Below are 54,380 nucleotides of genomic sequence, written 5' to 3' on the forward strand. Positions count from 1 at the left end.
TAAAGGTTCTGCGATGATTTCTTGAACTGTCATCATAGGATTGAGACTACTATAAACGTCCTGCCAGATCATTTGCACAGCTTTTGCTCTTGGAGTCTTTGGAGGAAGATGAAAAGTTATCGCATCTTGAGAATCTGGGGATAGTAGTCCTAAAATTGTCAAAGCCAAAGAAGTTTTCCCTGATCCACTTGCTCCAACGACTGTTAGACATTCTCCTCGATGTAATTCAAGATGAATATTGTTTAGAATAAGCTGTTTCCGAATGGTAAGGGAAAGATGTTTAATTGTAACTAATCTAGACATTGTGATTGATCAAAGGGTTAATGTGCTGTTGTTGCAAGAAGTTCTGAAGATAAAGGATTTCGAATATTTGGAATTCTAGGAACAGCATTGACTAATTTTTGAGTATAAGGATGATGAGGAGAATTTAAGATCCTCTGTACAGGCCCCTGTTCTATAATCTCTCCATGACGTATGATGGCCATTTCATCGCAAAGTTCGGATACCAAAGCAAGATTATGAGTAATGAGTAACAGAGCTGTGGAATTGTTTTGGTGGATTTGCTTTAAGACACGGAGTACTTGGGCTTGCGATATGGAATCTAGAGCTGTTGAAGGCTCGTCCGCGATGATTAATTCGGGATTGGTCGCTAAGGCTATGGCAATACTAATCCGTTGACACATGCCGCCGCTCAATTCAAAAGGATATTGTTGTAAACAACGATCTGGGAATTCGATGTGCACGTTTACAAGAAGCTCGTATGCTTTAGCTAAAGCCTCCTCCTTCGACATTACGAAATGATGTCGTAAAGTCTCTACAATTTGAGCTCCTACGCGCATAGATGGGGTAAGGGCGCCTTGGGCATTTTGAAAAATTGTTGCAATTTTTTTCCCTCGAATCTGTTGAAGTTTTTTGCGGGATAGATGCGTAATATCCACACCGGAATACAAAATTTTCCCTGATTGAATGTGACAGTTATCTGGTAGAAAGCCAAGTACAGCTTTGGAAACTGTTGTCTTCCCTGAGCCATTTTCTCCTACAAGAGCCAAACTGTGGCACCGTTTGATAGTGAAGGATAACTTATTCACTAGTCGCTGATGGGTGTCTTTTACGGAAACGACCAGATTTTCAATTTTTAATAAATCTTTAGACAAAAGTATTTTCCTCTAACAATTTTGTTCGTAACCCCTCACCAATACAATTAAAGCTTGTAGACACAATAATCATAAAAAAAGACGGTATAAAGAAGAGCCAAGGATGATAATCTAAAGAATGAATACCTTCTTTTACAAGAGTTCCTAGACTCGCATAAGGTGGTTGTATTCCAACGCCTAAGAAACTGATAAAGGCTTCCGTATAAACAGCATTAGGAATTGTAAAAATTAAAGTAGAAAGGATAGGGCCCACGGTATTTGGAAGAAGATGTTTTCTTAAAATATGGAAAGTAGATGCTTGTAATGCTCGGGCGGATAAAACAAATTCTTTATTTTCTAATAATAGAAATTGGCCGTAAATAATGCGTGCTATAGGTATCCAGCCGGTTATTGTCATCGCTAGAATAAGAGGGAAAATTCCGTGATCGAAAATAACTAACAGGAGAATGATAACAGGAATACGGGGAACCGAAAAAAGAATTTCTGTAATCCGATTCATAAAATCGGCAACTCTTTTTCCACAGGTGAGAGCTAAGGTCGACCAAAGTAATCCAAAACAAACGTCAATAATGGTTGTGGACACAGCAATCAATAAAGAAAGACGAATTCCCTGAAGAGTGCGGGCCAACATACAGCGTCCCAAATTATCTGTTCCAAAAGGGAATAATTGGCAGGGAGACTGAAGAGCGTGGTCGGGAGAAGTCTTTTCATAATTGGGATAGATGCTGGGGAGAAAAGCCGCAGATAAAATCAAGATGATTAAAATAGTACTCCCAAACAGCAGTATTCTGTTTGCACGGATATAGCGCCAAATATGCAACGAACTTGATCGAAACATGAGATTATTTTTAAAAATCCTTTATTAATTTATCGTTGAAAGCGTTCTTTTTCATAAGAATATCGAATTTGAGGATCTATCCAAGCTTGTAGTAGGTCACAGGCAAGAGAAGTTATCATAAAAAAAGCTCCATAAAAAACAGAAAGACCTAAGGTAATAGGGTAATCTCTCTGTTTGATACTACAAATAAACCATTTTCCTAGACCAGGGATACAGAAAAGATTTTCTATGGAAAAGGTTCCTGTCATTAAGGCGGTTATGAGGAATGCTGAGTACGAAATTACAGGGAATAAAGCATAGGGTAAAATATGTTTTATCAACACTTTAAAAGGAGAAAGTCCTTTAGCATAAGCTAGTAAGACATAATCTTTTTTCAAAGCGGCGGTTACAGAAGCATATGTTAGCTGAGTGATAAATGCCATTGGGGTAATCGCTAAAGCTATTGATGGAAGCAATGTGTGCGAAAATTCTCCCCAACAAGCTATAGGTAGCCAGGAATACTTTATAGCAAAGACATATTGAAGAAAGGCTCCTACAACGAAAGCCGGAACAGAGATCTGGATAACAGAAGAGAAAAAAATGGTGCGGCCACAACCGCGTTTGTAAAAAGCAGCAAGAATTCCCAAAGTAATTCCTCCAAAAAGCGCTAAGCAAAGACTTTCTAGTCCGAGGATAGCTGAGGAAGGAAGTGCGGCTGCAATAATACTAATAACTGTTCGATCTTTGTAAATAAGAGATTCCCCAAAATCTAGTGTCAGCAAATGTTTCAGATAAATGAGATATTGAGTAAATAAAGGTTTATTTAGACCATAACGATTTTTCAATATCGCTAAAGTTTCTGGTGAAAGAAGATTACTGTTTTCATCATTGAAAGGATCTCCAGGAATTGTTCTGATAATAAAAAACGTTAAGGTGACCACTACCCATAAAGACAGTAAATTAAACAATAACCGTCTTCTTATGTAACTGAGCATAGTCATTTCCTTGGTTGCTGTATTACCGTTTCATCACTGGCGATCGATAAAAACAAAAAGCCTTTCGCTAAAAAGGATACGCTTTTGCAGTTACAAAAAAAAATACATTTTTTAGCCAGGACCCCTTCCTATTTTAAAGAGAGGCTCTTTTCTACGCACGGAGTAAAAACATATTTAAGAATTTTTTGCATACCGCATATCAACGAGTCCTGAGGGATGCAGTCTAACAAAGGAAAGTTTATGATTTGTGGTGTAGTGAAAAACATCATGATACAAAGGTTCGATGATATTTTGTTCTTCCAAATATAAAGAGGCTTTTGAAATTAAGGCAGAACGTTTGAAAGGATCTTTTTCCGTTTCTATAGACAAAATAAGTTGGTCAAATTGAGGATCTTGTAAAGAGTATGGTTTGACTCCCTTAGAAGAGAAAACAGAAAGAAAAGCCAAAGGATCAGAAAAATCTGCAAACCAGCCGCCTATGGACATGAAAAATGCGTTTGTTGTTAAATCATTCTGCAGTAGAGCATATTCTTTACCACAAATTGGAAACGTTATCCCTAATTTTCTTCGCCATTGATCACGCATCATTTGAGCTATTTGTGAGTTTATTGCGGATGTGGCCGCGAAGGTAAGAGGGTATTTTTCTAAATCGCTTATGGTCATATTTAAATCAACTAACGCTTCTTGTAATAAAGCTTTAGCTAAAACAAAAGTTTGCTGTTGATAAGAAGGCTGTTCTGGATAGGTATGTAAATGTGTTGGAAGCAAATGTTTCGCTGGCTTAACAAAGGTTAGAGAGGCTAACGATTGTTTATCTAAGGCTAAGCTCAAAGCTTGGCGTAATTTAGGATGACTAAAAGGCCGCTTAGAAGTGTTGAATGTAAGCCAAGAAGTTCCCGATATACCAAATGATTGAGGGGCATGGCGCTTATTTTTACTTACTAGAACTTCCTGGGGAATGCTGTGTCCCCAAGGAAGACCTTGCCAATCTAATTTCCCTTGCTTGAATAAGGAAAAAGCAGTTTGTTGATCTGGAATCACATGTATATAAATTTCTTGAATAGCAATCTGCTCTTTGTTGTAATAGTAGGGGTTTTTAGCCAGCTTCAGCCAGCGGCGATCTTTCTTCTCTTTTAAACAAAAAGCGCCGTTAGATATTGGAAGAGTTCTTGCTTTGCTTTGTGATTGATGCTCGGGATGTACAGGATAAAATACTGGGAGTGTAAGCAGTTTTAAAAAATGAGGGGTCGGTGCGTGTAAATTGATCACAAGCGTATGGTCATCTTTGGCAAAAAATCCAGAATTTTTATCAAAATTGATGGGTTGAAAGGCAAAGCTATAAACACTTGTCACACGATGTTGCAATACATCTTGCCAAGAACGAACAAAGTCGTGAGCGGTAATGGGATCTCCATTGCTCCACGAGGCTTTTTTCAAATTAAATGTGTAAATTGTTTTATCTTCGGAAAGAAAGAAACTTTCAGCTAGAGCAGGGAAAACTTCTCCTGAAGGTGTTTCCTGAACCAAACCCTCGTAAAGATGGTGAATAAGGTTGATATCAGAAAGAAGGCGAACTTCTCGAGGATCAAGTGTATGTGGATCGTCCTTAATGCTGACAGATATTACTTGATTAACCTTTGACTGATTCGTTTTGTTGAAAGAGGAGTTAGAGCAGCCAGTAGTTGCTAATGTTATGAGAAGCAAGCAGATCCCCACTGATATCTTGCGCATGGAATAACCTCTTTAGAAACATGTGTTCGATTACAAAACAGTTTCTCTCCTAGCCCTGCTATCATAGCAGCATTATCTGAGCACAGCTGCGAAGAAGGGAAGTATATGGGGAGAGAGAGCGCTTGATTCAGTAAGCGACGGAAGTAACGATTGTTTGCTACGCCCCCGCCAACAATCAAAGACTCGCAAGAAAACGCTTTTACAATACTTGGAAGTTTTTGAGCAATAGCCGTGAAAGCGGCTTTTTGAAAAGAAGCTGCAATATCTCGTTTCAGTGTTTCAGAGACTTCAGGAAAAGGAGGAGCTGAATTACTGTTATTCCCTTTCAGGGCGTATAATACTGCCGTTTTCAAGCCGCTGAAAGACAGGTCGTACCCGGGAACTTTTGCTCGGGAAAATGCAAAAGCTTCCTCGTTGCCTTTTTGAGCCAGTTCTTCCAATTTTTGTCCTCCTGGATAAGGAAGCCCGAGGAAACGAGCCACCTTGTCAAATGTTTCCCCAATAGCATCGTCTCGAGTTTTCCCTATTAGAAAGAAGGTAGTCAAGTCAGGCATTAAGAACAGAGAGGTGTGCGCTCCTGAAACGGCGACTCCTAAAGCAGGGAAACGAACAGAGTCATTTTCCATGCATGCCGAATATAAATGTGCTTCCACATGATTCACCCCAATAAGGGGCTTTTTCAATCCACAGGCTAATCCTTTTGCGAAATTCACTCCGATAGATAATGCTCCAATGAGGCCTGGCGTGTTAGCTACAGTGATTAACTCAACATCACTTAAAGATATACCAGCTTTTTCTATTGCGACAGCTAGAAGACTTGGAAAAGTTTGCAAATGAGCACGAGAAGCTAACTCCGGAATTACGCCTCCATAGGACGCATGGATATCCTGGGAAGCTATTATATTTGCAAGAATTTTTCCATCTTGAACAAGGGCGCAAGACGTTTCATCACAGGAACTTTCTAATCCTAATGTTAACATGGTGTAGTTCTGTTACAAAAGAGGGAATCACTTTGGGAGATAAGGATCGTACCACGGTGTAGTTAATCAAGCAAGGCCTTAATAGCAAGTAATACATAAGACGGCGTTCTCTGATTGTTTTATAGAGAAAATAGGGCGTCTAAAAGCCATGCAAAGTCCTATACCAGAGATAGCCAAAGTAATTCCCAAAGAAAGAAAATAGCCTGCAGAACAGATAGGAAGGGTTGTAATTACTCCTGTTAGAATCAACGTACCAAATAATAAGCAAATGCTCCCTGCAATGAGGGGAATTAAAATTTTTATGTAATCAAAAAAAGAATTTGAATTTACTAAGTTGCTGGGAAACAATCTTTCATGAAAAGAAAAGACGTTGCGTAAGCAAGGATTAACCGTTATTATTTGCATAAAGGTTTTTAAGTTTAACTATTTTAATCAAAGTTTGTTTCTTTAAGAAAGGGATAAGGTATTATATCCATTTACTGTTTATTAAACCAGTCGTTGCTCTTCTTGATTAGACAAGGTGGAAACAAAACGTTTTTTTAATTGGCAAAATTTTGTTTAATAATCGGGGAAAAGAACAGCTTATCTCCATGAGAAAAGAAAAAATTTTTAGAAAATGCAAGGTTAAAAAATTTTTATGTTTCTGAACCTTCCTCCTGCTGAAGCCAGACTGCTCCCGGTAACCGAGAGTTCTTTCCCTTCAAGTTCTTCTTGGATGGCGGTGCAAAGACGTATAACGAGATGCAATTTAAATAACCCTTTTTACAAAATTTCTTCAGCTCGTGTTGGCAGTTGTATTTTAGGAATACTTATTATTTTGGGAGGCATTTGTCTTTGGATAGCTTCCTTAATCCATTCAAGCTCATTCTCTTGCTCTAAAATGCTTGCTACCGTCATCGGTTCTCTCACATTATTAAGCGGAGGAATAGCGGTTCTTCATAGGATAGCTTGCAAAACAGATGTTTTATATGGGGAAAAAATACAACCTTTCATGTCTAGGCGATGGGAGCAGGTGAAAGTATGTGACAAACTAGGAGAGTCGATACAGCTTATTCAAGAACCTGACATGTATATGGATGTTTCTCTTTTGGATGAACAAGGCTCGGGAATTGCTCCGGTTTATACTTATCCTTCAATAGGGGATAGATTTAGCGTGTGTGTGGTCTCCTATTTTCTGCTGCCTATTGTTGTTATGGTTAGGATGCTTTACAACATCTTTCGGTTTTTTGTTATTCCTTTTTATATCATATTTCAGATGGTATGCCAGTTTTATCAGGAAGGCATTCCTTCGGAAGAGCGATTTATCTGCTCTGATATAATTCGAGAAATGGCTAGATCTTTATTACAGACCATAAAAGCTCCCTTTTATGGAGTAGCTTGCTATTTAGCAGGCTTGTATGGGCTGCTAAATCCTTTGTCAGGAAGGGTGGTTATGGCCAGTATAGAGAGAGATTGGAATAATGATGTGATTCGTTCTCGGAGCGTTTGGGGAATTTTTTGTGAGCAAAACTACATGTGGGAAGGAGGAGGAACGCGTTCTGGCTTGGGGCAGCATGCTTGGTATTTGTTAGGATGTTTTCAGCCTGCACGACTTTTTCTCTTAAAAAATGGAAAAATTATTTCTGGAGCAAAACCCTCTATACAGGCCTTCCCGGAAAGCAAAGAGTATCTGGGATCCTTTTTATATGGAGTAGCTGAAGGAAGATTGCCTAGTTAAAGTGTTATGAGTTGTCAAACTTTTTAGTAAACAAGGCGATTTTGCTTGCAGATCTACAATAAAATCTTCATCATGATGGTCGAGAATTGAGCGTTGGGTTGTAAGGTGTATGGTTCGACCAATTCTTTTGTTTCCATTCGTCAAAGGGAATAAGGCTTCTGGCGGCAACGTTTTCAAGTTACCGTCCAGTTAATCTATTTACAAACTATCTTTTTACGATGAGGTCTTTTTTTTAAAGACCGAAGAGATTTTTTTGTCATTTTTGTAAAAAAGTCTTTTGATGGTAGTTTGAAGTACTGAGGTTACTTCAAACTTTAGACTAGTCAAATGTGTTGTAACGGACGACTTTTAAAAGTCTTTGTACAAGAACGGAGGAGGCGTGGGAGAGCACAATAAAAACGAAGAGAAGGTAGATATTACGCTGACTTCCGGAAATTTGATGGATTCTAAAACGAGTCATCTTGATGATGAACTGAGTTTTAAATTGGAAGAAGCTTTTGATACCTTAACTGCAGGGGAGCATTCACAAGATTTGACGTCAATAGTGAGTGCGTATAATCCTATTGATTTAGCGTATGCGGTGTCGTGTCTTCCCTCTGATTCACGATCCATTCTTTATAAAAACTTAGATTGTATAGCTTCAAAAATAGCCTTTATTATCAACACGGATTCGGCTTCAAGATGGGCTATCTTCCGCAACTTGTCGGATGGGGAGATTTGCGCTCTTATAGAACAAATGCCTCCTGATGAAGCTGTTTGGGTTCTCGACGACATTCCTGATCGTCGATATCGACGAATCTTAGATTTAATTGATGCTAAAAAATCTTTAAAAATTCGTGATTTGCAAAAACATGGCAGAAATACTGCTGGTCGACTCATGACAAATGAGTTTTTTGCTTTTTTAATGGAAACCACGGTTAAGGAGGTAGCAACTTGTATTCGGAATAATCCTGGAATCGATCTCACCAGGCTTGTTTTTGTCTTGGATTTTAAAGGAGAATTACAAGGATTTGTAACGGATAGAAGTTTGATTATAGCTTCTCCGGAAATGCCGCTGAAACAAATTATGCGTCCTATAGAACATAAGGTGTTGGCTGATACCACTCGAGAAGAGGTTGTAGATCTTGTTGAAAGATATAAGGTTGCAGTTCTCCCTGTAGTAGACGAAGAAAATTTTTTGATAGGGGCGATTACATATGAAGATGTCGTCGAAACAATAGAGGACATTGCAGACGAGACTATTGCTAGAATGGCAGGAACAACGGAGGATGTTGGATACCACGATTGTCACGTTGTTCAAAGATTTTTATTACGGGCTCCTTGGTTGCTTATTACCTTATGTGCTGGATTGGTTAGTGCTTCCGTAATGGCTTATTTTCAAAAAATTGCTCCAGCACTTTTAGCCATGGTAATCTTTTTTATTCCTTTAGTTAATGGCTTGTCAGGGAATGTGGGAGTGCAATGCAGCACCATTCTTGTTCGCAGCATGGCAACAGGGACCCTTTCTTTTGGAAGGCGTAAAGAAACTATTCTTAAAGAAATGAGTATCGGTTTGCTGACAGGGGTGGCTCTGGGGATTCTCTGTGGATTAGTAGTGTGTTGCATGGGCTGCCTAGGGTTAGGACTGTTTTCTACAGGGGGAGTTCAACTAGGAATCACTGTTTCTGTGGGGATTTTAGGAGCTTCATTAACAGCTACGACTTTAGGAGTTCTTTCACCCTTCTTTTTTGCAAAAATTGGTGTTGATCCAGCTTTAGCTTCAGGTCCAATTGTCACAGCTCTTAATGACATTATGTCTATGGTTATTTTTCTTTTGATTACCGGTACTTTAAACGTTCTATTCTTTAAGTAGTTTGGAATCTCAAAAAAATCTTTAAGTTCTTTTTGCTATGTCTTTTCTCTAACTCTCTTTAGAATGCTTGGTGTTTGTATGGCATGCTTAGATAAAAGGATGGATTCGTGGCTTTGCGTTTTGAGATTCTGCATCAATCTAAGAAATCTAGAGCTCGAGTGGGGCGAATAGAGACTGCACATGGGTATATTGATACGCCAGCTTTTGTTCCTGTAGCTACAAATGGGGCATTAAAAGGTGTTTTGGATCATAGCCAAATCCCGCTCATGTTTTGTAACACATATCATCTCATTATTCATCCCGGGACTGAAGCTATTGCTGCTATGGGGGGATTGCATCAGTTTATTGGTAGAAACGCACCCATTATTACAGATTCCGGAGGATTTCAAATTTTTAGCTTGGCTTATGGTTCTGTTGCTGCAGAGATTAAAAGTTGCGGTAAGAAGAAAGGAGATTCTGGCATTCTTAAAATTGATGATGAGGGGGCGTGGTTTAAATCTTATCGTGATGGACGTAAGCTATTTTTGTCTCCAGAGATTTCTGTTCAAGCGCAGAAAGATTTAGGTGCAGACATTATTATTCCTTTAGATGAGCTTCTACCTTTTCATACAGATTCCGCATATTTTCATCAGGCATCTTGCCGAACTTATGCATGGGAAAAACGGTCTTTAGATTGCCACTTAAAAAATCCCGGGATCCAGTCGATGTATGGCGTAATCCATGGGGGAACTTTTCCAGATCAAAGAAAACTTGGGTGCCAGTTTGTCGAAAATTTGCCTTTTGATGGATCTGCTATTGGTGGAAGCTTAGGGAAAAATCTTCAAGATATTGTGTCTGTGGTTGATGTAACTACCACTAATCTTTCTGCGGAAAGACCAAGACATTTGTTGGGGATAGGAGATCTTCCTTCCATCTGGGCAACAGTTGGATTTGGGATAGATTCTTTCGATAGCTCTTATCCGACCAAAGCAGCGCGTCATGGTATGATTTTGACATCACAAGGACCTTTAAAGATTAATAATCAACGATATGCTTCTGATCTTAATCCCATAGAGCCAGGATGTTTTTGTCCTGCATGCTCACAAGGAATATCACGCGCTTATTTAAGACATTTATTTAAAGTACATGAACCTAACGCGGGTATTTGGGCATCTATTCATAACATGTACCATATGCAAAAAGTAATGAAAGAAATTCGAGAAGATATTCTAAACAATCGCATTTAAGTCTAATTTTAAGAAATTTTTTGTGTTTTTCTTTTGTTTAGTAGAAATTCTTCCGCCGACCACTTGTTTGATCTGAAGGCAAAATAAAGGAGAGAACCATGGATTCTGTCAGGAGTATTACTCCACAAGATAAAATATCTTTTCCACTAACAAATAATCGGAATCCTTTTGATAAGATAGCAGCGGCTAGTAAGAAAATTTCAATGGTTTTCATGTTTTTAGGGACTGTTTTGGCAGGTGTCGGGGTATACGGTATCGTTGGTGGCTGGGGCACCTTTACTACTTGTTTGGGAACATTGATTATTGCCGGAATTGTTTTAGTTGCTGGGATTTTGTTTGCAATTTTAAATTTTTGTTTGATCCGGGGCAAGCTGGAAAAACAAATAGTTTTAATGGAACAGGATTTGTCGGATGCTCCTTATATGCAAGAAGAACAAGCACTCCCTCTTATTGAAAACGCATCTTGTTCTTATGAACCTGATATCTTTAGTCCAGAAAAAGTGCAGAAAGAAGGTCCACTTGTTTTACAAAATCAGCACGACCAAGCTTCCCGCAAATATATCGTTATAGGAGAGAAAATAAAAGAGCTTGTTAGGGTAGGGAGATTCAATGCTAAAGGAGAAAAAGTTTTAGAAGAAAATGTAAATGTAAAACTGCCTTTTGTCCGTGTTTGGGATGAGTTGTTCATATTTGGAAACGAAGGAGAGGTTATACGTTTAGATGGTTTTTGTTGCAAAATATTACCAATAGAGACGGAAGAAGAATCTCCTAGACAAAATGAAGAGACTAAACAGCATTAATAAAAAACTCAGATATGTTTACAACTTGAGTAGTGATGTCTTTCATGATACTCGCGCTAATGTTTTTGACTTTTTTAGTGCGCAACGAGTATAAGGGCCTTCTTCCTAGGCATTCTGCGAAATAAGTGCGCTTTGCATATATCGAAGGAGCGTTGTGTCTTTTTATTCTCAAAATCCTCCCAATTTTCGCCGTAAAAAACAAAGTCGCACAGATTCTCCCATTAAACATGCGAAATATTTTCTTCGAGATCATCTGGTTTATTTGCGCAAAATTCTTGCTGGTAGGCCACAAGAGGTTATAGGGGCATGGTATGAAATTCTAGGAAAGAAGTATAGTGGAATGACTCAGGCTTTAGGACTTAAAGATGGAATTTTGTCGATCAAGGTCTGTAATGCTTCGTTGTATGCTGTATTAAAACAGAGCTCTCAAAAAGAGTTAATATCCCGGATTCATTCAATAGTTCCTGGTGCCAAAATTAGAGAGATACGCTTTTTATTAGGATAGTTATGGACGCACAAGAAAAAAAATACGACGCATCAGCCATCACTGTTTTAGAAGGGTTACAGGCCGTTCGTGAGCGTCCTGGTATGTACATTGGAGATACAGGCGTTACAGGGTTACATCATTTAGTATATGAAGTGGTTGATAATAGTATTGATGAGGCTATGGCTGGTTTCTGTACTGAAATTATTGTGCGTATACTAGAGGATGGAGGGATTTCTATTTCTGATAATGGTCGAGGAATTCCTATACAGATTCATGAGAAAGAATCCAGTAAACAAGGACGGGAAATTTCTGCTCTAGAAGTTGTTCTTACCGTATTACATGCAGGAGGAAAGTTTGACAAAGATAGTTACAAGGTTTCTGGAGGATTACACGGGGTAGGGGTTTCTTGCGTTAACGCCTTATCAGAAAAATTTATTGCTAAAGTCTTTAAGGATGGACAGGCATATAGTATGGAGTTTTCAAGGGGAACTCCGTTAACAGCTTTACAAAAGTTAGGCTCTACAGATAAAAAAGGAACAGAAATTCTTTTTTATCCGGACCCAGCTATCTTTTCTACATGTGTTTTTGATCGTGCAATTTTGATAAAACGGTTGCGGGAATTAGCTTTTCTAAACCGTGGAATAACGATTATTTTTGAAGATGATCGTGATTCCGGGTTCGACAAGGTTGTATTTTTTTACGAAGGAGGGATTCAATCTTTTGTTAGCTATTTGAATCAAAATAAAGAAAGCCTTTTCCCTACTCCTATTTATATTCAAGGATCAAAACCAGGAGATGATGGGGACATAGAATTTGAAGCTGCTTTACAGTGGAATTCTGGTTATTCCGAGCTCATCTATTCTTACGCTAACAATATCCCTACACGACAGGGAGGAACCCATTTAACAGGATTTTCTACAGCGCTAACAAGGGCGGTTAACTCTTATATTAAAGCACATAATTTGGCTAAAAGCGATAAGTTGTCATTAACTGGGGAAGATATAAAAGAGGGTTTGGTAGCCATTGTTTCGGTTAAAGTCCCAAATCCTCAATTTGAAGGACAAACTAAGCAAAAATTAGGCAATAGCGATGTGGGATCTGTTGCTCAGCAAATTAGTGGAGAAGTTTTAACCACATTTTTTGAAGAAAATCCACAAATAGCAAAAACCATTGTAGACAAAGTTTTTGTTGCAGCACAGGCGAGGGAGGCGGCTAAAAGAGCCAGAGAGTTAACTCTTCGTAAAAGTGCTCTGGATAGCGCGCGTTTGCCAGGGAAATTAATAGATTGTTTAGAAAAAGATCCTGAAAAGTGTGAAATGTATATTGTGGAGGGAGACTCTGCAGGAGGATCTGCTAAACAGGGACGGGATCGACGATTTCAAGCAATTCTTCCCATTCGAGGTAAAATCTTGAATGTGGAAAAAGCTCGTTTGCAGAAAATTTTTCAGAACCAAGAGATTGGAAGTATTATAGCTGCTTTAGGATGTGGGATCGGAACAGATAATTTTAATCTCAGCAAGTTACGTTATAAACGTATTATCATTATGACAGATGCTGATGTTGATGGTTCTCATATTCGAACTTTGTTGCTAACATTCTTTTATAGACATATGACTGCTCTGATAGAGAATGAATGTGTCTACATTGCTCAACCGCCTTTATATCGCGTCAGTAAGAAAAAAGATTTTCGATATATCCTTTCGGAGAAAGAAATGGATGGTTACCTACTAAATTTAGGAACTAAAGAAAGTCGCGTGATTTTTGATGATACTGCGAGAGAATCAGAAGGTGTGGCTTTAGAAACTTTCGTCAATCTTATTTTAGAGATAGAAAATTTTATTGTTGCTTTAGAGAAAAAAGCTATCCCATTTTCCGAATTTATCGATATGTTCCGAGATGGGATTTTCCCTTTGTACTATTATTCTCCAGAAAATGGAAAACAGGAGGGGAGATACCTTTATTCTCATGAAGAAAAAGATGAGATCGTTGCTGCTAATGAAGAAGCATCTGCACGAATTATAGAATTATATAAAAGTTCTGTTCTTGAAGAGCTTCAGCATAACTTAAGTGATTATGGTTACGATATTCGTCATTACCTTTATCCAAAAGGGGCTAGCATAACTGTTTCTACAGAAGATCCAAAAATACCTCCCTATATTTGCTATACGCTGAAGGAAGTTATAGATTATCTGAAAGGTCTTGGGCGAAAAGGTATTGAAATTCAACGATACAAGGGTCTTGGAGAAATGAATGCAGATCAGCTTTGGGATACCACAATGAATCCAGAACAAAGAACTCTCGTTCGAGTCTCTTTAAAAGATGCTGTAGAAGCCGATCATATTTTTACAATGTTAATGGGAGAAGAGGTACCTCCACGACGTGAATTTATTGAAAGTCACGCGTTATCCATTCGGATGAATAACTTAGATATTTAGGAGACTGAACCGCTATGTTAGATAAAGAAGAAATCATCGTCCCTAAAAATCTTGAAGAAGAAATGAAGGAAAGCTACCTTCGTTATTCCATGTCTGTGATTATTTCTAGGGCTTTGCCTGATGCTAGGGATGGGTTGAAACCGTCTCAACGGCGTATTTTATATGCTATGAAGCAGTTAAACCTTACTCCAGGGGCAAAGCATAGAAAATGTGCGAAAATCTGTGGGGATACTTCTGGGGATTACCATCCACATGGGGAAAGTGTTATCTATCCTACTTTGGTACGAATGGCTCAAGATTGGGCGATGCGCTACCCTCTTGTCGATGGGCAAGGAAATTTTGGCTCCATAGACGGAGATCCTGCTGCCGCTATGCGATATACGGAAGCTCGTTTGACTCATAGTGCAATCTTCTTACTAGAAGATTTGGATAAAGATACCGTAGACATGGTTCCAAATTACGATGAAACCAAATATGAGCCTGTAGTCTTTCCTTCAAAATTTCCTAATTTACTTTGTAATGGATCCTCTGGAATAGCTGTGGGAATGGCGACAAATATTCCTCCACACAATTTGGGAGAACTCATTGAAGCTACCCTGTTGGTTTTAGCGAACAGTCAAACTTCCATAGAGGAAATTTTAGAAGTTATGCCTGGTCCAGATTTCCCAACAGGGGGGATTATTTGCGGTACTGAAGGGATTCGCTCTACTTATTATACTGGTAGGGGAAAATTACGTGTACGCGCTCGCATGCATGTAGAAGAAAACTCGGATAAGCAGAGAGAGAATATTATTCTCACGGAGATGCCTTATAACGTTAATAAATCGCGATTGATTGAACAGATAGCAGAATTGATCAATGAGAAAACTTTAACAGGAATATCTGATGTCCGTGATGAGTCTGATAAAGATGGTATTCGTGTTGTATTAGAGTTGAAAAAAGGAGAATCTTCTGAAGTTGTCATTAACCGTCTGTATAAATTTACGGACGTGCAGGTAACGTTTGGAGCTAACATGTTAGCTCTGGATAAGAATCTTCCTCGAACGATGAACATTCATAGGATGATTTCTGCTTGGATCCGTCACCGTATGGATGTTATTCGACGCAGAACTCGTTATGAGCTAAATAAGGCAGAAGCGCGGGCTCATATACTGGAAGGCTTTTTAAAAGCTCTTTCTTGTATGGATGAAATTGTAAAAACAATTCGAGAAAGTTCAAATAAAGAACACGCGAAGCAGCTGTTGGTTGAACTATTTGGTTTTTCAGAAGCACAAGCATTAGCAATCCTCGAACTTCGATTATACCAGCTCACAGGACTGGAAGCTGATAAGGTACAGAAAGAGTATAGTGAGCTTTTAGAGAAAATTACTTATTATCGCCAAGTTTTAGCTGAAGAAGAGTTGGTCAAAAATATTATCCGGGAAGAATTGCAAGAACTGCACAAAGTGCATAAGACACCTCGCCGTACTACTATTGAGATGGATGCCGGAGATATTCGGGACATAGAGGATATTATTTCCGATGAATCAGTAATTATTACCATTTCTGGAGATGACTATGTAAAACGTATGCCAGTGAAAGTCTTCCGTGAACAAAAGAGAGGGGGACAAGGAGTAACTGGGTTCGATATGAAAAAGGGCTCAGATTTTTTAAAAGCTGTTTATTCTGCATCAACGAAAGATTATTTGCTAATTTTCACTAATTTTGGTCAATGCTACTGGCTAAAAGTCTGGCAACTTCCAGAAGGAGAACGAAGAGCGAAAGGAAAACCCATCATCAATTTTCTAGAAGGAATTCGTCCTGGTGAGCAGGTTGCTGCAGTTCTTAATGTTAAACGTTTCGAACAAGGTGAATATCTCTTTTTAGCTACGAAAAAAGGCGTTGTTAAAAAAGTCTCCTTGGAAGCTTTTGGAAGTCCACGTAAGAAAGGGATAAAAGCTTTAGAAATAGATGATGGAGATGAACTTATCGCTGCTCGCCATATAGTGAATAGTGAAGAAAAAGTTATGTTATTTACGCGTCTCGGTATGGCTGTAAGATTCCCTCATGATAAGGTACGCCCGATGGGGCGTGCTGCGCGAGGCGTGCGTGGGGTTACTTTAAAAAATGAGCAAGATTTCGTAGTCAGTTGTCAAGTTGTGACAGATGATCAAAGTGTTTTGGTTGTTTGTGATAATGGGTTTGGAAAACGTTCTTTGGTTTGTGATTTTAGAGAGACAAATCGAGGAAGTGTTGGTGTTCGTTCCATTTTGATTAATCAAAGAAACGGAAATGTATTGGGAGCTATCTCAGTAGTAGATCATGATAGTATTTTACTTATGTCTGCTCAGGGGCAAGCAATTCGAATCAATATGCAAGATGTGCGGGTGATGGGAAGATCTACACAAGGTGTTCGCCTTGTGAATCTTCGAGAAAGCGATACTCTTGTTGCCATGGAGAAGATATCTCTAAATACAGAATCTGGGGCTGATGAAAATGTTATGAGCATACAGTCTGAATTAGCAGATAAGGTAAAGGAATAAAGTGTTTATCGTAGTAGAAGGCGGAGAGGGTGCCGGAAAGACGCTGTTTATACAAGCGCTTGCTGAACGTTTAGCGCAAGAAGAAAGAGAAGTTATAACAACCAGAGAGCCGGGTGGAAGTGCTCTTGGGGAGCGTATCCGGGGAATATTATTGGATCCTGAACAGCAAGTATATTCTTATGCAGAGTTATTGTTGTTTTTGGCTGCGCGAGCTCAGCATATTCAAGAAAAAATTATGCCGGCTCTTAAAGCAGGGAAAATAGTTATTTGTGATCGTTTTCATGATTCTACTATTGTATATCAAGGAATTGCCGGTGGATTAGGGGAAGCTTTTGTTACAAATTTATGTTATCACGTGGTAGGAGAAGAACCTTTCCTTCCAGATATGACATTTTTATTAGATTTACCGGAGGAAGAAGGGTTATCAAGAAAGGCTCGGCAAAAGCTTTTTGATAAATTCGAACAAAAACCACAATTTTTCCACCGGGCTGTTAGAGAAGGATTTCTTTCTTTAGTGGAGAAGGCTCCAGAAAGATATAAGATTTTGGACGCCCTTTTGCCGACAGAGGTTTCTATTGATCAAGCTTTTTTGCAGATCCAAGCATTAATATAGAAAGAGAGATTTTGATGGAAAGTTCTGCTTGGGATCTTCTTATACAAAAAATCCAGGATCAGAAGATTCCCTCTGCCATTATTTTACATGGTCAGGACTTGTCTGCTTTGTCCGTTCGGGCTTATGAATTCGCTTGTACAGTCATTCAAAAAAGCATGCCGGAAGCTGCTTATAAATTAGCGAATAGATTACATCCAGATATCTATGAGTATTCTCCTCAAGGTCGAGGGCGTCTTCATACGATAGAGACTCCTCGAGCAATTAGAAAAGAGATTTGGATATATCCTTACGAAAGTCCATATAAAATTTATATTATTTACGAAGCTGATAGAATAACCTTAGATGCGATATCAGCCTTTTTAAAGCTACTGGAAGATCCACCTCACTATAGTATATTGATACTTGTATCTGCATTGCCTCAAAGGTTGCCGCCGACAATTCGATCTAGGTGTATAGCTTTTCATATTCCTGTCAAAGAAAAGCAAACTCTGCTTGATCAGAAAGAGATTCTGTTTTTGATTAGTTTAGCTCAAGGGAAAGAATCTGTGACAAAAGTAGGGGCTTTAGTGAAAGGAGCTCTTGACGAAGATAAACAACTTCTTCGAGATAAAACTAAAACAATGCTAACGGTTCTTTTGCAATTATTTAGAGACCGTTTCTTTTTAGCTAAAAAGGTATCGGAGTCTTTGCTTGAGCATACAGAATTTTTAAATGAGATAAAAGCTATACCAGTATATCCTTTGGAAGAAGCTCTTACTATTATTTCCCACGCCGTGCAAGCTTTAGACACATACTCTTCTGCATCAAGCTGTCTTGAATGGGTTTGCTTACAGCTATGGTCTTTCAAGAATCGTCAACAGATTGCTAAAAGCAATCAGAAGATAAATTAAAACATTTCTAGCTTGCAGTCTGCGGGAATATCCGCGAGATCTGTTCTGCTACAGCAGTCGGAAGATAGCACCCATTGCAAAGGATTGAGTGAAGTTCCTACTCGCTCTATAGGATAGGTGTCTCTACCTAAAGGATGAAGAAGTCTATGAAAAAGGTCTTGTTTTACAGATCCTTGAACGTAAGCAACAAGATGTCTTGCTTGTCGAACAACAGGAAAAGTTAAGGTCATACGACGAGTATGTAACTGTGGGACCTCATTGAAGACTACTAGACGCTCTTTTTCTTCTAAAGCTTTAGTCCCTGGAAAAAGAGAAAGAGTGTGACCGTCCTTACCGACTCCAAGCATAACCATATCAAAAATGGCATCAGGGATTTGGTCCTGAATAAGACCCTCGTAAGCTATATCTCCTTTAGGATTCGCAGTATCCATCCGAAAGATCTGAGTATCTGGGACGTGTAATCCTTTTAAAATCTCCATAGCTTTTATATAATTATTCCCTGCCTCTAAATCTTCACTTGCACGCTCATCTCCCCAAAATAAAAAAATCTTGGAACAATCTAAAATAGCAGCACGTTTTTTAACGATTTCCTGGAAGATCCGTAAGGGAGTTCTCCCCCCAGAAAGAGCAACATAGAAAGCCCCACGCTTCTGAATCGCTTTATTTGCTGTGGAGATCCAATCGTAGCATGCTATCTGCAAAAAATCTTCTTCTGATCCAGCAACAAGCATTCTATTCGCATCATTTAGGCTAATAAGGGTAGCCATGTGTTAACCTCTTGCAAAATAAATTAATAAGCACGCCACGATCTCCCATCTTTGGATAACAATTCATCGGCTTCTTGAGGACGTAAGGACCCTGCAGCATAATTTGGAAAAGTAGGAGTCTTATTAGACCATAGTTGCAGTAAAGGAGAAAAAAGTTCCCAAGATGCTAATACTTCTTCATTACTGGTGAACAGCGTTCTGTCGCCAAGAATACAATCACAAAGCAATCGTTCATAAGCTTCGGGAGTGACTGTATTGAAATAGCTGTCGTAACGAAAATCCATTTTCACAGGGCGTACAAGTTTATTTGTTCCAGGAACTTTGCAGTTAAATTGCAACGCAACACCTTCATCTGGTTGAATTCGGATAATCAACAAATCATTTTCTAAGGGACATAGGGGACAGGATTCGGCGTTAAATAAATTGTAACTAGATTTTTTGAAAATTATAGCAATATCCGTTGTTCTTTTAGGCAAACGTTTTCCTGCTTGTAGATAAAAAGGAACCCCTTTCCAGCGAGGATTGTCAATAAATAGCTTCAAAGCAACATAGGTTTCTACTAAAGAATTTGGGTTAACATTTTCTTCCTCTCGATAACCTAGGACAGAGACCCCTTGTACGGTTCCTTCTCCATATTGACCACGAACTACATCTTGCTCTTGAATGGGAAGAATTTTTCTTAAAATTTTGATTTTCTCTTTTTTAATCTCTTCCGACGAAAACTCAGAAGGAGGCTCCATAGTAAGCAGACACAGTAATTGTGTTAGGTGGTTTTGTACCATGTCGCGTAACATACCGGATTTTTCAAAAAAGTTTCCCCTAGATCCTATGCCGATGGACTCGCTAACGCTGATCTGCACGTGGTCTATATATTGAGAGTTCCAACAAGATTCGAATAACGTATTAGCAAAACGAATAGTTAAAATATTTTGAACAGTTTCTTTTCCTAGGTAATGATCGATTCGATAAACAGACGCTTCATTAATATTTGAATCAATACATTGCTGAAGTTCTTGAGCTGTTTCTAAATTCACTCCAAAGGGTTTTTCTATAATCAATCTAGACCAAGGCTGGTCAATTCCTTGCTCATGATAAAATAATTGGTGCCTATTCAAATTGCGAATAATCTCTTGAAAGTAATCGGGGGGTGTCGATAAATAGAACAGTCGATTACCTTGTGTTCCATATTGTTGGTCTAATTGTTCCAAAAAAGTTTTTAAGGAAGTGTATCCATCTTCATCAGAAAAATTTGCTTGATGATAAAACACTCTGCTTTCAAGACTTTCCCAAACTCGAATGTCTATTTCTGCTGAATGAGAAAAATTTTGAATAGCTTGTTTCATTTCTTCGCGAAACTGTTCATGAGATTTGGGTCGTCTAGCGAAGCCAACACAAACAAAATTTTCGGACAAACGTCCTTCCTTTGTTAAATTATACAAGGCTGGAAATAGCTTTCTGGAGGTTAAATCTCCTGTAGCACCAAAGATAACCATGACGCAATGAGGACAAGATGGCAACGCAGGCCCATTTTCTTTTGTTTCTTCCATGGTATGACCTAGTATAGAGTGTGAATCTTTGAAGAGGAAATTCAAGATACCAAAAAAAAGAATATGTATCTAAAAAGATTTCTCTCTAATCAAGAAGGTTCTATCGCTCTCAGTATAATTTTCGGGAATCTAAAAAGTTAGAAAGGATTATCGTCGCAGCAAGAGTGTCTGAAGAACTTTTCCGTTGTTTTCTATTTAGCCCGCAATCGCTTTTTAACATACGTTCGGCTTGTGCTGAAGACAAACGTTCATCCCAAAGGATCACTTCCAGAGGAAGTTTTTCTTGAATGAGTGTTGCTAGTTCTTGAATTTCCTGTTGCACGCTAGAAGCATAAGCCTTTTGCATAGGTAGCGGATTCCCAAAGACTACTGTCGTAATAGCTCGTTCTTTGATAATAGTAATAAGAGATTCCGCTGTTTGCGCAAGGGAGGGGCGAGTCTCTATAAATCCTATAGGCAAAGTAACAAAAAGAGGAGCACTGGCAAAGGCTAAACCAGTACGTTTTTTTCCATAATCAACACCTAAGAACGCTTCTTTTTGTTTAAATGAGTTCATTAGCTTTCTCCAAAGAATAGGTTCGTGCTGCACGAACAAATTCTACAAAAAGCGGATGGGGCACAGCTAACTTTGATAAAAATTCCGGATGAAATTGTACGCCAAGCATCCACCTGTGATTAGGGATTTCAACAATCTCACAAAGCTCTCCTTGAGGACAAATACCAGACACTTTTAATCCCTTATCTTGTAATCGATTAATGTAAGAAGGATTCACTTCATAACGATGTCGATGACGCTCTTGTACAAGAGCTTTCTTGTAGGCGGTAAAAGCCAAAGAATCTGGATCAATCCGGCAAGGATAAGCTCCTAGCCGCATAGTTCCTCCCTTGATTACGCTATCTTGTCCTTGCATCATACAAATAACAGGATCGGGAGTGTGCGGATCCATTTCTAAAGAGTTCGCAAAAGGAATGTTTAAAACATATCTTGTATATTCAACAACCAAGGCTTGCATTCCTAAACAAATCCCGAAACAGGGAATATTATGCTCACGACAATAATGAGCTGCTAAAATTTTTCCTTCCCAACTTCTTGTTCCAAACCCTCCAGGAATTAAACATCCATCACACGTAGATAGACGTTCCAAAAGATCTTCTGAATCAGGAGAAATAGGGACGACTTCAAGAGAGCAGTTAGTAGGGACGGAAGCATGAGAGAGAGATTCAAATACAGATTTATAAGCGTCTTTATGTTCTAAATATTTCCCGACTAGCCCTATACGGATAACTGGACGTTTTTGATCACATAATGCATCAACAAGATTTTGCCAATCTGTGAGATCTAGGGGTTTTGGTGAAAAACCTAGTTTATTTAACAAAAAGTTGGAGATATTTTCTTTTGCAAGCAGCAAAGGCATTTCATAGATAGACCATTCTAGATCTACAGCATTAAAAACAGCTTGCTCTGGCACATTACAAAATAGACTAATTTTTCTTCTTATTTCTAAACTAAGTGGAGTTTCAGAACGGCACAAAATTGCATCTGGAGAAATCCCAATACTACGTAAATTTTGCACAGAATGCTGGGTAGGCTTGGTTTTAATTTCCTTGGCAGCTTTGAGATAAGGGACATAGGTCATATGAATGCTAAGACAGTCTTTAGGGTGTTCGTAACGAAATTGCCGAACAGCTTCTAAGAAAGGGAGCGATTCTATATCGCCAATAGTACCACCAATTTCTACAATAAGAATATCTGGTTTGTGGTGTTCTGCACACGACTGAATAACATTGATAATCTCATTCGTTACGTGAGGAACTACTTGAACTGTGCTGCCGAGGAAATCACCATTTCGCTCCTTAGCGATTACTCTAGTGTAAATTTGTCCTGAAGTTGCAGTTGAGTATTTAGAGAGCTGTACGGACGAGAAGCGATGGTAATGACCGAGGTCTAAGTCTGTTTCTATCCCATCATCTGTCACATATACCTCACCATGTTCGTAGGGGTTCATAGTCCCTGGGTCGACATTTAGGTATGGATCTAGCTTGAGCATCGCAACTTTCAAGTTTTGTTTCTCCAGTAGGAGAGCCAAAGAAGCTGCCGTCAGCCCTTTCCCTAAAGAAGAAACCACGCCTCCAGTTAAAAAGATGCTTTTGAAAGACATAATAAATATTGCTCCACTTTGGTTATATCTTCTGGGTAATCAACAGAGGGGCCTGTTGCAGTTTGAACGACAAGAACATGGATAGGAAGACCAGTTTCTAGTACTCTTAATTGCTCAAGATCTTCGGCCAAACTTAACGAGGAAGGAGGTATTTTTACATATTCACGCAGAAACGTTTTTCTAAAAGCGTACACCCCAATATGTAGGTGAACAGGTGTTGGACGTTTAAAATTATAAGGAATAGCACTTCTACTAAAGTAAAGAGCTTTACCTGTTTTGTCGAACACACATTTCACTTTGTGATCTGTCAAAATTGCTTCAGGATCTACTGTTTCTGTAACAGGGGTAACCATATTTGCGGAGGGATTGTCCTCTAACATAGCTACAAGCCCATCTATAATACTTGGAGACAAACAAGGCTCATCTCCTTGAATGTTTACAACAATCTCTGCTTGCGGGAAATGTTGAGAGATAGCCTCTTCTACTCTCTCTGTTCCGTTAGCACAAAATTTGCTAGTCATGACACATAATCCGCCAAATTCAACGACATGATCAAAAATTCGTTGATCATCAGTTGCCACAACTACACAGTCCAGAGACCGGCTATTCAAGGCGTTCTCATAAGATCTTTGGATTAAAGTTTTTCCTAAAATTTTTATTAAAGGTTTTCCGGGGAAACGAGAGCTTCCCCATCTGGCGGGGAGAATGCCGACTTTTTTGCTCGTTAAAAATGCAAACATCGCACCCCCTTAATCGACAAAAGCTCCTCCCTTCTTTGAGAAATAAGAGTTCCTAAAGATCACACGAATCTGTGTAACTGACGTTCTAGTATACAGGACTCGGTCATCCTAACAAGGTATTTCTTAACAATCAAGATTATTCCTCAGCTAATAGGATTTCCTATTTGTCAGAATAAGGAGGGGGGAATATTTTCGATACACAGGGGACATGGACACACATTTTCTAAGAGTTTGATAATAGATAATTTACAATTTTATAATATATTTTTTTTGTTACAACAAAAACTATCCGCAGAGTTATCATAAAGTAATAAAAAGCTTTTAGTTTTTATTGTTATTATGCTTTCTAAGTTCTGTAAAATTTATTTGTCGGCCATCCTCTTAATTAATGTCGCATCTCCTGCAGCAGCTTTCTCTGCAGAAAAGGATTTGGGATTTTTTGGGCGGCTGAAAGCGTGGATTTCTCAGGAAAAAATATCTTCTTCGGTTAAAGAAGAGGCTCGAGCTTCCGTTGTTACAAAAATTTCGGATCTCCTATCTTGGCAACGTTATGATTATACTCAAGAGGGTGGGTTTTCTGTTCAGTTTCCAGAGCTTCCTGAGCATTCGGGGCAGGTTATTGAGCTTCCTCAGTCAGATTTAGCCATTCGCTATGACACTTATGTGGCAGAAACTTCTAACGATAGCTCTGTGTACGTAGTGTCTGTTTGGGAGTACCCAGAGAAAGTTGATATCAGCAAGCCTGAATTGAATCTTCAGGAAGGGTTTGCAGGGATGTTATACGCTCTCCCTGAGTCACAAGTTTTATATCTTAAAGCAACAGAGGTTCAAGGACATAAAGCTTTAGAGTTTTGGATTGTGTGCGACGGTATTTATTTCCGAGGGATGCTAGTTTCTGTTAATCATACGTTGTACCAAGTGTTTATGGTGTATAAAGGCCGTTCTCCGGAAATTTTAGATAAGGAGTACAGCACGTTTATTCAATCCTTCAAAGTTACTAAAGTTCGTAATGCTAAAAAGATAGATGTAAGAAAAAGAGTTTCTCTATAGGGTTTAGCATAAAAAGTTTTTCAGAACATATAGGGAAAGTTATTCATAGCTGAAGTCGTTTTTTCTTCTGTGAATAAAAGTTTTCGCTATTAGATAATCTTTTCTTGTGTTTAAAATCCCGTTTGGATTAAGATGACGCCTTGTTGCTGAGAGCTAGTCAGTAGCAACCGCTCTTTAGGGGACTTAGCTTAGTTGGTAGAGCGTCTGATTTGCATTCAGAAGGTCAGGAGTTCGAATCTCCTAGTCTCCATCATGCGGTTATAGCTCAGTTGGTTAGAGCGCGACACTGATAATGTCGAGGTCCCAAGTTCAAGTCTTGGTAACCGCAAGTCTAAAGGGTTTCTCCTGTTTTATGTTAGACGTAAAATCTTTATACTATGCTCATGCGTCTCATTGTGTGTTTGAGAACGCGGAGGTTAGCTTCTCTCCCGGACAAATTTCTGTTGTTCTAGGAAAATCTGGTAGTGGTAAGACTACTTTATTTAGGATCATTGCAGGGTTCCTTTCTTGTTCTATAGGAGAAATTCTTTGGGAAGGAAAACCTTTAACTCAAAAACTAGTAGCCTATATGCAGCAAAAAGGAAGGCTTTTGCCGTGGCGAACTATCAGAAAAAACATTTCATTACTAACAGAATTGGGCCCCCGCAACCAAAAAATGTTTGTTCTTGAAAAAGCTTTTCGTAAAGCTGTACATACATTCGAGCTTTCTTCTCTTCTTGATCGTTTTCCTGATGAGTTATCTGTAGGACAACAGCAACGTGTTGTTTTTGCTATGCACAGTTTGTCTTCTAAGCCAGTTTTGTTATTAGACGAGCCTTTTGCATCTTTAGATCCTTTGACTAAAGAGATGTTGTATCAAGATGTAAAAAGATTAGCTAAGGAAGAAGGAAAAACTGTTATATTAGCTTCCCATGATGTGCAAGATTGCTTAAGAGTAGGGGAGACTTTCTTCGCAATCAAAAATCACAAAATACAACCGGTTTTTTTAGACAAACAAGAAGGGATTTCAGGGTTATTACAACAAATGAAAAAACACCTAATTTAAAAATGTTCCCTCTAAAACTTGATCAGGCTGTACGTTCTCTTTATAACCAACAGTTGCGTGTGCTTTCGCAAGAAGACAAAATTTCTTTAAAAAATCAAATTCACATACATAAGATTAAAAGTTTGCCAGTAATTTTTTTTTCGATGCTGATGGCTATCGGAGCTCTTTTTGCTTTTTGCATAGGAGCTATGCTCGCTGTTATTGGCGATGCAGTATTTCTTTATGAAATTTTTCTCCCTTTTATTCTTCCGGGAATTTTGTTGTTATTGCCAATAGCTTTGTTGCTTCATTTTGCATGGAAAGAGCAACAGTGCGTTTCTCAAAAACAGCAGCAAATCGCAGAAAGCTGTTATTTCGAAACATTGACATTTTGTAAAGCTTTTCAATCTAGAGAGATCTTTGTGCGAAATCTTGTAAAATTTATACAGCAAGAAGTGTTACCAGAAGGATTTGCAAAAAGGTTTATCTTCGCTATATTAACTCAAGCAAAGCCTTCTTTATTAGCAAAAAAAATTAGCTTAACCAAAACCTCTTTTGATGAGACTATAGAAAAGGCTTTTTCGCATATACAAGAAGGGCTTTATTTATCTGGACAGGAGAAAATTGATCACGAAAATAAACTGAAAGAATAGACTTCTTCATCAATACTCGAGTGACTACAAACGCCCTATAGATAGGGCGATAAAGACAATCCCGGTCACAATTATAGACAATAAAGTTTTTGCTTCTAGAGGCAAATGAAAAATTACTGGAGAAAGAAGGATTCCAGCTGCAAAAAGTAGGCTTATCCAGCGAAGATGGCGCAAGCTTTCCGAAAAAGAAAAGATGGACAACACAAGAATAAACCAACAGGCACTGTTCACAAAAAAACGACACGTGTCTGAAAGAGATAAGCTTTGGTTTAATTGTACGAAAAGAATGGCAAATATACAGGTAAAGACCAGGTTTAATGGGAAAGAAATCCCTTCGAAAGCTTGTTTCCAGGCTTTTGAAAAAGGCAATACAGAACGTTCTTCCCAAAACAGAGATTCTTTATAATACTCAGAGCCGTAAAAAGCCATTTGAGCTAGTTTTTTTTTGTCAGAAGAAAATTGTGTAAGATAGTTCCAAGTTGCTCGGAGTTCATCATAAAAAATCGATAAAGAAAGTACAGGTGCTATTGTTAGGTACACACCTTGATAATTTATTAGAGATAGCTGCGATAGGAGAATAGCTGTCAAAGTTACTCCTATTGCTAGAAAAAGCCAAAATGCAATAACGAAAACCACTTTTGGTCTTGTATGCCATCGGCGTTCTCCTCCCGTCAAAGACAACACGATAAGCATGGAATAAATTACCATTAATGTAGTCGAAAAGAACCGCGAACAAGTAGCTGTAGTATTAGCGATATTCAGTGCTGCAGAAGTAAGATACCGACTCAGCAACCATCCTATGAAAGAAAGAAGTAAAACAACTCCTCTTTTCCCTCCGGAAGAAGGATTGTAATGGCAGGTCTCCGGAATTGTGGGGCCAACCTCCAAATCCTCAGGACGATTAGGCAGTAGGCAAATAGCAGCTAGTGTTGCAAAACCAATCAAAGAATCATGAGCAAAAACTAAAGGTGAGGCATTCGTAGAACAAGAAAAAAAGGAAATCCAAAGACCGATAAAAATACTTAGTCGCAAAACGATAGGGCTATAGAAGGATAGCGCTGATAATATTACCAATAAGATTCCACAAATTTTGTCTGATAGAACAATTGAAGGGTCTAAATAATTAAGAATGCTTGGCGTGAAAAACAGCCAAAGTCCAATTAAAGCGGGGAGAATACTGAATTTAAAAAAACGATAGCGAAAATGACGATAAACGTTTTCTAAAAGATCTTTCTCCATAAACAAACTCTTAATGTTTCTCAACACATAAAATGTCTAGGAGAAAAGAGAAAGCTTTTTTTTGAAAAAAGTTTTCAAGACATCTTCTGTTTTAGCAAGAAAATAGTTTCGTTTTTTTTATTATTATCTTATCTCAACTTTTATACGAAATCTTGGATAAGAGCACTCCCTTGAAAAAAAAGATTTTTGTTATTTTTACAGCTCTGGGATTTGTTTTGTGCCTAGGTTTAATGGTGCAAACCAAGCGTTCTATCATGCCTCCGAAAGCACCTATTCCGACTACAGCAAAATATTTCCCCACCATAGGGAATCCGTATGCGCCTATTAATATCACCGTTTTTGAAGAACCATCGTGTTCAGCTTGTGAAGAATTCTCTTCAGAAGTATTCCCTTTGATCAAAGAGCGTTTTATTGATACAGGAGAAGCTTCTTTCACACTTATACCAGTTTGCTTTATCCGTGGTTCTATGCCTGCTGCGCAAGCTTTAATGTGCGTTTATCACCACGATCCTAAACGCCCTGATCCAGAAGCTTATATGGAATATTTCCATAAAATTCTCTCTTATGAAAAAAGTGAGGGGTCACATTGGGCAACGCCTGAAGTTATTACGAAATTAGCAGAAAAAATACATACTCATTCGGGTAGGGGAATAAACCCAATAGGCTTGATGCAGTGTGTAAATTCGCAAAGATTTTTAGAACAAATTAAGAAGAACAATATTTATGGTTCTCAAATAATGGGAGGACAACTTGCTACTCCTACAGCTGTGGTTGGAGATTATCTTATAGAGGATCCTACATTTGATGAGATTGAAAGGGTAATTACACAACTTCGACATCTACAAGCAATGGAAGAGGAGGGGTAGTGATTAAACTCTTACGTTCTTATTGTCTATACTTTGCTTGGTTGATTGCTTGTATAGGAACTCTTATGAGTATTTATTATAGCTATCTTCTGAATATAGAACCTTGTGTTCTTTGTTATTATCAGCGAATTTGTCTATTCCCTTTAGTAATCATTTTAGGTATTGCAGCGTATCGCGAAGATCTTGCTGTCAAAATATACGCTCTTCCTTTGGCTCTTGTTGGCTTTGGCATTGCTATTTATCAAATTTGTTTGCAAGAGATTCCTGGAATGACTTTAGATATCTGCGGTAAGATTTCCTGTACCACCAAGCTATTTCTGCTTGGCTTCATTACCATGCCTATGGCTTCTGCTTCGGCTTTTTTAGTTATCGCGTGTTTACTTATATTCGCGACTAGATCTAACACGTGACCGTATGAACAATTAGCCTATTGCTCTATTAACGAAACTTTTTTCAAATCAACCTCTCCAAAAGAGGATGTTTGTAAATTAGCAACTCGAGAATGTTTAGCATAAACATAATCTAGATGATAAAGGGGAATAATTGGGTTTTCTTTCAGTAATAACTGCTCTGCTATCATCTGAAGATCCTGTGAATCTTTGATAAGAAGCTGTGCTACAATATTAGTGTATTCTTCGTTTTGCCAGCGAATCAGCTGAAAGTCTTTATACTTCATTCCATCTCCAAGAACAGATAAAAAAGCACTGGCTTGGTGATAATCAGCAATCCAATTTCCTGTAGCTAAAGCAAAATCTCCTCTTGAACGTTTATCTAAAAAACAATGGTATTCTAAGCCTAAAGTCACAATTTTAATTCCGAGAATATCAAATAACTGTTGGCGAATTTCTTGAACAACAGCTCTTAAACAGAGGGATTCTACCGGATAAATTAATATGATTTTTTCTAAATCTTCCTCAGACAAAGTTTTTAAGGCTTCTGTTAAATACATTCTAGCTAAAGTAGTTCGTTCCGTCAGGGAAAGAATCTGGGGAGGCACTTGTGATAATCTAGGATGAACAAAACTTGACGCAACACTTCCTTTACCAGCTATTTTTAATAATGTTTCTCGATTGATTGCTAAAGAGAAAGCAGCTCTTAACAAAGGATTGTTGAAGGGTTTGTTATTCATATTACAGAACAAAACGCTGCAGTTCAATACTGGATAATTGCATAAGTTTTCTGGATCAAGAACTTGCTGCTCTTCTAAGGGGAAAGAAGAAGTCCAAGGTAATCCAATTAGATCGATAAGTTTTTTTTGAAACATTTGTGTTGCAGTATGAATATCAGAAATTATCTGCAAACGTATTGTGCTTAGTGAAACATTCTTTTGGTCATAATAAAGAGGATTCTTATTAAGTAATAGGAAGTGTTGAGGCTCATAATGGCTTATCATAAAAGGACCATTAGAGATTATGGGGAAAGAACGTATAAGACGTTTATTTTTGTAATATTCTCTTAAAGAAGCATGCACAGGGTAAAAGATTGGATGTGTTAACACTTCTACAAAATGAGAACAAGGCCTCTCTAACGTAATTTCAAGAGTGTGTTCGTTTAAAGCATGCACTCCTAATTCTTTTACGGGTAATTTTCTAGTTAAAACAGCGTGCGAATTTTTAATTAGTGCGAGAGAGCGTAATGTGACGCAATCAATTTCTTGAGAATAAATTTGTTTAATAGATTCTTCAAAATCATAAGCTGTTACAGGATCTCCATTATTCCAAAAAGTTTTTTTTAGAAAGAAAGTATAAGTACAACCATCTTGAGACAACTGGTAATTTTCTGCTAAGGCTAAATCGGGAACATTACCATTTTCTCTGAACAATCCTTCATAAAGAGCTTTTGCAATAGAAACATCCTTACTTAAAAAAACTTGACGAGGATCTAAAGACATTGGATCATGGCTAATTGCAACACGTAAAATATCCTTGGATTCTTCCTGTTTGCGACAACAAGATGTTAATCCAAAAGCAAGAATGATAAAAGCAATGGCCAACAACTTCTTTTGAGACATAGAGTTTCAGCAACCAATTAAATAGTAGTATAGATTAGGTCTTTTGTAAAAATCGATTACTCAGCTTGAGAATTGTACAAAAAATTTCAGCAAAAAACCAAAGTTGTTTTTCAAATACTAAAAGAAAAAAGTTGAACCCTAATGCAAAAATGGTCTGACTCACACGAGGATTTCTTTTCGATAAATCTAACGCTAACACTTATAGATCATTAGAACAAACAACAAATTATCAAGATCTTTCCCTAATTAAATAGAAGAGGAGAGGGATCTCTTATCCATATGAAATACTATCGAATAATATTTTAACTGGCCATTTTCCGTTTTTGCCAAAACGATTTTTTATAAAAATTGCAAATACACAGCGAAGTACGAGAAACGGCTTACTGCTTAGGGAAAATAGTCTTTTGAGTAACTGTCTGTATTTTTGACAACGTGTTCCTGGGGTCAAATAGAGGATCTTCTCTTCCCTCTTCTTCCTCTTGAATAGGTGGAAGCACAGGACGATATCTAGTAGGGCAATTTGATCTGTTCGAGGAGTCTGAGTGATGAGAACACGCTTCATCATAAGATGGAGGATTGGCATTGTTAACGCATACCTCATCATAAGATGGTGGTGGTGTATCAGAAACGTCATGAGAAAAACTTCCATAGTCTGGCGTATCATCATTTCTCGGTAACAAGAGCGTGATAGTCGTTGTCCAAGAGAAGAGGGGTTTCTTCCTGTCTGTGGATTATAGCGAACTCTTGCATCGTCAAAAAAAGTATTATAATTTGGAGGAACGGCCATTTTTTATTTAAAACATTTCAATTTACGGAAGACAAGTTTATAAAACTCCTTGCTTTTGCTTTCTATAAGTTTGCATGTTGTTCTAGATTATGTGTAAAAGAGGAATAGCAGCTACAAGACCCGCTTCTCAGCGAAAACAAAAGGTCTGATAATATTTATTATGTTGAATAAAGATAGTCCACGATAGATCACAAGGCCTCAATAAGAGGCCTTGCTTCAGGTATTAAAAAATTCATCAATGCCTAGGTCTTGGATCCATAGCCTTTATGAATTGAACCATTTCTTCTAAAGAAGGTTTGTTGGCCATATGCTGAACTAGAGCAGTTTTTATCAAGAAACCATTTGAATAATTTAATACCGCAGCAGCCTCTTTTTTATTAAAAATTTCCATCTTTTCTACAACAGGAATTCCTAGAAAATCCCTCATGTTTTCGAATTGTTCGGAAAGATTTTTACATTGAAGAGTCATCTCTGAAGGTTCTCGTTGAGGTTCATAATAAAGAAAGCCTTTTGTATATTTTTTAATTAAAAGAAGGCGTTCTTGAGTCGTTCTTGCTGTCGCTGTTAGAATAGGAGCCAACTCATTCTCTAACAATTTTTCGAAAAAAGACACGCTCTTTTGTTGCCCTAATGGAACAGGGAAATCAACAATATATATTCCATCTAGGCCTACTTCTTTTAATTCTTTTAAATATTCAACTCCTTTTTGCAAAATTGGGTTGTAGTAACTATGCAATATCAAAGAAACCTCTTTGCTCAAATCACGAATCCTTTTGATTCCTTCTAGAAAAGTATTTGGCTCCATTTTTTCTGCCAATGCTCTTTCATGTGAAGCTTGAACGATAGGATTATCCGCCACAGGATCGGAAAAAGGAACCCCTATTTCCAAAATGTCCACACCCCCTTGAATCAAGGTTTTGGCAGTTTGGATTGTGTAGTCTATTCCACCATCACCAGCTGTTAGATAGCTAATCAATGGCTGAGTTTGTTGAAAAGATTTAGTTAATTTGTTGGTCATGACATGATACCTTTGTTCCTTTGGATTATTTGAGGAAGATCCTTATCTCCCCGGCCAGACAAGTTAACAACCACGATATGTTCTTTAGGCAAGGACGGAGCAATCGAAACTAAATGTGCAAGAGCATGTGAAGATTCGAGTGCAGGAATGATGCCTTCATTACGTGTAAGTAAAAAGAATGCCTGTAGAGCTTCTTCATCGGTGGCTAGAGTATAAAAGGCCCTTCCAGATTCATGCATTTCTGCATGGTCTGGTCCAACTGAAGGATAATCTAACCCTGCGGAAATAGAATGCGTTGGCAAGATTTGCCCTTCGTGATCTTGAAGAAGATACGAGTAAAAACCATGAAGAACTCCAGGACGACCTGTGGCAAAACGAGCCGCATGTTTACCTGAAGCGATACCAAGTCCTCCCCCTTCTACCCCAATCAACCGAACATGTGGATTAGGAATAAAATGATGAAAAAATCCAATAGCATTCGAGCCTCCTCCAATGCAGGCAATAAGTATATCAGGATCACGTCCTGTCGCGGCATGGATCTGCTCTTTTAATTCAAAACTTATAACAGATTGAAAAGAGCGAACAATCTCTGGATATGGCAAAGGCCCTAAAGCAGATCCTAAACAATAGTGCGTAGAAGAATAAGTGAATGCCCAATCTTGTAAAGCTTGATTAACAGCATCTTTCAATCCTGAAGATCCTTGTGTTACAGTAACAACTTCTGCGCCTAAAAAACGCATTCTTTCTACGTTAGGTTTTTGCCGTTCTACATCTTTTGCTCCCATGTACACTACACAATTTAGACCGAGATAAGCACACGCTGTAGCTGTAGCTACACCATGCTGTCCTGCCCCCGTTTCTGCAACGACACGATTTTTCCCAAGATATTTAGCAAGCAAACATTGCCCCAGTGCATTATTAATTTTATGCGCTCCAGTGTGCAGAAGATCTTCTCGTTTAAGAAACACTCGTGGCCCATCAATAGCACAAGCAAAATTTTTGACTTCTGTCAAAGGAGTTGGTCTTCCAGCATAATTTTTTAAAATAGCATCTAGTTCAGACAAAAATTTTTGCTGAGTTTTTAGAGTGTCCCATCCTGTCTGCAAATCTTGTATAGGCGCTAATAATTCTTCTGGAAGAAAAGCTCCGCCAAAAGGGTGTGGATGATTGTGCATTTGTTTTCTCCGTAAATTATATAAATTAAAAGCATCTACAGATACTTAGCTTGCCTAAGAAGCAATCTGTTATCTGCTTGTAATGGTGAGATTTAAAGACTAAGTCTATCGCCAATAGAAAAACTTAGATAAAAGAAAGGATCCTTCAGCAAAAAATGCTAAAAAACTTTGGAATATATCTGCAGTTAAAGCAAAAGTGGTTTTTATTAAGATAACTCCCATAACGTTCTATAAAAATTACAACATTCGTTAAGAGATCAGATCTAGTGAGTTATCCCATGAAAAAAGAAACTAACTAAATAGTCTCTCGTAAAAATTTCTTAAATTGAGAATCTAAATTCTTAAGTGCGTTAGATCCCCGTGTAATCTGTGCTATACTCACTTGATATTTCTCCGCGATTTCTCTCTGTGTTAACTGCCCTTCTAATAAAGCTTGAATGATCTGGCAACGTGAAGTAAGATCGTCGCGCTCGCTAAAAGTAAGAAATAGGGAGAAAAAGTTGTGTAAAGCTTGTTCTGTTTTCATTTTAGAACATAATTTCAAAAAAGCCTGCCATCCAGGCGCCTCTTGTTCTGACATAAAAAACCTATATTGTACTGATGTAATATTACAAAAAATTAGATAATTTTGTCACTCTATTTTTATCCAATCTTATCACCGTTTCCTAGCATTCTCCCCGCCTGGGATGATAATTACTTCTTTATTTGCCCGTAATTTACGTTCTTCTTCAGTTGCTAGATCTAGGACTACGTAGATTTTTCTCTCTTTGTAGTCGGATTCATCAACTTTTTTAACTGTAAAGATGACATCCTCAGATATTTCGAAAACCATATCTCCTGGAGATTTATGATCGACAAGCTTGTTATTCAAGCCGTAAATGCTATAAAAAATATGGAAACCTCCTCTTCCTCTTTGTTTACTTACAAAATATTCGGTTTGTGTAGTGATTAAGGATACCTGAATACTTTTCGCTGGTAGGCTAATGAGTGTACCACGTCGTATGCGATACTTGATCCACTGGCTTACCCATGCGTGATAGTATGCAGAAGCAAATTGCATAAAGCTTGGAGGAATCTTCCACTCTGGTATGTTTCCTTTTATAGACATGCAGGCCTCTAACATATAGGTGTCATAAGCTTTTGCTCGTTTAGAGTCACTTGCACGATCTTTAAGGATCCAGAGCATATAATCTGTATACGTATAGAATTTATGTACGAGTGCAGGATTGTATATCATAACTTGGTCTGTAGTTGGAAAGACGATTCCAGATCGTGAGGATACCCTCTCTGGTAACAATTTACCTCCTACTATTCTTTTTTTATCAAATTCAATATGGCGTAACTCCGGTCCTACAAACATAAGTCCTGATCCTGAAGACAGCGCTAGAGACTCTTTTCTTGTGTTTGAGATGAAAATATTTTGATACTCTTGCCATCGTGTTTTAAATCCTGGAAGGATGAGTACAAATGCTTGATCTAACTTAATCTTAGAAATTACCTTAGAGATATATAAATCTCCGTTTACAGGATCTAAGTAGTAATAGGTTTTTGAGATTGTTTCCATAGGTAGGCGATATTCCTTCATCGCCTTATCTAAAAATAACCAAGTGTTTTCTTTAGTTATAGATTCTTTGGGGTTCACAACATAAGTGAGCACAACGAGTTGTTTCATCTTATATTGCATTGGTAGAATCAATTCATGGGTTTCCCTGTTATAGTTTAGCTGCAAAGTATGTGCTGTTGTGCCAAACTCCTTAAGATATTGGATCAGATCTATTTGTGTATCCCCTAGAGTATGTTTTAGATGCTCTTTATATGCTGAGTTAATTAGAGAGATAGGATTTTCCATAAGGATTGGCTTGACCTCCCCCTCTATAGTTCGTTCTGTAATAGAGCTCATGTCATCGACAAAAAAATCTTTAAAAACGAGATTTACGGCACCAATTCCCAAGCCTGTGCGGATATGGAAGAACTTCATGTAAAAGTCTCTACCTCGAATACCGACTTGTTTTTGTACAAACATTAGCAAGCGATTCAAGCTTGGTTCAGCCTCTGTAATATTGTAAATTTGGAAGCTTTCAAGATTTAGGGTGGCTCCGTAAATATGAATTTGATCATAGAACGACCATTTATGGTAATCTACAGGAGTAGAATTTCTTACTTCTAAAATAGCGGGTTCAAGATAGCTACGAAATAGTATTGTATCATTAGTTTCTTCTTCTCCTTTAAAAGCCAAGTGTTTTATGGAACGTGCCGGAATAGTAATGTCAAATTTCGATAGTAAGCGAGAGAAGGTATACCAATGGCGATTTTCCATAGCCCCTTTAATCTTCCCTGCGTACATTTGTCCCATGACTTTAAGGTTGACTGCTCCCCGATTTTCTACTCCTAGGATATGCTCGTTGTTTCTTCGTAACGAGCTAATCATCAAGCTTACGGTATTATTTAAGCTATGCACTCCCACAAGTCTTTCAGGAATTAACGTGCTGTTCATAAATAAGTTATGCCAAATAGAAGCATTCTTATTCATCATTGCGTACCATTCTTTTAGCCTAGGATTATGATTCGATACGACATCAAACTTTGTTTTCCCAGGGAAATGATGTTGCCAATTTACCTGTAAAGGGAGTTTATATCTTGGAGATGAGATCTCAAGATCGATACTGGTACCATTTTCTGTATGATTAGTCATTCTTCCACGTATCGATGTCGGAACCATCAAGCTGAAATCCACAGTTTGTGGAGAGTTTGCATCCTCTGCTAAAGTAAGCTGAACTGTAGAGATATTTGCTTTTGGAGATTCTGAAAAAATATAAGTGTCCCCTACAGAACCATCTATACGAGTATGATAACCAAATTGAGGGTGTAAATCTAATTCAGTAAAAGGATTAGGATAGTAGATTAAAGTTTTGTATTTTGAGTAGAAACTTGTTGTTCCTTCTTTTTGCAAAATCGTCACTTCAGGGACAAACCACCACCCCATTTTTTTTAACCATTCCAAGATAGTTTCTATGTAACTAGGTTCTTCAGGATAGCTTTTTTGCCATGTAAGCTGATCTATTGTATTGATCTCTAAAGTCGTGACATAGGTAGCATTTATTGTGAAGTTGGTTTCTGTAGCATCCTCATAAATCCGTTTTTGTGCTTGTAGAGTAATACCATCAGCAAATTTTACGATAAATTTGTTCTCCCAGTGTTCGAAGGAAGTATTGTTATCTATGTTTGAAACAAAGATACCCGTAGTACTATTTTCTATAATGTTTCTCGGAAGTAAGGAGATATTTTGATACACAGGAAGCCAGTTATATGAAAACGTCTCCAGTAAAAGCATGTGTTCTGTAGAATTCTTCGAAAGGATGATATCTAGTCTTCCTTTAAGCCTTGGAATGTGATACCAGTTCTTTCCTGCTCCTGAATAAATTTTCCCTCCCCCGGGGCTTATGTAGAAGTGAGTATCATGTTCTCCAACTAAAATATCGTATCCCCCTGCCGATCCTGCAATAATATTAAACCCTTTCTGTTTGATTTTTAAAGACTCAATCTTTGTCCCATTAGCACGTGTTAGAGGTACGAGTTGTTCATTATGATTGGATAGGTTAAAGAAGACGCCAAAAGGCTCAGAAATTGCTCTAAAGGAGATAGTATTTTTGATATGAGGATTTCCAGTTAAGTTGTAGATTCCAGCTCCACCTATTTGAATTGTAACACCACCTTTGCCACCAACAATATTGACTTTATAATCTGCGTATTTCATCGCTTGATTGATTCTGGGGGGAGAATCTTCATTTAGTAGACGCAACATAATAACATTAAGAGGAGAATCTCCCCCTATGATTGTAGAAGACTTCCCTTCTTCAGTAAGAGGAGGTCTATAATATCGAGAATTTGAATCTAAAATGGCATCTCGCCATGTAATTTTGTTAGAAAGATAGACGATCTCTGTATGGACTTTGTATTTAATTCCGTACCCTAAATAGACTGTTTCGTAAATTCCTTTGGGAATTTTAGGAATTTGCCTAGGCCATTGGCTATTTGCATGTCCTTGTGCTAGTGCCCACTCTGGAGTGATACTAAAAGCATAACCTAATCGATTCCTTACTTGTTTATCTGACCAATTCGGGACGCTTCCAATTAAAGAGTCATAGTTATAAGAAGATTTTCCTGTTAATACAGGGGGATTTGATCTCAGGTCTAAGAATAATTCTCCCAACACCTGATTCCCAGAAAAATCTAATAAATGCTTATCTGGATATGCAAACAAGACGTGTTTAGCTGCTGTTTCTAGAAACTTTTTATATTCTAGCCAAGCATAGTGTCGTTCTTCCTTATAAGCTACGTTTCTGGCGATAGAGGTGGCTCCCATCCCTATAGCAGCTATAGGACCTGCGGCAAGCATAACAAGAGGAGCAACAACAGAAGATATTGTTAATCCTAAAGTAATTACATCAAAAGATACTTGTACTTTAGCTGCAACGCGATCGCTGTGAGTATCTGCATGTATGAGCTCTTCTACGCTAGTAACTAATCCCCAAACTCCAGCTATTGTTTCAAGAACAGGAAGCTCTAAAACACGAGATGCGACGCTAAAAGCTTTACCAACTGTCCCTCCTACTCGAGTTCCTACTTTTTGTAATTGTCGTGCTAAAACTGCCTCTGTTCGAAATCCATCAATTCCTGAAGATGTTATAAATTTATTTTGTAATACTTGAATTACTGTTCCCAGAGTCATCTCTGCAAGTTCTTTGACATCAAGCAAAGCACTAAAAATGGCCTGAGCACTTTCCCCTTTGCCAGCGTCTACTAAACGGGCATATTGAATTAACGATAGTACAGATAATCCGAGCTCTATATCCATAACTCCAGTACTTGCAAGCTCATTTAAACTGATTCCAAAAGTACGGAAAGCTTCGCTTATTTCTTTAATTTTTAAGGAGATAGTAACGAATGTTTTTTTACTTATTTTTTTGTCCTCTATTTTTTCTAAAGAAATTACAGCTTCGCCATTCTCTTCTAAAGTTACAGATTTTATTGAGACATTGTCAGAGTCTTTCAGACCCGTATTTCTAATTTTTTGTGTAAGTTCTGAGAAGAAGGATTGAACTAATTGTTTAAAGTGATTGAGTCTTTGTCGAGATGCTTGGAATAAAGAAGTTATATCGTTAGGGATTTCCGTAATCATATTTGAACTGATTATTTTTGTTCCTTCGACAAACCCTAAAGTTGATACAAGTGTCTTAGCTAATGCTGCTGTAGATTCATCAAGTAAATTTTTTGAAAGATAATCAGTTAAAATATCACCGTTTATAAGAGATTTATCGAGATCGCTTTCTTTTGTTTTATCATCAATACGTTTTCCCTCTAAGGTTAATCCCATTTCAAATAGTTTAAACCATGTTGTTCGTAGTCCAGAGAAAGTAACCTCTCCTCGAACAATCATCCGTTCTAATGTAGGCATTTGATGATTTGATAAAAGACCTGCATCTGTGGGTATAACCATCCAGGTATTACGAGCTTCTGGAGTATCTGCAACATAAACTCTGAGTTGTTGTGAAATAGGGAGTTGATCAGAAATTCCGTAGCGAGCACTTATTTCTGAAGAAGCTTGTACCATATACTCAATAAAATAGAGCGCAGAAGCTACGTTTAGGAAATCAACATGACCAAAATTGGGATCTGTGACTCTAGCAATATCATCGAATAAGTGCAGAGTAACTACATGTGTAGGAGTAGTAACAAGGACACTTGATATTGAAGGTTTTTCAAATAATTTTGTTAAAGAGCTAATGTCCCATTCGAGTGAGGAGAAAATACCTCCTGTTTGTAATTCACGATTACCACGATGTTGTAACCAGTGTATAAGATCTAAAGCACGTTTTAGAAATTTATTATCCTGCTGTGATAAGGGAAGCTTATCGCGTTCTTTTGTTTGAAATAATGACGAAACTAAAGATAGATTTTCTTGTAAAGTTCTGTAGGTCGCTTTATCTTCTGCTGATAAAAATAAATAAGAAAGCCCCATACAGCGTCCTTCTATTTCATAGAGAAACTTCTGAGGATGGATTTCTAAAAAATTGCCTCCCAGGCGAGAAGCTAAATCTCCCCATGTTCCTGAATACTTCTCAAAGAATTCTGGCCAGTCCATTAAAGTATATTTGACTCTATCGATAATCTTATGAAGTGTCGGGACATCAGGAGGAGAGGAGAAAACGTCTTTTCTTCCGCCGATTCCAGAATAGTCATAAATACGTAATCCTATAGGGTCTGTCATCGAGGTCGCTAGAGGAAGTCCAAAGCTATTGTCCCTAAGGATCATACGTCCCGAACCAGGTAGAGCTTGAGTGATCAGATATGCAGAAGCCTGTCCTAAATTATACAGACTTGCAGCAGCTGTATTTATCTCTTGTAAAGAGAGGTAGTACCCAAGTTTGGAATATTCTAGTAATAACTTCGCTCTTTCTTCATTATAAATGGGACCAGCGCCTTTTTTTTCTAAAATATCTTTGATATCCTTTGTAGTCTTTAGTTCTTTGTTAAGAATCTTTTGTTGAAGCTCAAATAAAGCCTCCATATATCGTGCCATGGAGTAAGTTACAGCATTAAAGAACCCCCCTCCTATGGAAACCATAACGTTTTCAGACTCTATACCTCTTTCTACAGAGTAGTGTACACCCAAGGGAGAGACAGAAGAGTCTATAGGAGGAACTAGAAGATGATGGGGGAGCTTATCTGTTATTTTCTCTTTTAACCCTTCTGGAAGGAGACGAGACGCTTCTTCCTTAGTATTTTCTTCATTGGCAAGAATCCAATCGTAGACTGCTGGGAGTGCATCATGAAGATCTATAGAGTTCTCTCCATAAAGTTCTTTCAATATGCTGACGAGGAAATTTGAAGGAGGAGGAAGAATGGGCTCTTTAGAAAAGATTCCAGAAATCCCCTCATCTGCAACCATGAAACGTACGATGTCCATAACATCTGCAAAGGGATATCCAGTACGAATCATGCTCTGAAAAAGCTCATTTTTTGAAAGAAGTTCATCAGCGTTTCTTAGGATCACACGAGGATTCCCTTCGAACTTTTTTAGAAGATCCTGAATGTTTTTTTTAGGCTCATCTATCCATTTTTCTTTAGCTTGATCATATAAAGACTCTAACCACCGCGTATGTTCAGCTTTTTCTGACTTTGGGCTTTTCTTAGTGACTTCTTTTTCTAGTTGTTTTAGAAGATCCAGGAGATGCTTACGACGTTCGTTTTCAGGAAGAGAAAACCACTTGGTTACCTTTTCCTCTAAAGCACGGTATGTATGTCCCGAGGAGATACTTGCTTCGATCTGGTCTATTTTAGCGAACAAATCGCGTTGTTCAGCGATCTTGGTTGTTATTTCTAAAAATTCAGACAATTCTACTTCTGTAAGAAGAGAAAATGTATCACGAGCTTTAAGCTCCTCATATTTTTTTAAAAGCTCTTTATTTTTAGAGAAATCTTTACGTGTTTCACTCCCTTCACTATCTGAGCCTTCAAATCCAGACTCTGATTCAGATTTTTCTTCTTTTTTCTTTGCTTTCTCTTTCTTTTTATCTTTTTCGTCTTTCTTAAGCGAAGGATTGAGAAGGTTATCTATAGCAACACGTCGTTCTGCTAGTGTAAGAAGTTGCTTAAAAAGTAACATCCAGTTTTGTTGATCACTGTGCCATAAAACAACATCTGTAGTTGTAGACGTTTTCAAATAAAGATCTATAGACTTTTTATAATCTGCATACGACTGTTTTTGCAGACTCTGTATTTGAGGGAAAAAATGCACTCGATTTTCTACAGGAAATTGCGCCGATCGGATTAAGTTAGCAAGTTGCAGCTGCAAAGAGAACAAAGAGGTTTTAGCTGCAGGATCTTTATCTTGTATTGCAGATATCACAGTGTAGATCTGTCGATCTATCTCTGCTAGCTTTAATATGTCTACAGTTTGCTCTTCAATGAAGGTATTAAAGCGTTCAAGTAACCCTGGAGGAAGTTTTTTCTTACTTTCCTCTGCCCATAAAAATGTAAACTTATCTATATCTATACGGGTACGTGTAATAGCTTTCGGCTTGTAGGAGTTGAATTTGGTATTATCTGAAAATAGTAGCTCTGCAACGCATCTCTTTTTACTTCCGCACCAAGTACTCTCATCTGCGGGTGTAACGTCGTTACTTCCAACAGATAATGGAGATAGCCAATCTAGAGTGAATTTACTTTTATCTGATGGGTCAAGAAAAATTTTTTTATAAGATCCTAGAAAGGCATCGTCTCCGAGTTTATTACCCCGAGAGGTAAGAAAGTCTTTTCCTATGGGTCCCCACTTTCGATATTCCTCAACGAGAACTTCAGCAATAAGGTCAGGGCCAGTAATCCCTAGGGTACTAACAGCTTCAGGCATAATAGAGTCTTGGCGAAAGTCAAAAAATAGGCTTTTTGCTAGGAAGTTAGAAACTAATTGCCCTCCGATTAATGACTGGTGTTTACGGTGAATGAGATCTTCTAAAGAATTAAAAAAAGCTCCAGAAAGAACTTCTTGCCTAAGCGCAGCTAACTCTTGATAAGCCTCTTGCTGTCCTCGAATAACCGCATCTACAGCAGTACTTCCTTTGTGCGCCATCATCAAGCCATTAAGTCCTCGAATGAACCATCCGAGCTCATTATAGTGATGATATCTTCTTAATATTGGCATCGTATCCCGAATGATTATCTCGGACATAGGCTGGAAAAAGCCTTTCTTTTTAACTGTTGCGTCTTCTTCTAATTTTTCTCTTTCAGCACTTTTAGATTTTTCATCTTCTTTAGTTTTTTCAGACTTGCTACTTCCTTTAATTAATTTAGGTTCATCTACAGGATTCTCTTTGACAAATTTTTCTAAATCCCTAAATAAAGCTTCAAGTTTGGGTTTATCAGTTTCACTTAATCGAGATAGGTCTATATCCTTCTCAATTTGCTTTAAAGTAACTTCGGTTGCTTTGCCTGTAGCTAACTTTAATACTGCATCTGATATAGCTCTTCGGCAAGACATGTCTTCAAATAGACGATTATTTGTAAATGGCTGTTTGTTCGTGGACTCTGTTCCTGAACTATGTTTTTTTATAAGCTCTAAAATCTCTTGAGAATATGAGGGCATCATATCTAAATCAGTGTAGATTCCCCCAAATTCTTTCAGCATATACATACGTGCCTGATCAGTAGCTGCAGCGTAGTTCCAGCGTAATAAAACCTCTAGCTCATAATTGTATACGTTTTGAGTTTCTTTCATTGACTTTAGCTCAGAAATGTCTTTAATTTTGATTCGTTCCTTACCAAGGTCATTGTTTACTGTTTGGACAATTTTTTTGATTTTTTCTTCATTAATTTTGATGAGCTCTTTGTATTGCTTGATTTCTTCTTCTGGAAGTTTGATCTCTTTCTCTAAGTATTCTACTCTTGCATTATCATCAATATTACCCACGCCCTTTAACTGACAGTAGTTGAAGAAGTTATCTTGTACGATAATCATGTTCTTCAAGAACAGAAGATCAAAACGTGAGCGAATCTCTTCACTTATCCTATTATGTTTATCCAAAAGCTTTTTAAGATCTTCAAGGTACTGACTTCTTTCTACCTCAGAGTTCGATTTTGTATATTTTTCCTCATATTTCTTTTTGAGTTCGTCATAATCTTTAATGAAAGCTTGAACACTTTGATCTGTAGAGTGTCTAAGGTCTTCTACAGCGGCTGAAAAAGCGATGTTTTTCATAATCCCAGAGAATTTCGCCGCAGCATAAGTATTTTTATCTATCCAGAAGAAGAATTGAAAATCCTTATAAGTTTGTAAAAAGATTTTGATATAGTCTTCGGTCCCATCTGGAGGTGATCCAGCAATCCAAACACCATGAAGAATCTTTTCTATCTGAACATGATGGGATTTAAACTCAGTCTTTACGGTAATAAGTACCTCTTCTACCGAAGTTTTAGTTTTTTCTTCAGTTTGCGTCTTAGGAACTTCAGGAGCTTTTACAGGTTCAGTCTTTGTTTTTTTATTTGCTTCAGGCTTTTCTTTAGGATAGAGTTTTTTTTGAATACCATCCAAAAGAACCGCTTGACGGATTAAGGCTTTTTGCCCTTCTTTAGAATTCTTTTCTTCAAGGGTGTTGTATTTACTAATCGCTTTTTTTAATTTTTCTAACTCCCCTATAACGAGAGCTTTTTGCTCAGATTTAAATTTTAGCTTCTCCTCAATGTTTTTTACAGTAAGATCGTATGTGGGAGTTTGGAGACTCTCTTTTTTTTCAGCTTGTTCTTGCTTGGGTTCTGAATTTGCACGTTTTTTTCTAGACAACACTGTCTTTATAGTATTGACTCGAACCCTATCATTACTTTTGAAAATCTCTTCGGTCTCTTTGATAGAAGATTTTAGTGATTTTATTGTGGAGTAATCTAGAATATCTAAATTACGTATAGTAAACAGATTTTTTCTTTTTCTCAGAGAAGTTTTTGAAGAGTTCGTATGATTGACTTTTACAGAGAGGTTTTCCTTTTGAGGTCCTGTCGTATTTACTTTTTCAGAAGAAGGAATAACCGGTTTAACATGGATAGGCTGTACTATGGAAGGGAAATATGTGCTATGACTTGCGCTAAATTATAAATAAATGCTGTCTTCCAATTTCCTGTATGATGAGCTGGCGAAGTCGTAAAAGGAGCTCGATTTTCCTCCGCCATATCGTGAAACTGACGTTGTAATCGCTCTCCTATCCTAATGACATCTTCCGTTGTGTGATTGGCAAAACTCTGATTATCGTATAAAGAAATATTTTGAAACGATTCCTCAAAATAAATATTATCAGAAGTTACCAAAGGCTGCAGCAAGTGAGATGAATTCTCTTTTGCTGCAATAATTGGATTAGGAACTAGCATCGTTTTCCCTTTAGAAACAGTGGCTGTCTCTGAGGATAGCACAAGAATAAGAAATCTCTGTCTAAAAATTGTTAGAAAAATTTTTAACAAAGGCATATTGAGGAAGCGTTTTCCTAACTTTTGAGTAATGTCAGGAAAATCCTCTCTGTCCTAAGTGCTAATGAAAGATCAATAAAAATAAATTGACTCCCCCATCAATTTTAGTGAGTAGCAATAGTAATCACGTCTTTATCTGCCTTGAGTTGTTTTTCTTCTTCTTTTGTCATTTCGAGCACTATATAAATTCTTCTCTTCGAATAGTCGACTTCATCAATTTTTTGAACAGTTAGCGCTACATCTTTTTCAAGATCAAGCGACATATCTCCGGGCTTGTCCCGTGGTTTTAAATGAGAATCGAGACCAATCAAGCTATAAAAGATATTAAATCCTTTTGTAAGCCTACTTGCGAACACATCATTTTGAGTTGTTGTTAAAGATACTGTGATGGCTTTTGCAGGAATTTTAACTATCATTCCTACTTTCAATTGATTACGTACCCATGAAGAAACTTCAGCCCTATAATATGTGATAGCACCTTTTAGCATATTCGCTGGGATATACCATTTAGGATTGGCGTCTCCTAAATGCATAGCTATTTCCATTAAATAGCTATCATATATCTGAGCCATTAGTCCAAAATCATCTACATTAGCTTTTTTAGCTCGTGCTTTAAGATCTGCTAATAATAAATCTATTTTTGAGTAAAACTGCTCTACAGACAGAGGATCATAACGCATTACCTGATCATTATTTGCAAATACTGATCGAGATCTAGATATCAATCTCTCATTAAGCATGAATGGACCCTGTATTTTAGGGAAATCTATCTCTAAATGAAGCAGAGCAGGGCCTGAGAACTGCAAAATAGTTCCTGTAGATTGAACTATTCTAGACACGTGTGGAGAAGAAAGTACTGTTTGAGCAAAAGCTAACGGATTTTGTTTAAAACCTTTAAATTTAATCACAAACGCTTGTGTTTGAGGAATTCTAAACAACATTCTAGTTACGTATAAATCCCCTGTAACAGGATCTAAGTAATAAGAAGCAACAGGTGTTGTTGGAAAAGGCAATCGATAATTTATTATAGAATCATCTAATAAAGATAGTTTTTCTTGAGGTTTTGGACCATTAGACAAGGGATCTATAGTATATGTTAATATACCTAGATTCATACCAAAAAATTTCATGGGGATTTGTAATTTATGATCCTCATTAAGAGTCATTTCTAGGATATGATCACCTTTACTATATTCATGGAATAAAACAGCAAGATTTAATGTCTCTTTTCCTAACTTGACATCAAGGTGGTCCCTATATGCAGGGTTAATCAAAGAATGAAATTTTGGAACAATTAGGGGTTTCGCCTCGTATTCCCAAGTTTGTTGTGAAATTTCACTCATATTTTCCACAAAAAAGTTTTTAAATGTGATTAAGATGCTACCAATACCTGCGGTTTGACGAACATAAAATACCTTGAGAAGTAGATCTCGATTCTGAACTTTTAACAGTCCTTGTGCATACATGAGCTGTCTGGACAGTTCCTCAGTTTCATCCTCTATAGAATAACGAATAAAATCTTCTAAATACAGAGACGTCGAAAATACATAAATTTCATCATAAAGTTTCCATTCTCTATAAGAGAATTGAGCTATTTGTTTTTGCTTGGCGTAAAGAATTTTGGGATCTAATCGACTGAAGAATAAAATATTCGTTCCTATATCAGTATTTTTATCATTGTCTGTAAAAATGAGATATTGAGATTGATGAGCTGGCGTTGTGATTCCAAATTCAACAAGATTTTTTGTAAAAATGATTTTTGATTTTAAGTCTTTCTTATAAGCTCCCGTAACGTGCCCTGACTGGATTTTCCCCACCATTTTAATATCCACATCTTCGCTATTTTCTATAACGAATACATGTTCGTTATTTCTTTTCTTCTCAGGTAGCATTAAAATAACGGTGTTATTAAGACTGCGTACATTTTCAGTTCGTTCTGGGACTATAGTTTTTTCATAATACAATACGTTCCATGAGTAAGGAAACTTAGATTTTGAAAGTTCTGTATCTATTTGCCCTAATCGAATAAATGTTTTTTCATTTATTTTTATCATTGTTTTTCTGGGCAGATTTTTATTCCAAATAGCTCTGACAGACAAGCGATGGTTTGATGAAGAAATTTCCAGATCTATTTGAGTTGGTCCCGATCTTTTAGCTAAAAGCATAGTCGGCACAATGGAGCTAGTATCAATAAGTTGAGGATGATTTAGATCGTCATCTGCTAAAATAAGCTCCATCTGAGGAGTGATTTCTGTACTATAATGTATAGTAGATAAAACATAAGAACAACCTTGAGATCCTTGTACAAAGGCTTTGATATCCATAGTTTGGGTTACTTCCAACGTTGAGAAAGGATCCGTGTAATAAATGATTTTCATCTCTTTCTTAAAAAAGAAAGCGAATCCCCTCTCTAAACTAAATTTAACTTCAGAAGTTAAGGACCAAGACCTTTTCTCTAGCCACTTAATAATCCATTCTGGGAAGCCAGTGCTTTCTGGATGTTTTTTTTGCCATTGAGGTTGATCACACTTTCTAATCCCCAAAGTTATTTGAGAATTTCTTGTATCATTATCAGCTTGTTCTGTAGCAACAGCAACCAGGCCATCTCCTAAACGAACTTCATAGAGATCTTTCCATTTAGAAAAATCTTTGCTCATATCTTCATTAGATACTTCAATTCCTGAAACCTGTTTTTCCAATAGCAGGGTATTACTAGCTAAACTTAAGCTATTTGGAATTGGTTTTAATTGAGATGCATCCATTTCTGTAATGAGAAGATGCTTCGTAGAATTGTTCGATAGAGTAATATTCAAAAAAGCATTCAGTGGGGGAACATAATACTCTACCTCACCTTGGCCAGAAACAATATTTCCTCCCCCAGGGCTAACATAGAACTTCGTGCTGAAATTCCCTATCAGAGTATCTTTACCCCCTCTTGATCCTACAATTGTATTAAATCCCATTTGGCGTATTTTAAGAATGCGTTCTTCCGTTCCATTAGGTCGAATTAATGGAACCTCTTGTTCTAAAGTTGTCAAATTAAAACGCACTCCAAATGGCTCAGGAATTGCTTTGAATGAAATTGTATTATCAACACTAGGATCTCCAGTCAAATTATAAAAACCTGCTCCACCTATTTGAACTGTGACTCCCCCTTTTCCGCCAACAATATTAATCTTATAGTCTTTATAAGACGCAGCATGATCTAAATTTTCTTTTAAATCTTTTTCTATAAGTCTTACAGGAATCACTGTTAAAGGATTGTTTCCTCCGATGACAGTACTTAATTTCTTTTTGGCTGTTAGAGGAGCTTTATAGTATCGAGAAGTAGCTTCCATAACTGCTTCTCTCCAAACAATGCTATTTGATAAATAAATGACTTCAGTTACGGCTTCGTAGGTAATTCCATACCCTAAAATAACTGTTCTGTAATCTCCTTTAGGAATGTCAGGAATATTACTTGGCCAAAAGCTGTTGGCGTGTCCTTGAGCCAGGGCATATGTAGGACTGATCCTATATGCATAACCGATCTTATCTCTGACCTCCCAATCCGTCCATCCTGCCTTATTTCCAATTCTCCAGTTAGCATTATAGGAGCGATCCCCACTGAGAATTGGAGGATTCTGCCTAAGATCTAGATGGAAATTTCCTAACACATAATTTCCAGAAAAGTCTAAAAGGTGCCTTTCCGGAAAAGCATATACAATATGTGCTCCTCCCTCGGTAAGAAACTTTTTATACTCTAGCCATTTCTCATGACGATCTTCCTTTAAAGCAACATTGCGAGCAATAGCACTCGCTCCCATACCAATAGCAGCTAAAGGGCCTGCAGCTAACATTAAAGAAGGCGCAACAACCGAACCAATCGTGACTCCTAAAGTAATGGTGTTAAAAGCCACATCCAAGCGAGCCGCCATACGATCTGGATGATTATCAGAATTTATAAGAGTTTCAACACTATCATAAAGATTCCATACTCCCAAGGCTGTTTCAAGAATTGGAAGCTCTAAGATCATTGCTGTTTTAGATAAAACTTTACCAACATTCCCCCCTGTTTTCACAGCAACTTTCTTTAATTGTTCTGCTAACAAAGTTTCCAAACGAAATCCGTCAATACCATGCTCTGTGATAAATTTTTTGGTACATACTTGGATGATTGCCCCTAAAGTCATCTCTGCAGTTTCTTTGACATCAAGCAAGAAATTTGCTACAGCTAAGGGAGATGATCCTTGCCCTTCTTGCAGCAAACGAAGATATTGGACTATAGACACTACGCTCATCCCTAGTTCTAAGTCCATAACTCCTGTGGATCCTAGTTCATTTAACATAAATCCAAACTGCCTAAAAGAAGCCACTAAAGCCCCTCCCTGTATCATTAATTTTGTGGGAGTCTTGTCTTTCTTTAGCTCTAAGACGATATTATCTTTGTCATCGATAGATACTTTTGAAACTGATGTATTAGAATCATCTAAATTATGATTTTTTAATTTTTTAGAAAGATCAAAGAAAAAATTTGTTAAAATACTTTTTGCTTGAGATGTTTTAGTCTTAATTAACTGCAGCATAGATGCTGAATCATCAGGAGTCTCTATAATCAAAGATCGGCTTACATGCTTTGTTCCCTCTTCTATTCCTCGTGTTTCTAATAAAATTAGAAGCAAAGATACAGTTTCTGCATCTAAAGCATGTTTAGAAATATAATCATCTAAGACATCTCCATTTAATTTCATTTGATCAAGATCTTTTTCAGAGGTATTTTCGTCTATTCTCTTATGATTGATGGAACCTCCGATTTTATATAACGTTTTCCAAGAAGTCCTTATTCTTTCTATGACTGTAGATCCCCTAGTCTCCATTTTTTCTAAAGTAATCGAGTAGTGATGCGAAAGAAGACCTGCATCTGTGGAAGAAAACCACGAATGCTTAGCTTCTGTAGAGGCTGCAAAATAGACTTTAAGCTGTTCTCTTATTGATTTTTTATCTGAAAGCCCATAACGAGCTTTGATTTTGGAAGAAGTTTGGACCATCTCTTCGATAAAATAGAGCGCCATAAGAATGGAAGGAAAATCAACATGGCCAAAGTTTGGATCCGTTACTCTAAAAAAGGAATCCATGAAATTCAATGTCAGAGTATGAGTGGGAGTGGTAATGAGTACACTTTTTATTTTTTCTTTTTCAAAAATATGTTGGAGGAATTCAATATTCCAAGGTTTTTCAGTAAGAATCCCTCGTTCTAACAAATTTCTATTCCCTTGATATTGCAGCCAATTGATTAAAGAAAGTGACCGATCGAGTAGATCTTGATCTGATTTTGTTAAAGGGAGATGCTCTCTTTCCTTTATTTGATATAAGGAAGAGATCGTTTCGATATTCCTTTGTAGAATTTTATAACTTTCTATAGTTTCTGCGGACATATACAGCATAGATAGCCCCATACAACGTCCTTCTGTTTCGTAAAAAAACGACTGAGGATGCGTTATTAAAGACTCTGCTCCGTAATGCGTGGCTAAATCAAGCCAAAGAGAAGAAAACTGCTGATAAAATTCTGGCCAAGATAATAAAGTGTATTTTGCTTGCTCAACAACAGATTGTGTTGTAGGGACTTCATGGGGAACAGAAAACAAGTCTTTATTGAGCCCCACACCATTATAGTCATAAGAATGAATCGCGACAGAATCTGTCATTGTAGTAACAAGAGGACGGCTAAAGTCTCCTTCTCGTTCAATAATCTTACCTATTCCTGGTAAAACGACTGTCATCAGTTTAGAAGATGCTTCTGCTAAGTGCAACTGATCTGAAAGAGTATTATGTACTTCTGTTAAGGATAAATATTTTTTTTCAGAAGACGCTTGAACGAGTTTATCTATATTTGCATCAAGCAAAAAACAAGACGCTCCTTTCGTTTCTAATAAATATTTTACAAAATCTTTCGTTAGTATCCCTAAATGGATGCGTCTATGAATTTCATATAAAGTCGATAAGTAGCGGGACATAGAGTATGAAGCACCATTAAAAAACCCTGGGCCCACACTTGTCATTGTACTTTCAGTTTCTCGCCCATTTTCCATTCCAAAGCGCATTCCCCAACCAGAAACATGTGTATCTATTGGTGGAGTAAGCAAATCTGCAGCATGATATCCTTTCAATTTTTCTTTTAATTTTTCAGGAATAGCATCAAATAGTTCTTGAGCTGAAGAGCTATCTTTCTTTTCTGCTAGCCAAGAATAAACCTTAGGAAGAACATCGTGCATAGTTTCATAGTCATCTCCTAAGGCAGTTTTGATGAATTCTACTAAGGTATTGGAAGGAGAAGGGAAAACGCTACCCTCTGAAAAAATTCCTGAAATCCCATATTCTGCAAGAAGATAACGGGAAATTTCAGCGAGATCTGAAAAAGCATACCCTTCTGTAGCTAATTTTAGAAACAGATCTGTCTCTTTAAGATAGTTATCCATATTGAGAATGAAGATCCTTTCATTCTCTGGTATCTTTTTAATAAATTCTTGGATTTTCTTAATAGGGTCTTCTATTCTTTTCTTAAATCCTTCTTCATAAAGCTGATCAAATAAATGGCTTCGTCGCTCATCAGGATGACGATCCGAATCCATCTCTTTCATAAACTCCATTACCTTTTTCTTTAGGTCTTTTGGAGACAATGAGGCCCATTGAGATAAGGTTTCTTCTAATCTTAGGTAAAAATAACCTGCTGTAATCTTTTCTTCGATTTTTATAACTCGTTCACTTAAATTCTTTTTTTCATAAATCGAAGACGTGATTGCTAATAATTTTTCTTGCTCACTAGAATTTAAAGCACCTAAACTATCCTTAGATTGAAGTTCTGCCCATTCTTTGAGTAGTGTTTGTTCTTCTTCGTTTAATGAAGTTTCTTCTAACGAAGAGATACTTTCTTTGACCAAACGCATCCTTTCTACTATCGATAACATATCCCTTAAAAACATGACCCGATCATTGATTGCGCTATGCCAAATAACAATTTGTGTTTGAGAGTGGCTTTGGAGATAAAGCTTTATGGATTTTTCCAGATCCAGATTGAAGTTATGATGTAAATTCAAGAATAAATTAACTTGGTTAGACACTGGAAATGTTGTCGCACGAATCAGATCTGCTAATTGAACTTGTAAAGAATATACGGAAGACCTAGCAGCAAAGTCGTTGCCTAGCTGATTAAAAACAACATACAGTTCCCTATCGAGATCCGCAAATTTCAAAATGTCAAAATTGGGATCCTCGATTAAAGTATTAAATTTATCGAGCAAATCTTTAGGCAAGTACTTTTTAGATTCCGCTTTCCATAATTTAGTAAAATCTGTTTTGTTTACCTTAGTACGAGTTACTCCTTTTGGAGCTTCCTTAGATAATTTTGAATCATCTGAAAATAATAATTCTGCTACGCATCTTTGTTTAACCCCACACCAAGTACTCTCGTCCGCAGGAGTCACATCATTCGCCCCAATGGTAACAGGATTTAGCCAATCAAACGTTTGCTCTCCTTCTACGGTAATTTTGTTATAAGCCCCCAAAAAAGCTTTTTTCCCCAACTTTTTCCCATCAAGGTAATCTTCTCCAATCGGCCCCAAATTACGAAAATATGCTTTCATCTCTTTCATAATTAAATCGGGGCCAGAAATTCCTAAGGTACTCAAGGCTCCAGCAATAATCGTATCTTGCCTAAAATTAGAAAATAGACTTCCCCCGAGGTAATTTTCGACAAGATGCCCTCCTATAACTGCTTTATGATCGAGATCTTTAAGATCATCAATTTTTTTAAAAAACTCTCCGCTGAGAACACTTTCTCGTAATCCTTTTAATTCATGATAAGCTCTACGCTGTCCTTCAATAACGGCATCTACAGTGGCACTATCTTTATGCGCCATCATTAAGCCGTTCAATCCACGTACATTCCAGCCTGTAGACCACTTATGATACCGTTGTAAAATTGGCATAAAATCTCGAACAGAATCCGGGGCCATCCTTTGAAATAAGGAAAAATTTTTCCCATCAGAAGATGCTTTCTCTGCAGTTAATTTTTCTTCAATTTTCTTTAAAAGCTCAGGAATTTTCCTTCTGTCGTCTCTTAACAGCTTCGATATATCGATATCCTGTTCTATCTGATCTATAGTAATACTCTTTTCTCCATTCGCCAATTTCAGGACTCCATCGGAGATAGCTCTTCTGATAGGTAATTCTTCAAAAAACCGGTTTCCCCCGACCTCATGGATCATATTTAAGACTTCAGGTGAATACTGAGGCATCATATCTAAGTCTGTGTAAATTCCCCCGTACTCCTTAAGCATATACATTCTGATTTGGTCTGATGCCGCAGGATAATTCCAACGTAAAAGCATCTCCATCTCATAGTTGTAGGTATTAATCCTATCTTTCATCGACTTAAGATCTCGAATGTCTTTGATGAAGACTTTTTTTGTACCTAGATCTGTGTTAACCTTATCAACAATGTCTTGGATTTTTTTCTTATTGGTTTCTATGAGCTTTGTATATTGCTTTATGTCTTCGTCAGGGAGCTTTAATTCATTTTTAAGATATTCTATGCGTGTTTTATCATTCGTAGTGCCAAGACCTTTTAAGATGCAGTAGTTAAAAAAACCATCTTGGGAAGTGACCATGTTTTTAAGAAACATAGCATCAAAATTTGCTCGAATTTCCTTGCTAATTTTTTGATATTGCTCAAAAAGAGCTCTCAGATCATTTTGATACCCTCTTTTTTCTTCACGTTCCCTAGCAAGTTCATATTTGACTTTGAGTTCATCATATTTTGTGACGAAATCTTTCACTTCTTGTGAAGTTATACTTCGCAACTCTCTGACAGCAGCATCAAAAGCGATTTTTTTCAATAAAGAGGAAAATTTAGCTGCGGCATATGCTTGATTGTCTACCCAAAAATAAAAGTCGAAATCATTATAAGCTTGAAGAAATGTTTTAATATATACGTCCGTCCCTTCAGGAGGAGCTCCTGCAATCCAAATCCCATGGAAATGCTTATCTATGTTCACACGATGCGAATTAAATTCTGTTTTAATCGTGGTCATTACCTGCTTAAACTCAGAAGTTTCTTCTGTAAGAGATTTTACTCGTATGTTGTTAAGAAAAATTGATTGTTTAACTAGCAGATCCTGTCCTATTCTAGAGTTTCTTTCTCCTAATTCTATGCTCAAACTTGTGTAACGACGGATTGCCTTTTTTAAATTATTTAAAGATGTTTGACAGCGCCGTATTTGTTCTGGAGATAGTTTTAGCTTCTCAATAATTGTTTCTGGTGTAAGATCATAGGGAGTATTTTGAACGGTTTCCTTATTTTCTACAGGAGAGCGCTTACGTCTAGATCTTGCAATAGCTTCTTTTGAGAGACTACCCTTGATTGCATCAGTAATTTTTGTAGATTTTAAAGAGTTTGTTGTTGAAAGAGACTCTTTAATTTCTTCTAGGGTTTCTGATTCAACAATCTTTTTATTATGAATATAGGAATCTGAAGTACTTTTCTTATTTTCGAGACTATTTGGAGAAGACGTTTTCTCATATTTAGCATTTTTTTGTTCTACAACTCGTTTTTTTCTAATTAAAGATTTCATATTGGGAATTTGATAATCTTTATTATCAGAAGAAATAGAGTCTTTTTTTATTTGATGATCTAATCCTTCTATTACATCTTTAATATCTGAAGGACTAGGCGTCTTTTTAAATGAAGGTAAAACAGTAGTATTTTTTATAATTTTCGCGGGGACAACGGCAGTAGGAAAAATTTGAGAAATCACTTGAGCTAAGTTAAAAAGGAAAGAAGTTTTCCAATTCCCTGAGTGATAAGAGGCAGAAGCTGAAAACGAGAAATTCTTGCTCTCCGTCATGTTGTAAAACTGATTTTGAAGTTGCTTCCCTATCCTAATGACATCTTCGGTTGTATGATTCTTAGTATTTTCATTTTCATAAGAAAAAAATTGACTCGCTTCAATGTAAGAAGAGTTCGAGCTGAATGACGAAATTTCAGAACGATTTTTAGATTTAGGGATATGAAAAATTTCTGGAAGCGTCACAAGATTCCTCTTTAAAAAAATTTTCAATTAGAAATCGAGGCGGAGCATACA

Annotated in this window: 35 protein-coding genes and 2 tRNA genes; 16 read left to right on the top strand and 21 right to left on the bottom strand. The window is 37.4% G+C overall.

What is annotated here, in order from left to right; genetic code table 11:
• The 7 genes from IJ490_RS00905 to IJ490_RS00935 all read right to left on the bottom strand — a co-directional run.
• On the bottom strand, window positions 1-303 hold a 303-nt coding region (locus tag IJ490_RS00905; RefSeq protein ID WP_291891911.1), incomplete at its 3' end, for an ATP-binding cassette domain-containing protein.
• A gap of 17 nt (window positions 304-320) precedes the next feature.
• Window positions 321-1,154 carry an ABC transporter ATP-binding protein gene (locus tag IJ490_RS00910; protein WP_291891914.1) on the bottom strand — a complete coding sequence of 278 codons (834 nt, stop codon included), beginning with the start codon at window positions 1,152-1,154 and terminating at the stop codon, window positions 321-323.
• Window positions 1,147-1,992, bottom strand: coding sequence for an ABC transporter permease (locus IJ490_RS00915; protein WP_291891919.1), 846 nt, complete (start codon window positions 1,990-1,992; stop codon window positions 1,147-1,149). Before IJ490_RS00915 ends, IJ490_RS00910 begins: the two co-directional genes overlap by 8 nt.
• A gap of 29 nt (window positions 1,993-2,021) precedes the next feature.
• The gene (locus IJ490_RS00920; protein WP_291891999.1) at window positions 2,022-2,966 is read right to left on the bottom strand and encodes an ABC transporter permease; all 945 of its coding nucleotides are present in this window, start codon (window positions 2,964-2,966) and stop codon (window positions 2,022-2,024) included.
• Window positions 2,967-3,140: 174 nt separating this feature from the next.
• Window positions 3,141-4,697, bottom strand: coding sequence for a peptide ABC transporter substrate-binding protein (locus tag IJ490_RS00925; RefSeq protein WP_291891922.1), 1,557 nt, complete (start codon window positions 4,695-4,697; stop codon window positions 3,141-3,143).
• The gene (gene tsaD / locus IJ490_RS00930) at window positions 4,658-5,677 is read right to left on the bottom strand and encodes a tRNA (adenosine(37)-N6)-threonylcarbamoyltransferase complex transferase subunit TsaD (protein WP_291891925.1); all 1,020 of its coding nucleotides are present in this window, start codon (window positions 5,675-5,677) and stop codon (window positions 4,658-4,660) included. Before tsaD ends, IJ490_RS00925 begins: the two co-directional genes overlap by 40 nt.
• Window positions 5,678-5,755: 78 nt before the next feature.
• Window positions 5,756-6,082, bottom strand: a complete 327-nt coding sequence (locus tag IJ490_RS00935; protein WP_291891928.1) for a hypothetical protein — start codon at window positions 6,080-6,082, stop codon at window positions 5,756-5,758.
• 232 nt (window positions 6,083-6,314) lie between these two features.
• Between IJ490_RS00935 and IJ490_RS00940 the strand changes: the two genes are divergently transcribed.
• The 9 genes from IJ490_RS00940 (at window position 6,315) to IJ490_RS00980 (ending at window position 18,219) form a co-directional block, all read left to right on the top strand.
• Window positions 6,315-7,394: a hypothetical protein gene (locus tag IJ490_RS00940; protein WP_291891931.1), complete on the top strand. Its 1,080-nt coding sequence runs from the start codon at window positions 6,315-6,317 to the stop codon at window positions 7,392-7,394.
• A 439-nt stretch (window positions 7,395-7,833) separates the two neighbouring features.
• Window positions 7,834-9,246, top strand: coding sequence for a magnesium transporter (mgtE, locus tag IJ490_RS00945; protein WP_291892001.1), 1,413 nt, complete (start codon window positions 7,834-7,836; stop codon window positions 9,244-9,246).
• A gap of 107 nt (window positions 9,247-9,353) precedes the next feature.
• Complete coding sequence (gene tgt / locus IJ490_RS00950) at window positions 9,354-10,472, top strand: tRNA guanosine(34) transglycosylase Tgt (protein ID WP_291891934.1); 1,119 nt, start codon at window positions 9,354-9,356, stop codon at window positions 10,470-10,472.
• Between the two features lie 98 nt (window positions 10,473-10,570).
• Window positions 10,571-11,272, top strand: coding sequence for a hypothetical protein (locus tag IJ490_RS00955; RefSeq protein ID WP_291891937.1), 702 nt, complete (start codon window positions 10,571-10,573; stop codon window positions 11,270-11,272).
• A gap of 154 nt (window positions 11,273-11,426) precedes the next feature.
• Complete coding sequence (locus IJ490_RS00960) at window positions 11,427-11,777, top strand: DUF721 domain-containing protein (protein ID WP_291891941.1); 351 nt, start codon at window positions 11,427-11,429, stop codon at window positions 11,775-11,777.
• 2 nt (window positions 11,778-11,779) lie between these two features.
• The gene (gene gyrB / locus IJ490_RS00965) at window positions 11,780-14,194 is read left to right on the top strand and encodes a DNA topoisomerase (ATP-hydrolyzing) subunit B (protein ID WP_291891944.1); all 2,415 of its coding nucleotides are present in this window, start codon (window positions 11,780-11,782) and stop codon (window positions 14,192-14,194) included.
• Between the two features lie 14 nt (window positions 14,195-14,208).
• Window positions 14,209-16,716 carry a DNA topoisomerase (ATP-hydrolyzing) subunit A gene (gene gyrA, locus IJ490_RS00970; RefSeq protein WP_291891946.1) on the top strand — a complete coding sequence of 836 codons (2,508 nt, stop codon included), beginning with the start codon at window positions 14,209-14,211 and terminating at the stop codon, window positions 16,714-16,716.
• Window position 16,717: 1 nt separating this feature from the next.
• Complete coding sequence (gene tmk / locus IJ490_RS00975) at window positions 16,718-17,329, top strand: dTMP kinase (protein ID WP_291891948.1); 612 nt, start codon at window positions 16,718-16,720, stop codon at window positions 17,327-17,329.
• A gap of 14 nt (window positions 17,330-17,343) precedes the next feature.
• Window positions 17,344-18,219: a DNA polymerase III subunit delta' gene (locus tag IJ490_RS00980; protein WP_291891950.1), complete on the top strand. Its 876-nt coding sequence runs from the start codon at window positions 17,344-17,346 to the stop codon at window positions 18,217-18,219.
• Here the strand turns inward: IJ490_RS00980 and pgl are convergent.
• The 5 genes from pgl to kdsB all read right to left on the bottom strand — a co-directional run bounded on the left by pgl (window position 18,216) and on the right by kdsB (window position 23,432).
• Window positions 18,216-18,986, bottom strand: coding sequence for a 6-phosphogluconolactonase (pgl, locus tag IJ490_RS00985; RefSeq protein ID WP_291891953.1), 771 nt, complete (start codon window positions 18,984-18,986; stop codon window positions 18,216-18,218). The two genes, IJ490_RS00980 and pgl, sit on opposite strands and share 4 nt — an antisense overlap.
• A 23-nt stretch (window positions 18,987-19,009) precedes the next feature.
• Window positions 19,010-20,533: a glucose-6-phosphate dehydrogenase gene (gene zwf, locus IJ490_RS00990; RefSeq protein ID WP_291891955.1), complete on the bottom strand. Its 1,524-nt coding sequence runs from the start codon at window positions 20,531-20,533 to the stop codon at window positions 19,010-19,012.
• A 109-nt stretch (window positions 20,534-20,642) separates the two neighbouring features.
• Complete coding sequence (gene ruvX / locus IJ490_RS00995; protein WP_291891957.1) at window positions 20,643-21,089, bottom strand: Holliday junction resolvase RuvX; 447 nt, start codon at window positions 21,087-21,089, stop codon at window positions 20,643-20,645.
• On the bottom strand, window positions 21,076-22,692 hold the full coding sequence (locus tag IJ490_RS01000; RefSeq protein WP_291891959.1) for a CTP synthase: 1,617 nt from the start codon (window positions 22,690-22,692) through the stop codon (window positions 21,076-21,078). Before IJ490_RS01000 ends, ruvX begins: the two co-directional genes overlap by 14 nt.
• On the bottom strand, window positions 22,668-23,432 hold the full coding sequence (gene kdsB, locus IJ490_RS01005) for a 3-deoxy-manno-octulosonate cytidylyltransferase (protein WP_291891961.1): 765 nt from the start codon (window positions 23,430-23,432) through the stop codon (window positions 22,668-22,670). Before kdsB ends, IJ490_RS01000 begins: the two co-directional genes overlap by 25 nt.
• Window positions 23,433-23,771: 339 nt before the next feature.
• Here kdsB and IJ490_RS01010 point away from each other — a divergent pair, with 339 nt between their 5' ends.
• From IJ490_RS01010 to IJ490_RS01030, 5 genes are all read left to right on the top strand, one after another.
• The gene (locus tag IJ490_RS01010) at window positions 23,772-24,482 is read left to right on the top strand and encodes a hypothetical protein (RefSeq protein ID WP_291891963.1); all 711 of its coding nucleotides are present in this window, start codon (window positions 23,772-23,774) and stop codon (window positions 24,480-24,482) included.
• Window positions 24,483-24,659: 177 nt separating this feature from the next.
• Window positions 24,660-24,732: transfer RNA gene (locus tag IJ490_RS01015), tRNA-Ala, on the top strand.
• A 4-nt stretch (window positions 24,733-24,736) separates the two neighbouring features.
• A tRNA-Ile gene (locus IJ490_RS01020) sits at window positions 24,737-24,810 on the top strand.
• A 24-nt stretch (window positions 24,811-24,834) separates the two neighbouring features.
• Complete coding sequence (locus IJ490_RS01025) at window positions 24,835-25,527, top strand: ABC transporter ATP-binding protein (RefSeq protein WP_291891966.1); 693 nt, start codon at window positions 24,835-24,837, stop codon at window positions 25,525-25,527.
• A gap of 2 nt (window positions 25,528-25,529) precedes the next feature.
• Window positions 25,530-26,159 (top strand): hypothetical protein, encoded by a 630-nt coding sequence (locus IJ490_RS01030; RefSeq protein WP_291891968.1) that lies wholly within the window; start codon window positions 25,530-25,532, stop codon window positions 26,157-26,159.
• Window positions 26,160-26,183: 24 nt separating this feature from the next.
• Here IJ490_RS01030 and IJ490_RS01035 read toward each other — a convergent pair whose 3' ends face one another.
• Window positions 26,184-27,398 (bottom strand): hypothetical protein, encoded by a 1,215-nt coding sequence (locus tag IJ490_RS01035; protein WP_291891972.1) that lies wholly within the window; start codon window positions 27,396-27,398, stop codon window positions 26,184-26,186.
• 152 nt (window positions 27,399-27,550) lie between these two features.
• On the opposite strand from IJ490_RS01035, the gene IJ490_RS01040 reads away from it, so the two are divergent.
• Window positions 27,551-28,264 (top strand): DsbA family protein, encoded by a 714-nt coding sequence (locus IJ490_RS01040; RefSeq protein ID WP_291891975.1) that lies wholly within the window; start codon window positions 27,551-27,553, stop codon window positions 28,262-28,264.
• Window positions 28,264-28,674: a disulfide bond formation protein B gene (locus tag IJ490_RS01045; protein WP_291891978.1), complete on the top strand. Its 411-nt coding sequence runs from the start codon at window positions 28,264-28,266 to the stop codon at window positions 28,672-28,674. Before IJ490_RS01040 ends, IJ490_RS01045 begins: the two co-directional genes overlap by 1 nt.
• 17 nt (window positions 28,675-28,691) lie before the next feature.
• Here the strand turns inward: IJ490_RS01045 and IJ490_RS01050 are convergent, their stop codons facing one another.
• The 8 genes from IJ490_RS01050 to IJ490_RS01085 all read right to left on the bottom strand — a co-directional run bounded on the left by IJ490_RS01050 (window position 28,692) and on the right by IJ490_RS01085 (window position 54,329).
• Window positions 28,692-30,275, bottom strand: coding sequence for a peptide ABC transporter substrate-binding protein (locus tag IJ490_RS01050; RefSeq protein ID WP_291891981.1), 1,584 nt, complete (start codon window positions 30,273-30,275; stop codon window positions 28,692-28,694).
• A gap of 380 nt (window positions 30,276-30,655) precedes the next feature.
• Window positions 30,656-30,955, bottom strand: a complete 300-nt coding sequence (locus tag IJ490_RS01055; protein WP_291891983.1) for a hypothetical protein — start codon at window positions 30,953-30,955, stop codon at window positions 30,656-30,658.
• Window positions 30,956-31,297: 342 nt separating this feature from the next.
• Entirely contained in the window at window positions 31,298-32,080 is a 783-nt protein-coding gene (trpA, locus tag IJ490_RS01060; RefSeq protein ID WP_291891985.1) for a tryptophan synthase subunit alpha, read from the bottom strand.
• Window positions 32,077-33,255, bottom strand: coding sequence for a tryptophan synthase subunit beta (trpB, locus tag IJ490_RS01065; protein WP_291891987.1), 1,179 nt, complete (start codon window positions 33,253-33,255; stop codon window positions 32,077-32,079). Before trpB ends, trpA begins: the two co-directional genes overlap by 4 nt.
• A 295-nt stretch (window positions 33,256-33,550) precedes the next feature.
• Window positions 33,551-33,835, bottom strand: coding sequence for a trp operon repressor (gene trpR / locus IJ490_RS01070; protein WP_291891990.1), 285 nt, complete (start codon window positions 33,833-33,835; stop codon window positions 33,551-33,553).
• A gap of 75 nt (window positions 33,836-33,910) precedes the next feature.
• A complete protein-coding gene (locus IJ490_RS01075; protein WP_365820983.1) occupies window positions 33,911-43,858 on the bottom strand; it encodes a LifA/Efa1-related large cytotoxin in 9,948 nt (3,315 codons plus the stop codon).
• Window positions 43,855-44,262 carry a hypothetical protein gene (locus IJ490_RS01080; protein WP_291891993.1) on the bottom strand — a complete coding sequence of 136 codons (408 nt, stop codon included), beginning with the start codon at window positions 44,260-44,262 and terminating at the stop codon, window positions 43,855-43,857. The genes IJ490_RS01075 and IJ490_RS01080 overlap by 4 nt, the downstream gene beginning before the upstream one ends.
• Window positions 44,263-44,366: 104 nt before the next feature.
• Window positions 44,367-54,329, bottom strand: a complete 9,963-nt coding sequence (locus tag IJ490_RS01085; RefSeq protein WP_291891996.1) for a LifA/Efa1-related large cytotoxin — start codon at window positions 54,327-54,329, stop codon at window positions 44,367-44,369.
• Window positions 54,330-54,380: the final 51 nt, after the last annotated feature.

The organism is Chlamydia sp. (assembly GCF_017472245.1).
Lineage (GTDB): Bacteria > Chlamydiota > Chlamydiia > Chlamydiales > Chlamydiaceae > Chlamydia.

What these genes read in the sequence shown, in the direction of transcription:
- IJ490_RS00915 (WP_291891919.1), bottom strand. Translation starts at nt 1,992, where the DNA reads ATGTTTCGATCAAGTTCGTTGCATATTTGGCGCTATATCCGTGCAAAC.
- IJ490_RS00920 (WP_291891999.1), bottom strand. Translation starts at nt 2,966, where the DNA reads ATGCTCAGTTACATAAGAAGACGGTTATTGTTTAATTTACTGTCTTTA.
- IJ490_RS00925 (WP_291891922.1), bottom strand. Translation starts at nt 4,697, where the DNA reads ATGCGCAAGATATCAGTGGGGATCTGCTTGCTTCTCATAACATTAGCA.
- tsaD (WP_291891925.1), bottom strand. Translation starts at nt 5,677, where the DNA reads ATGTTAACATTAGGATTAGAAAGTTCCTGTGATGAAACGTCTTGCGCC.
- IJ490_RS00935 (WP_291891928.1), bottom strand. Translation starts at nt 6,082, where the DNA reads ATGCAAATAATAACGGTTAATCCTTGCTTACGCAACGTCTTTTCTTTT.
- IJ490_RS00940 (WP_291891931.1), top strand. Translation starts at nt 6,315, where the DNA reads ATGTTTCTGAACCTTCCTCCTGCTGAAGCCAGACTGCTCCCGGTAACC.
- mgtE (WP_291892001.1), top strand. Translation starts at nt 7,834, where the DNA reads ATGGATTCTAAAACGAGTCATCTTGATGATGAACTGAGTTTTAAATTG.
- IJ490_RS00955 (WP_291891937.1), top strand. Translation starts at nt 10,571, where the DNA reads ATGGATTCTGTCAGGAGTATTACTCCACAAGATAAAATATCTTTTCCA.
- gyrB (WP_291891944.1), top strand. Translation starts at nt 11,780, where the DNA reads ATGGACGCACAAGAAAAAAAATACGACGCATCAGCCATCACTGTTTTA.
- gyrA (WP_291891946.1), top strand. Translation starts at nt 14,209, where the DNA reads ATGTTAGATAAAGAAGAAATCATCGTCCCTAAAAATCTTGAAGAAGAA.
- IJ490_RS00980 (WP_291891950.1), top strand. Translation starts at nt 17,344, where the DNA reads ATGGAAAGTTCTGCTTGGGATCTTCTTATACAAAAAATCCAGGATCAG.
- pgl (WP_291891953.1), bottom strand. Translation starts at nt 18,986, where the DNA reads ATGGCTACCCTTATTAGCCTAAATGATGCGAATAGAATGCTTGTTGCT.
- zwf (WP_291891955.1), bottom strand. Translation starts at nt 20,533, where the DNA reads ATGGAAGAAACAAAAGAAAATGGGCCTGCGTTGCCATCTTGTCCTCAT.
- ruvX (WP_291891957.1), bottom strand. Translation starts at nt 21,089, where the DNA reads ATGAACTCATTTAAACAAAAAGAAGCGTTCTTAGGTGTTGATTATGGA.
- IJ490_RS01000 (WP_291891959.1), bottom strand. Translation starts at nt 22,692, where the DNA reads ATGTCTTTCAAAAGCATCTTTTTAACTGGAGGCGTGGTTTCTTCTTTA.
- kdsB (WP_291891961.1), bottom strand. Translation starts at nt 23,432, where the DNA reads ATGTTTGCATTTTTAACGAGCAAAAAAGTCGGCATTCTCCCCGCCAGA.
- IJ490_RS01010 (WP_291891963.1), top strand. Translation starts at nt 23,772, where the DNA reads ATGCTTTCTAAGTTCTGTAAAATTTATTTGTCGGCCATCCTCTTAATT.
- IJ490_RS01025 (WP_291891966.1), top strand. Translation starts at nt 24,835, where the DNA reads ATGTTAGACGTAAAATCTTTATACTATGCTCATGCGTCTCATTGTGTG.
- IJ490_RS01030 (WP_291891968.1), top strand. Translation starts at nt 25,530, where the DNA reads ATGTTCCCTCTAAAACTTGATCAGGCTGTACGTTCTCTTTATAACCAA.
- IJ490_RS01035 (WP_291891972.1), bottom strand. Translation starts at nt 27,398, where the DNA reads ATGGAGAAAGATCTTTTAGAAAACGTTTATCGTCATTTTCGCTATCGT.
- IJ490_RS01050 (WP_291891981.1), bottom strand. Translation starts at nt 30,275, where the DNA reads ATGTCTCAAAAGAAGTTGTTGGCCATTGCTTTTATCATTCTTGCTTTT.
- trpA (WP_291891985.1), bottom strand. Translation starts at nt 32,080, where the DNA reads ATGACCAACAAATTAACTAAATCTTTTCAACAAACTCAGCCATTGATT.
- trpB (WP_291891987.1), bottom strand. Translation starts at nt 33,255, where the DNA reads ATGCACAATCATCCACACCCTTTTGGCGGAGCTTTTCTTCCAGAAGAA.
- trpR (WP_291891990.1), bottom strand. Translation starts at nt 33,835, where the DNA reads ATGTCAGAACAAGAGGCGCCTGGATGGCAGGCTTTTTTGAAATTATGT.
- IJ490_RS01080 (WP_291891993.1), bottom strand. Translation starts at nt 44,262, where the DNA reads ATGCCTTTGTTAAAAATTTTTCTAACAATTTTTAGACAGAGATTTCTT.